60 protein-coding genes and 1 pseudogene (1 of these 61 only partly in view) are annotated in these 55,164 nt (G+C 59.9%); 38 read left to right on the top strand and 23 right to left on the bottom strand.

The annotated features are described in order from the left end of the window. From NKJ40_RS22105 to NKJ40_RS22095, 3 genes are all read right to left on the bottom strand, one after another. A protein-coding gene (locus tag NKJ40_RS22105; protein ID WP_352467877.1) for a Mov34/MPN/PAD-1 family protein crosses the window boundary here: on the bottom strand, positions 1-195 show its 5' portion. 249 nt of this gene lie to the left of the window's left edge; only the first 195 of its 444 coding nucleotides appear in the window; the start codon lies at positions 193-195; its stop codon lies off the left edge, out of view. A 104-nt stretch (positions 196-299) separates the two neighbouring features. Beyond that, positions 300-755 (bottom strand): hypothetical protein, encoded by a 456-nt coding sequence (locus tag NKJ40_RS22100; protein WP_192250289.1) that lies wholly within the window; start codon positions 753-755, stop codon positions 300-302. 5 nt (positions 756-760) lie between these two features. Then, positions 761-1,057: a hypothetical protein gene (locus NKJ40_RS22095; protein ID WP_352467876.1), complete on the bottom strand. Its 297-nt coding sequence runs from the start codon at positions 1,055-1,057 to the stop codon at positions 761-763. Between the two features lie 209 nt (positions 1,058-1,266). On the opposite strand from NKJ40_RS22095, the gene NKJ40_RS22090 reads away from it, so the two are divergent. The 4 genes from NKJ40_RS22090 (at position 1,267) to NKJ40_RS22075 (ending at position 4,503) form a co-directional block, all read left to right on the top strand. Beyond that, the gene (locus NKJ40_RS22090) at positions 1,267-1,542 is read left to right on the top strand and encodes a type II toxin-antitoxin system HigB family toxin (RefSeq protein ID WP_352467875.1); all 276 of its coding nucleotides are present in this window, start codon (positions 1,267-1,269) and stop codon (positions 1,540-1,542) included. Beyond that, on the top strand, positions 1,539-2,687 hold the full coding sequence (locus NKJ40_RS22085; protein ID WP_352467874.1) for an ImmA/IrrE family metallo-endopeptidase: 1,149 nt from the start codon (positions 1,539-1,541) through the stop codon (positions 2,685-2,687). Before NKJ40_RS22090 ends, NKJ40_RS22085 begins: the two co-directional genes overlap by 4 nt. A 118-nt stretch (positions 2,688-2,805) precedes the next feature. Continuing rightward, positions 2,806-3,981: a hypothetical protein gene (locus NKJ40_RS22080; RefSeq protein ID WP_352467872.1), complete on the top strand. Its 1,176-nt coding sequence runs from the start codon at positions 2,806-2,808 to the stop codon at positions 3,979-3,981. 240 nt (positions 3,982-4,221) lie between these two features. Then, a complete protein-coding gene (locus tag NKJ40_RS22075; RefSeq protein WP_352467871.1) occupies positions 4,222-4,503 on the top strand; it encodes a hypothetical protein in 282 nt (93 codons plus the stop codon). 7 nt (positions 4,504-4,510) lie between these two features. Here NKJ40_RS22075 and NKJ40_RS22070 read toward each other — a convergent pair whose 3' ends face one another. Then, positions 4,511-4,762 (bottom strand): DUF6074 family protein, encoded by a 252-nt coding sequence (locus NKJ40_RS22070; protein ID WP_352467870.1) that lies wholly within the window; start codon positions 4,760-4,762, stop codon positions 4,511-4,513. A 75-nt stretch (positions 4,763-4,837) separates the two neighbouring features. Between NKJ40_RS22070 and NKJ40_RS22065 the strand changes: the two are divergent. The 8 genes and pseudogenes from NKJ40_RS22065 to NKJ40_RS22030 all read left to right on the top strand — a co-directional run. Beyond that, positions 4,838-5,035 (top strand): annotated as a pseudogene (locus NKJ40_RS22065) (transposase); the annotation flags it as partial. Between the two features lie 644 nt (positions 5,036-5,679). Further along, a complete protein-coding gene (locus NKJ40_RS22060; protein ID WP_023722969.1) occupies positions 5,680-5,877 on the top strand; it encodes a hypothetical protein in 198 nt (65 codons plus the stop codon). A 658-nt stretch (positions 5,878-6,535) separates the two neighbouring features. After that, positions 6,536-6,763, top strand: coding sequence for a hypothetical protein (locus NKJ40_RS22055; RefSeq protein ID WP_352467869.1), 228 nt, complete (start codon positions 6,536-6,538; stop codon positions 6,761-6,763). Between the two features lie 548 nt (positions 6,764-7,311). Then, on the top strand, positions 7,312-7,566 hold the full coding sequence (locus tag NKJ40_RS22050) for a DUF982 domain-containing protein (protein WP_352467868.1): 255 nt from the start codon (positions 7,312-7,314) through the stop codon (positions 7,564-7,566). Between the two features lie 480 nt (positions 7,567-8,046). Next, positions 8,047-8,292 (top strand): DUF982 domain-containing protein, encoded by a 246-nt coding sequence (locus NKJ40_RS22045; protein ID WP_352467867.1) that lies wholly within the window; start codon positions 8,047-8,049, stop codon positions 8,290-8,292. Positions 8,293-8,300: 8 nt separating this feature from the next. Next, positions 8,301-8,540, top strand: a complete 240-nt coding sequence (locus NKJ40_RS22040) for a DUF982 domain-containing protein (RefSeq protein ID WP_352467866.1) — start codon at positions 8,301-8,303, stop codon at positions 8,538-8,540. Between the two features lie 538 nt (positions 8,541-9,078). Beyond that, positions 9,079-10,977: a DNA ligase D gene (ligD, locus tag NKJ40_RS22035; protein WP_352467865.1), complete on the top strand. Its 1,899-nt coding sequence runs from the start codon at positions 9,079-9,081 to the stop codon at positions 10,975-10,977. 107 nt (positions 10,978-11,084) lie between these two features. Continuing rightward, positions 11,085-12,746, top strand: a complete 1,662-nt coding sequence (locus NKJ40_RS22030; RefSeq protein ID WP_352467895.1) for a DNA polymerase/3'-5' exonuclease PolX — start codon at positions 11,085-11,087, stop codon at positions 12,744-12,746. Between the two features lie 21 nt (positions 12,747-12,767). On the opposite strand, the gene NKJ40_RS22025 is transcribed toward NKJ40_RS22030, so the two are convergent. Then, positions 12,768-13,406, bottom strand: coding sequence for a hypothetical protein (locus tag NKJ40_RS22025; protein ID WP_352467864.1), 639 nt, complete (start codon positions 13,404-13,406; stop codon positions 12,768-12,770). Between the two features lie 374 nt (positions 13,407-13,780). Here NKJ40_RS22025 and NKJ40_RS22020 point away from each other — a divergent pair, with 374 nt between their 5' ends. The 6 genes from NKJ40_RS22020 to NKJ40_RS21995 all read left to right on the top strand — a co-directional run bounded on the left by NKJ40_RS22020 (position 13,781) and on the right by NKJ40_RS21995 (position 19,528). Further along, positions 13,781-14,095 (top strand): alpha/beta fold hydrolase, encoded by a 315-nt coding sequence (locus NKJ40_RS22020; protein ID WP_352467863.1) that lies wholly within the window; start codon positions 13,781-13,783, stop codon positions 14,093-14,095. 1,172 nt (positions 14,096-15,267) lie between these two features. Then, the gene (locus NKJ40_RS22015) at positions 15,268-16,137 is read left to right on the top strand and encodes an MBL fold metallo-hydrolase (protein WP_352467862.1); all 870 of its coding nucleotides are present in this window, start codon (positions 15,268-15,270) and stop codon (positions 16,135-16,137) included. 354 nt (positions 16,138-16,491) lie between these two features. Then, the gene (locus NKJ40_RS22010) at positions 16,492-16,944 is read left to right on the top strand and encodes a YidB family protein (RefSeq protein WP_352467861.1); all 453 of its coding nucleotides are present in this window, start codon (positions 16,492-16,494) and stop codon (positions 16,942-16,944) included. 15 nt (positions 16,945-16,959) lie between these two features. Next, positions 16,960-17,427, top strand: coding sequence for a tetratricopeptide repeat protein (locus NKJ40_RS22005; protein WP_352467860.1), 468 nt, complete (start codon positions 16,960-16,962; stop codon positions 17,425-17,427). 424 nt (positions 17,428-17,851) lie between these two features. Beyond that, positions 17,852-18,103, top strand: coding sequence for an alpha/beta fold hydrolase (locus tag NKJ40_RS22000; protein ID WP_352467859.1), 252 nt, complete (start codon positions 17,852-17,854; stop codon positions 18,101-18,103). A gap of 504 nt (positions 18,104-18,607) precedes the next feature. After that, entirely contained in the window at positions 18,608-19,528 is a 921-nt protein-coding gene (locus tag NKJ40_RS21995; protein ID WP_352467858.1) for an ArsR/SmtB family transcription factor, read from the top strand. Between the two features lie 233 nt (positions 19,529-19,761). Here the strand turns inward: NKJ40_RS21995 and NKJ40_RS21990 are convergent, their stop codons facing one another. After that, on the bottom strand, positions 19,762-20,685 hold the full coding sequence (locus tag NKJ40_RS21990) for a glycoside hydrolase family protein (RefSeq protein ID WP_352467857.1): 924 nt from the start codon (positions 20,683-20,685) through the stop codon (positions 19,762-19,764). A 399-nt stretch (positions 20,686-21,084) separates the two neighbouring features. On the opposite strand from NKJ40_RS21990, the gene NKJ40_RS21985 reads away from it, so the two are divergent. Then, complete coding sequence (locus NKJ40_RS21985) at positions 21,085-22,257, top strand: glycosyltransferase family protein (RefSeq protein WP_352467856.1); 1,173 nt, start codon at positions 21,085-21,087, stop codon at positions 22,255-22,257. A 2-nt stretch (positions 22,258-22,259) separates the two neighbouring features. After that, positions 22,260-23,402, top strand: a complete 1,143-nt coding sequence (gene glf, locus NKJ40_RS21980) for a UDP-galactopyranose mutase (protein WP_352467893.1) — start codon at positions 22,260-22,262, stop codon at positions 23,400-23,402. 139 nt (positions 23,403-23,541) lie between these two features. On the opposite strand, the gene NKJ40_RS21975 is transcribed toward glf, so the two are convergent. The 5 genes from NKJ40_RS21975 to NKJ40_RS21955 form a co-directional block, all read right to left on the bottom strand. Next, on the bottom strand, positions 23,542-24,708 hold the full coding sequence (locus tag NKJ40_RS21975; protein WP_023677857.1) for a glycoside hydrolase family 1 protein: 1,167 nt from the start codon (positions 24,706-24,708) through the stop codon (positions 23,542-23,544). Positions 24,709-24,913: 205 nt separating this feature from the next. Further along, positions 24,914-25,438: a YciE/YciF ferroxidase family protein gene (locus NKJ40_RS21970; protein ID WP_352467892.1), complete on the bottom strand. Its 525-nt coding sequence runs from the start codon at positions 25,436-25,438 to the stop codon at positions 24,914-24,916. 1,092 nt (positions 25,439-26,530) lie between these two features. Continuing rightward, positions 26,531-26,896 carry a hypothetical protein gene (locus NKJ40_RS21965; RefSeq protein ID WP_352467855.1) on the bottom strand — a complete coding sequence of 122 codons (366 nt, stop codon included), beginning with the start codon at positions 26,894-26,896 and terminating at the stop codon, positions 26,531-26,533. Positions 26,897-27,290: 394 nt separating this feature from the next. Beyond that, a complete protein-coding gene (locus NKJ40_RS21960; RefSeq protein WP_352467854.1) occupies positions 27,291-27,674 on the bottom strand; it encodes a hypothetical protein in 384 nt (127 codons plus the stop codon). 995 nt (positions 27,675-28,669) lie between these two features. Then, complete coding sequence (locus NKJ40_RS21955) at positions 28,670-29,035, bottom strand: hypothetical protein (protein WP_352467853.1); 366 nt, start codon at positions 29,033-29,035, stop codon at positions 28,670-28,672. A gap of 657 nt (positions 29,036-29,692) precedes the next feature. On the opposite strand from NKJ40_RS21955, the gene NKJ40_RS21950 reads away from it, so the two are divergent. Continuing rightward, entirely contained in the window at positions 29,693-30,202 is a 510-nt protein-coding gene (locus NKJ40_RS21950) for a ferritin-like domain-containing protein (RefSeq protein ID WP_352467891.1), read from the top strand. 550 nt (positions 30,203-30,752) lie between these two features. Here NKJ40_RS21950 and NKJ40_RS21945 read toward each other — a convergent pair. From NKJ40_RS21945 to NKJ40_RS21910, 8 genes are all read right to left on the bottom strand, one after another. Continuing rightward, positions 30,753-31,517: a hypothetical protein gene (locus NKJ40_RS21945; RefSeq protein ID WP_352467852.1), complete on the bottom strand. Its 765-nt coding sequence runs from the start codon at positions 31,515-31,517 to the stop codon at positions 30,753-30,755. Further along, complete coding sequence (locus tag NKJ40_RS21940; protein WP_352467851.1) at positions 31,514-32,398, bottom strand: hypothetical protein; 885 nt, start codon at positions 32,396-32,398, stop codon at positions 31,514-31,516. Before NKJ40_RS21940 ends, NKJ40_RS21945 begins: the two co-directional genes overlap by 4 nt. Continuing rightward, positions 32,395-32,790, bottom strand: a complete 396-nt coding sequence (locus NKJ40_RS21935) for a phage holin family protein (protein WP_352457931.1) — start codon at positions 32,788-32,790, stop codon at positions 32,395-32,397. The genes NKJ40_RS21940 and NKJ40_RS21935 overlap by 4 nt, the downstream gene beginning before the upstream one ends. Before the next feature lie 4 nt (positions 32,791-32,794). Continuing rightward, positions 32,795-33,142 (bottom strand): hypothetical protein, encoded by a 348-nt coding sequence (locus NKJ40_RS21930; protein WP_352467850.1) that lies wholly within the window; start codon positions 33,140-33,142, stop codon positions 32,795-32,797. Between the two features lie 237 nt (positions 33,143-33,379). Next, positions 33,380-33,706 (bottom strand): transposase, encoded by a 327-nt coding sequence (locus NKJ40_RS21925; protein ID WP_352467889.1) that lies wholly within the window; start codon positions 33,704-33,706, stop codon positions 33,380-33,382. Positions 33,707-33,718: 12 nt separating this feature from the next. Then, complete coding sequence (locus tag NKJ40_RS21920; RefSeq protein WP_352467849.1) at positions 33,719-33,889, bottom strand: hypothetical protein; 171 nt, start codon at positions 33,887-33,889, stop codon at positions 33,719-33,721. Positions 33,890-33,988: 99 nt separating this feature from the next. Next, on the bottom strand, positions 33,989-35,038 hold the full coding sequence (locus NKJ40_RS21915) for a YihY/virulence factor BrkB family protein (protein WP_352467848.1): 1,050 nt from the start codon (positions 35,036-35,038) through the stop codon (positions 33,989-33,991). A gap of 244 nt (positions 35,039-35,282) precedes the next feature. Further along, complete coding sequence (locus NKJ40_RS21910; RefSeq protein WP_352467847.1) at positions 35,283-35,468, bottom strand: hypothetical protein; 186 nt, start codon at positions 35,466-35,468, stop codon at positions 35,283-35,285. Between NKJ40_RS21910 and NKJ40_RS21905 the strand changes: the two genes are divergently transcribed. Both NKJ40_RS21905 and NKJ40_RS21900 read left to right on the top strand, forming a co-directional pair. Continuing rightward, positions 35,434-36,150: an alpha/beta fold hydrolase gene (locus NKJ40_RS21905; protein WP_352467888.1), complete on the top strand. Its 717-nt coding sequence runs from the start codon at positions 35,434-35,436 to the stop codon at positions 36,148-36,150. The two genes, NKJ40_RS21910 and NKJ40_RS21905, sit on opposite strands and share 35 nt — an antisense overlap. A 331-nt stretch (positions 36,151-36,481) precedes the next feature. After that, a complete protein-coding gene (locus tag NKJ40_RS21900) occupies positions 36,482-36,784 on the top strand; it encodes a hypothetical protein (protein ID WP_352467846.1) in 303 nt (100 codons plus the stop codon). Positions 36,785-37,264: 480 nt separating this feature from the next. Here the strand turns inward: NKJ40_RS21900 and NKJ40_RS21895 are convergent, their stop codons facing one another. Further along, entirely contained in the window at positions 37,265-37,483 is a 219-nt protein-coding gene (locus NKJ40_RS21895; RefSeq protein WP_352467845.1) for a KTSC domain-containing protein, read from the bottom strand. Between the two features lie 274 nt (positions 37,484-37,757). Here NKJ40_RS21895 and NKJ40_RS21890 point away from each other — a divergent pair, with 274 nt between their 5' ends. The 13 genes from NKJ40_RS21890 (at position 37,758) to NKJ40_RS21825 (ending at position 50,867) form a co-directional block, all read left to right on the top strand. Then, positions 37,758-37,991 (top strand): hypothetical protein, encoded by a 234-nt coding sequence (locus tag NKJ40_RS21890; protein ID WP_352467844.1) that lies wholly within the window; start codon positions 37,758-37,760, stop codon positions 37,989-37,991. Positions 37,992-38,962: 971 nt separating this feature from the next. Continuing rightward, a complete protein-coding gene (locus NKJ40_RS21880; RefSeq protein ID WP_352467843.1) occupies positions 38,963-40,990 on the top strand; it encodes a conjugal transfer protein TraG in 2,028 nt (675 codons plus the stop codon). Between the two features lie 119 nt (positions 40,991-41,109). Continuing rightward, positions 41,110-41,523, top strand: a complete 414-nt coding sequence (locus NKJ40_RS21875) for a CopG family transcriptional regulator (protein ID WP_352467842.1) — start codon at positions 41,110-41,112, stop codon at positions 41,521-41,523. Further along, positions 41,520-42,488: a P-type conjugative transfer ATPase TrbB gene (gene trbB, locus NKJ40_RS21870; RefSeq protein ID WP_352467841.1), complete on the top strand. Its 969-nt coding sequence runs from the start codon at positions 41,520-41,522 to the stop codon at positions 42,486-42,488. The genes NKJ40_RS21875 and trbB overlap by 4 nt, the downstream gene beginning before the upstream one ends. A gap of 11 nt (positions 42,489-42,499) precedes the next feature. Next, complete coding sequence (locus NKJ40_RS21865) at positions 42,500-42,808, top strand: TrbC/VirB2 family type IV secretion system protein (protein ID WP_023680310.1); 309 nt, start codon at positions 42,500-42,502, stop codon at positions 42,806-42,808. Beyond that, positions 42,808-43,080: a VirB3 family type IV secretion system protein gene (locus tag NKJ40_RS21860; protein ID WP_023680309.1), complete on the top strand. Its 273-nt coding sequence runs from the start codon at positions 42,808-42,810 to the stop codon at positions 43,078-43,080. Before NKJ40_RS21865 ends, NKJ40_RS21860 begins: the two co-directional genes overlap by 1 nt. Beyond that, positions 43,074-45,524, top strand: coding sequence for a conjugal transfer protein TrbE (trbE, locus tag NKJ40_RS21855; RefSeq protein ID WP_352467840.1), 2,451 nt, complete (start codon positions 43,074-43,076; stop codon positions 45,522-45,524). Before NKJ40_RS21860 ends, trbE begins: the two co-directional genes overlap by 7 nt. After that, positions 45,521-46,246 (top strand): P-type conjugative transfer protein TrbJ, encoded by a 726-nt coding sequence (gene trbJ / locus NKJ40_RS21850; protein ID WP_023718720.1) that lies wholly within the window; start codon positions 45,521-45,523, stop codon positions 46,244-46,246. Before trbE ends, trbJ begins: the two co-directional genes overlap by 4 nt. 36 nt (positions 46,247-46,282) lie before the next feature. After that, entirely contained in the window at positions 46,283-47,605 is a 1,323-nt protein-coding gene (gene trbL / locus NKJ40_RS21845; RefSeq protein WP_352467839.1) for a P-type conjugative transfer protein TrbL, read from the top strand. Then, on the top strand, positions 47,606-48,337 hold the full coding sequence (gene trbF / locus NKJ40_RS21840) for a conjugal transfer protein TrbF (RefSeq protein ID WP_352467838.1): 732 nt from the start codon (positions 47,606-47,608) through the stop codon (positions 48,335-48,337). It begins immediately after the preceding gene. Then, positions 48,327-49,355, top strand: a complete 1,029-nt coding sequence (trbG, locus tag NKJ40_RS21835; protein WP_352467837.1) for a P-type conjugative transfer protein TrbG — start codon at positions 48,327-48,329, stop codon at positions 49,353-49,355. The genes trbF and trbG overlap by 11 nt, the downstream gene beginning before the upstream one ends. A 10-nt stretch (positions 49,356-49,365) precedes the next feature. Then, the gene (locus NKJ40_RS21830) at positions 49,366-50,583 is read left to right on the top strand and encodes a TraB/TrbI/VirB10 family type IV secretion system protein (RefSeq protein WP_352467887.1); all 1,218 of its coding nucleotides are present in this window, start codon (positions 49,366-49,368) and stop codon (positions 50,581-50,583) included. Positions 50,584-50,594: 11 nt separating this feature from the next. After that, positions 50,595-50,867: a DUF2274 domain-containing protein gene (locus NKJ40_RS21825; RefSeq protein WP_023718715.1), complete on the top strand. Its 273-nt coding sequence runs from the start codon at positions 50,595-50,597 to the stop codon at positions 50,865-50,867. Positions 50,868-51,275: 408 nt separating this feature from the next. On the opposite strand, the gene NKJ40_RS21820 is transcribed toward NKJ40_RS21825, so the two are convergent. The 3 genes from NKJ40_RS21820 to NKJ40_RS21810 are packed head-to-tail and all read right to left on the bottom strand — an operon-like array spanning position 51,276 to position 53,298. Continuing rightward, on the bottom strand, positions 51,276-51,686 hold the full coding sequence (locus NKJ40_RS21820; RefSeq protein WP_352467836.1) for a ubiquitination-like system serine protease family protein: 411 nt from the start codon (positions 51,684-51,686) through the stop codon (positions 51,276-51,278). Then, positions 51,687-52,868 carry a ThiF family adenylyltransferase gene (locus NKJ40_RS21815; RefSeq protein WP_352467835.1) on the bottom strand — a complete coding sequence of 394 codons (1,182 nt, stop codon included), beginning with the start codon at positions 52,866-52,868 and terminating at the stop codon, positions 51,687-51,689. Then, positions 52,846-53,298 (bottom strand): multiubiquitin domain-containing protein, encoded by a 453-nt coding sequence (locus NKJ40_RS21810; protein ID WP_352467834.1) that lies wholly within the window; start codon positions 53,296-53,298, stop codon positions 52,846-52,848. The genes NKJ40_RS21815 and NKJ40_RS21810 overlap by 23 nt, the downstream gene beginning before the upstream one ends. Positions 53,299-53,480: 182 nt before the next feature. Here NKJ40_RS21810 and NKJ40_RS21805 point away from each other — a divergent pair, with 182 nt between their 5' ends. Further along, entirely contained in the window at positions 53,481-53,867 is a 387-nt protein-coding gene (locus NKJ40_RS21805) for a helix-turn-helix domain-containing protein (protein WP_352467833.1), read from the top strand. A gap of 115 nt (positions 53,868-53,982) precedes the next feature. After that, complete coding sequence (locus tag NKJ40_RS21800) at positions 53,983-54,720, top strand: ImmA/IrrE family metallo-endopeptidase (protein WP_352467832.1); 738 nt, start codon at positions 53,983-53,985, stop codon at positions 54,718-54,720. The last annotated feature ends 444 nt before the right edge of the window (positions 54,721-55,164 follow it).

Genomic DNA, 55,164 nt, shown 5'->3' with positions numbered 1-55,164 from the left:
CACCTGCAACTCGAACCGCGCCGCCGCCTGCATGCAGGACACCATGGCGCGAGGCGGAACATGAAAACTGCCCGCCGTCGTCCGCGCCTCGGGCGCGAAGACCGCTACGGCAAGAGTGACGGCACCGTCGGTCCGGCCGAGCAGATAGGCGATCCCCTCATGCCGCTGCTGTTGAGACCGGACCAGCGCGGCCATCAAGTCTTGGAGCGCATCCGTGGTCACCAGCAACCTGGCCGGCTGTGGCGAAATTGCAATGCTCTTTGGCTTTCGGCCGAGAACACGCTTGAGCCAACCGGGGATCATGCTGCCAGCCTGCCTTCGTAGCTCTTCATCAGTTCGCAGGCGATACGCAGGGCCATGGCACCCAAGGTGCGGCACGCCCTCGTGTATGCGTTGTTCTGCCAGGCGCCGATCTGCCAATCCGAATGCGGTCCGCGGGAATCGACAGTTTTATAGGCGAGGCGATTCCATGGCGCGCAGATCACGCCGTTACCGTGCAGGAAATTGCCGCCCCGCGGCGTATCCGGCCGATTGTCGATCCTGCCGGTCGCCGGGTTGAACCAGTGCCAGGCAGGAGGTGTGGCAGGATAGCCGTCACACCTCACGCGCAGGTGGTAGGTCAAGCCGTCCTTAGCAGGGAGCCCGAGGACGAAGGTCAAGTCATCGATCTGCTCGATCGACCAGCCCATAAGGCTGGCATTCTCCTTAAGTGCGTCGAGTTCAACCTTCACCAGCAGGGCAGCGGGGGTGCTCATGATGATCAGACCCCGGAACCAGTGGCGACCAGCGTCAACTTGTACTTGCCCTTCTTGAGCCCGAAGCTCACCAGCGGACGGTTGACAGGCTCGAGGTGGAGGTCCCCGTAGTAGAGCTCGAAGGCGTCGCCTTCGGCGAGGTCGCGGTCGTTCACCACTTCCTTGATCACTTTCTCCACTTTTTCGTTCTTGTCGAACGTGCCGCGGAATACGCCGTTCGGCGTCGCGATCTCGAGCACGACATCGTCGTCGTTATGACCTTTCCCCGAATTCTCGCCGAGGCTTTTGTTGTCCTGAGACATTCGCCAACTCCATGTTGTCGCCCCGAATCTGCGCAGGGGAGGGCGGAGCAAACCCCTTGGCCCCAGCGTCATTGCATGTTAGTCCCACTTCCGGGAACACTGATTCCGATATGGCATAGCGTGAGGTCAAGTGCAATAGTCGTCCCACATTTGGGAACCATTTTGTGTTGGAGCCGCGGTTTGCCATGAAGCTGATAGGGATATCGAGATTGCGCGAACTTGCGCGTCGTGCCCGTGGCAACCTTGATGGAGCCGTACCGGCGCTCGTTGCCGAACTTGAGGCCGGGTCATGGCGTTCGATGGCTGAAATCGCGGAATTCTATCCGTCAGCCCTGATCAAAGGCATCAAGGTCCGAATCCCACTCAACGGTGACTATCGGGTCGATCTCGTCGCTGACTGCGAGGCGCAGATAGTTCTCATCGAATATGCGGGCGCGACTACTGGGGCACGCGCCACGACCAAGGCAGGGAGCAAGGTGATATGACAGTTCGACCTATACGCACTGAAGAAGACTACCAATCGGCACTCAAGCGTGCCACTGCGCTGTTCGGGCACAAAAGTCCGAAGGACCGCGACGAGCTCGAAGTGCTGCAGGCCGTCATCGAACGCTGGGAGCGATCCCGGCATCCCATTGAGGCACCGACGCCTGTCCAAGCGATCAAGTTTCGCATGGCGCAGGAGGGATTGTCACAACGCGATCTGATCCCATACCTTGGAAGTAAATCGCGCGTATCCGAGATACTCAACGGTCAGCGACAGCCCACGGTCGATCAGATCAGGGCACTACATCAGCATCTAGGCATTCCCGTCACTTCGCTGATCGGTTCGTCCAAGCACGAGCCTGCGGCCGGCCCGTCGAGCACCTCCATAGCGGCCGAAGGAAAGCTCCGTAGGCTTGGCGTGATGAAAACGAAGGAGAATCTCGCCGGCTTCTTATCGCGTTCGAAGGCCGCCACTCCGGCAATCGCCATGTTGCGCAAGACCAGGACCGAGCGCACCAACGCCAAGACGGACATGGCGGCACTCGAAGCATGGTGTGCGGCCGCATTGGCGCGTGCAGAAAAGATAGCGATCAAAAAGACCAGGATCACCGATCCGGAGAAGGCCGCGCGACAATTGGCACAGTTGAGCCTATTGCCCGACTGGAAGGATCAACTCGTTGCCGTGCTATATCGTATGGGAATAATATTGGTCATATTGGAGCGTCTACCGGGAACATTCCTCGACGGGGCAGCGATGTGCCGCAGTGATGGGGTTCCGGTGATTGCGCTAACCCTGCGCCATGATCGATTGGACAATTTCTGGTTTACCCTACTGCATGAGTTTGCACACGTGGTTTGCCACTTAAGTCCCAATCGACAGGTTATTCTGGACGATCTGGACGTGGCGAGTTCGGAAGTCATCGAAGCGGAGGCAGACTCGTTTGCTCTGAACGCTCTTATCCCTCCCGCTATATGGAAGGGGATCAACAAGGAGAGCAGAACAGAGCAGATATTAGGGGCGGCGCAGAAAGCTGGCGTGCATCCCGCGATTGCCGCCGGCCGATGGCGGTTCCAGCATTCGGACTATCGCCGTTTCTCCAAGCTGATCGGCCGGGGCGAGGTGAAGACTGCTTTCATTCCTATCTAGCTCGGCGGTTGCGAGGAGAATCTCTCTTTCAATCCCGGTAACCGACGCGCGGCTATCTGATTACTGACGATCCCTAGCCGCACTTCAACGTGTACCGGCATTAGCCTATCTGTACGACATGACGCTTGAAGAATTCACCTCACAGCTCAATGCCACCACTTTCTGGAAGGAGTTCACCTTCTCCGAAACGAGATTCTTCCCTCGTCCGAAACAGCAGGTCGAACTGGCGGACGGAATGGTGAAGATCGGATCATTGGCTATGGTGTTCCAGCTCAAGGAACGGGCTGAGGAGACGTCGGACCCTGAGGCTGAGCGACAGTGGTTCCGGAGGAAGGTCCTCCGGAAAGCGACGGATCAGATCAAGGACACGGTGCGATACCTGGCCGAGCACGAGGAGATCCGCCTCACGAATGCACAGGGCCACGAGATAGCGGTGAAGGGGGTCGACCTCCTAGACGTCAAGAAGATCATCGTCTTCCTTCCTGGCCGGCTGCTGCCTGCGGACTGCTGGGAGACCAAGTTCCACGTCTCGGCCACGGTTGGTTTCATTCATATCGTGGCCGCGCACGACTATCTGGGAATATTGGACAAACTGCGCGTCCCCGACGACGTGCGGCTGTACTTCGAATATCGAGAGTCGGTCCTGCCGCAACTGCGCGAGGCCGGCGTGATCGTGGAGGAGCCAGACATCATGGTCGCGTTCCTGTCGGAGATGAACTTGCCGGAGCCTGGATCGATCGAGAAGTTGCGCGCCTTCGTGCAGGATCTTGTCGGGTTTGATCTTTCATACATCATGCGGGACCTCCAAAGTCACATCGTCAACCCTGAAAGGAGGACGGACTACTACCGGATCATGGAGGAGTTCGCTCGCGTCCCGCGATCCATCTGGCGCGAGTTCAAAAGGCGGCTTGTCGTCTCTCTCGAGGCTAGCAAGGCTGGCATACCTCGTCGACCTTTCAGATTCGCATTCCCGCAGACCGACTGCACTTTCATGGTCGCAAGTATGGACCCCGACTGGCCGGTGACCGGCGAGGACGGTAGTAGGATGAGAACGAACGCCGTGGAGCTGTTCACGCGAGCGGCGAAGCACGATCTGAAAACTCGGATCGGCGTTGGTCTGCTGATCTCCAAGGACGGCAATAACTTCCTGCTCGACTGGTGCCTCATAGACGAACCCTGGTCGGTCAACATCAAGCTGGACGATTTGCTCTCGACGCCACTGTTTGGTCCTGCTCGTAAGAGGGTGGTGGACAGCTTCCTTTTCCATGGCGACAAGGCCGCGCCTGGTACTTAAAATCTCCGGTCGGCGTTGGATTCGTAATCCGGCGCTCTCCAGCCGACTTCTGCGTCGGGGTGCTGATCTCCTTGGCAGCATTGCAGCACAGCCCGGCCCGGAATGGTTTACTCGCCCAGGCAAAGCTCCCGCCCTACGGCCGAATGACCGCTTCTGGCGCGAAGCTCAAGGCGGTGAGAAACCAGACTCTTATGCGCCGATGTTCATGCTTCGTGCCTCAAAAGTCGCATAAATGGCAGTGTGGAACTCAACGGCGGCTCATTGGTTTTGCGGGTTCAGCTCGTGGAAAAGGTCCGTCGGCCTTCCGTGAATGCGGGTTTCCGCATCGCCTACCTCGATTTGGTCGATGACCGCCGGACAGGCGAGGCGGAGCCGTATCTCGCCCGAGAGTACATTCGCGCGCATGATTTCGACGAACGCGCCTATCTTTTCATCCGCAGTGAGAAACCTGCGTTTGACGGATGCAGTGGTGCTACGCTTGTGGAGCCCGGGGCGTCTCTATCCGGCAATCCTTTATCGTGAGCCGATGCTATTGTGCAAGTTTCGCAGCACTGCGGGTGGCGATATCGCCCAAGACAGCATGAAGAAGCGTTCCAACTTCCTGTTCGGCGACCCCGGGTGCAATTCCTGATTCGGACAGTTGAACGAGAATTGCCTTGGCGCTGTTGCGCCAGAAGGCGTTCGCGTCCTTCCCGTTCTTGGATTCCAGGACCCGGGCGATCCCTTCGACCAACTTCCGCCGCCGATGCAGCGGAAACGCGCTTATGTTTGAATCACACATCGATCACCTCACCCCTTCAGTCGCGCGAATAAGCATTGGCGGGTGAGAAAATTTGGTTAACAGCGCTTTTGGACAATGGTCAGCAATGGAATAAAGCGTCTACCCAACAAGCCAAGAGGTGTGCCACGTATTGATGATCGGCGCGTGCTGAACGGCATCTTCTGGGTGCTGCGCTCCGGTGCTCCATGGCGCGACCTGCCTCAGCGCTATGGCCCGCGCACCACCTGTTGCAACCGCTTCGTCCGATGGCGAAAAGCAGGTGTGTGGCTGCGCAGTAACGAGTCTACGGCCTAAGGTTTGCGGAGCCTCACGCCGGCGCGGCTGCCGTTCTCCGGGATGAACTCGACGCCGGCGGCCTAGAGGGCGATGCGCAAGGCAGCAACGGTTCGCTCTTGTGTGGAGCCCTGTCGGGCCGCGACATCTACTTAATGTCTATTTTAGACAGTCGCCGCGACCATAACTTTTGACAACAGGTCAGGGTCGCGGGATGCCGAGCCGCTTGAAATACCGGGTTACGTCCGGATGCTCGCGATCGTCCCGCCTCAACCGCGCAAGCGCGTCATCATCGCCGGCGAGCGCCATAGCCAAACCGGGAGCGCTTATTCTCCACGGAGCACCGGGCATTGTCTGGTTGTGAAGACGGTGCTTGATCACCAGCCGCCTGAGTGTGTCTTCGCTTACGTTGTAGTCGTACCTGAACAGATCAATGGCCCTCTGGACCGTGATCGCCTCTGCCCGTGGGATCTAGAGCGGCCGAAGCCGTTCGCCTGTTGCCGGCGCTGTTTTGACACGGCGCGCATTGGTCATTCGGCCCATCGCGCTTTTCTGCGGCCCGCCGTTTCGCCCGACATCAGGAAACGATATCGCCCCCCATGTATTAGAAACCCATGGACACTATGGAACCCCACGGCCACGGGATGGCGGCCGATCTTTTGACATCGGAAGTTGCCAATGCCAGGCAGCGCATCCACCGGACCGAGCTCGCGCTTCAACGCACTGAAGAAATGCTGGCGGAAAATCTCGCGCTGTGCAGCAGGATACGAACTGCGGTCGAGGCCGCAGACCGCTTGGTGAAGATCGATCCCCCCAGCTTTGAAGGACGTCGCGCGGGTTGAACTGGGCCGGCGTTTCATTCGCCTTGCGGCACCCTGCCGCAAGAGCCTGCCCGTTGGCATCACAGCGTGAGCAAACATTGGACAGAAGCATTCCAACGTTCACGATGTGCAACGCCGACGCTAGATAGACACGAATTTCAGTTCAAAGAGCGAGGTTAATGCTGCGGCAAACGAAGGGGGCACGGGGGGTCTTCGCGCGAGCCAGTTATCCGATCTCCCGCTCAGAAATTTCTACCAAATATTCCGACCTCCTGATGGAATCCATTCGTTGCGGGCGTTGCGGCTGATTGGGACGGACTTCCCGAACATGACAACCAGCAACAAAGCAGACCATCAGTCTGTCTCCGAAGCGTTTCGGAAACTGATCCGTTCCGAAGGCTATCGTCATCACGTACAAACGTTCTCAAATCTGGAGGTCGAACCAGAACTGCCGCCAACCCTACAGTCATTACTTGCGGCTATTGATCGGGCCAAACAGGGCCCGACGGAAGAAGGTCCCTAGCCGGCTGGCTGAGCGTCAGCTCAAAGAGTATAGAGGCTCGCTTCGTGGCTTGTTCCCCTGATTCCCACTCAGAACTTATCAAACATTCTTCTTGATTTTTCTCGACAGAGGATCATGAATGTTCTCTTGGGTTCTCGCTGAGGTGGGAGGCCTTGTATGAACGTTTGGACGAACTGCCGACCCGACAAAGTGACTGCCAAACACCTTGTTCACGAGCTGATCCTACAAGCCCGTCGCGGCCAAATCATCTCCGTCAAAGAGACTATTGCAGCGGTGCGCCGAGACCGGCCACATCTGGCGGAAACTGACTGCGAGCTGGTGGAGCTTATTGTCAATGTTGCCCCAGCCTTTGGCCTGTTCGTCGGGTTCGATCTTCGCGAATAACCGCCTCCTCAACAGGGCGGACCGTCGCGACACGGTCTCGATCAAAGCGGCATTACGCGAAGCTCGGGAGACTGCGCCTTATTTGGTGGCCTCCGACGAAGAACTAACCGAGGCAATCGTCGAGGCAGCAACTGCCATGGGCCTCTGCGTGGCTTTCGACGCCCGGGAGTAGCTGTCGGCCGACTTCGGTGACCTCGCAATGGGCGCGCGCCCGTATGCTGTCATTCATTCTCAATATTCCGGCCTTGGCGTGACAGTCCTCACATTAACGCTCTCGCCGAGGACAAATAACCATCGGATGCCGCAGATTTCCGACTGGTCCTTTTACGCGATCGTCGCAACGAGTAGACCGACAACAAGCGAAATGACCAGGGCGACACCCACCGGAAGATGATGCATACCGGCTTCGTACCGACCGCTTAGATAACCGTCGATGAACCTTTGGAAACATCCCGTCACGGACTCAGACATGCCTAACAAACGGTAATCGTCCTCATCGCTGAGCCGGTTAGTAGAGACGAAACCCGCTAGCCGCCTGGGGTCCATTCATGGCTCTCCACTGGTTCAACCCTCCGATCCCCGTCAAGACCGAGCGTCCCGGGATCATCCGCAACGTCAACAACGCCGAGGCAGCCGGGGAGGAGTTGATGAAGTGGACCAAGCGTGGCCCTTGGTGGGACCTCGCGGTGCGCGTTTGCATGGCCGTGATTTTCGACGAGATGGAAGCTGAGGAGGCCCGCAAGGCATTCCTGGCTGCTGCAAAAGAGGAGGGGACATTACTGCCCCCAATGACAACCAGCTAAATTGGATTGCGGTATAAGGTTCTAGGTGTCTCAGACCAACACCGCCTTCGCGAAAGGAGCCCGCCGCCAAGCATGGAGATGAGAGGCGACGGACCCCCCCACAGCGGCTGCACATCCACGAAGTAATCCCGCTGCCGCCTCTAAACCCGCGAGGGCCTACATCGTTCCCTTAGCTGCAGCTAAAGCGGGGTTGGTCGGCGGGCTCTTCCCGCTCTAAGTTCCCTCTTATGGGTCCCCTCTGGTTCGCTCCCCCGGTCTACGTGAAGACGAAACGTCCGGGCATTCGCAATGGGGTCAGCCACGTCGAGGGAGCCGCCGAGGAACTCCTGGCATGGGACACAAAGGGCCCGAGGTGGACGAAGGCGGTCCAATCCTGCGTCGACGCGTTCGAGGGCAGGATGTCCCCCATGAGGTGCGTGAAGCCTTCGAGGCGGCTGCCAAGGAGGCCAACGTGTATCTCTCCCCTGACTAGGAGGTATCATGGCAACCCATTGGTTCGTCCCTCCGGTGTTCGTGAAGACTGAAACCGGTGTCAGGCATGGCTGCAACAATGCGAAGGAAGCCCTTGAGCAGCTCAAGATGTGGACCCGGCGAGGGCCTCGCTGGCATAAGGCGGTGACCCTCTGCCTGTCAGCCTTGGAGGGCGATTCGATTGACCCCCACATAATACGAAAGGCCTTTGAGGCTGTCGCTAAGGAGGCCAACGTGTATCTCTCCCCTGAGTAGGAGGTGTTGTGGCAACCCACTGGTTCTCCCCTCCGGTGTACGTCAAGACTGACCGACCTGGGGTCACCTACCGGTGCAACAACGTCGAGGGTGCCGCCGAGGAACTCATGAAGTGGACCAAGATGCGGCCTAAGTGGAGGAAGGCTGTGCAACTGTGCGCCGACGCCCTTCAGGACCGTGTGACTCCGGAAGAGGTCCGTCAGGCTTTCGAGGCTGCTGCCAAGGAGGAGAGGGTGCTGCGTGAGTAGCAGGCCGGTGCCCATGGCTATGTTGGGAAGGACCCGTTAGGCTGTCTAATGCTGACCAAGTCGGCGCTGCTCGAAATAGACCCGGATACGAGAGCATTCACTCTGGTCGGCGCATTTATGGCCATTTTGCACTTCTTGAAACTGGCATCGGAGCTGCTCTGGGCGAGGTAGTTGGCGTCAATGGGGCACGTCGAGTAGTCATCAATCGAAACATGGGGTTCGACGAGAAGATCAAAACCGTACGCACAGGGGACCGGAACCGGAATGTCAGGCTTCTAAAGCCGATGGCAGAAACCGGATACGCTGTGGCGGCATTTGAGGGCACGTTCCTGCTCTTGACGTTGCCAGTGAGCTGTGCGCGCAAATCGGAGGATGGAAGGGCCGGAGGCAGGAAGTACCGCGTCAGGCCGAGGCGCCAATCAAGCGGGTCGGCAATAATCGCGAAAAGCTCAATACGGCCTGCAGCGAAACTAAAGAAGGAGTCGCGCGTTGGACGCGAATAACGCTTATTTCGCCTCTCAGTATGGTTTAGGTCAGAGTGGTCAAGCCAACGTCGCGTAAGGCAATCAATGCGTCGAGCGCTAGTCAAGCGAAGTCGCCCGCTCGTGACGAGGTCACTTTAGCGCCGCCCGCTTTCCGGCCGGTCCAGCTCGCAACGCTCGTGGACACGGTCCCTGCCGGCGATCGTTGGATCCATGAGATGAAATACGACGGCTATCGTATTCTCGTTGCCGTCGGCGGTGGCGAGGCGCGAGCGTACACACGATCTGGTCTGGACTGGTCTAGCCGTTTTCCCTCGATCCTCTCCGAGGCTCGCAAGCTCAAGGTGCGCTCAGCCCTGATTGACGGCGAGGCCGTGGTTGTCGATGTGGAAGGAAGATCTAACTTCCAGGCGCTTCAGAATGCATTGAAGGGTGCCCCGGCGACTATCGACTTTTATGCGTTCGATCTGCTGCAGCTCGACGGCGAAGATCTGACAAGGCTTCCTCTTGTTGAGCGCAAGGCGAAGCTGGAGGCGATCTTGCCTGCGAAAAATCCGGTCCTTCGTTACTCCGACCATATCCTCGGCCGCGGAGAAGAGCTGCTCGATCGCTTCTGCGCTGCCGGCCTTGAGGGCGTCATCTCAAAGCTCGCGGATTCGAGTTATGTGGCGGCCCGCGGCGCAAGCTGGCTGAAGATCAAATGCATCAGGCGGCAGGAATTTGTGATTGTCGGCTGGACGCCGTCCGACAAGGTCCGCGCGTTTCGGTCCTTGATCCTTGGCGTTCATGACCGCGGCAAGCTGCGTTACGCCGGGAAAGTCGGCACCGGCTTCGATACCGCTGAACTTCTTCGTCTCTTGAAGATCATGGCGCCTCTCGAGCAGAAGGCCGCCACCGTCGACGCACCACGCGCCGAAGTGCGCGGCGCACACTGGCTCCGTCCGAAACTGGTCGCTGAGATTGCCTTCACCGAAATGACAAATGAAGGGACGTTACGACATCCGAGCTATCTTGGTCTCCGTGAAGACAAGAAGCCGGAGGCGGTCGTGCTCGAGACGGAACGTCATGCAGCCGATCTCGCCGCGTCTGGGACAACCACCATCGCCATAAGTAACCGTGACCGCGTCATCTATCCGGAGTCCAACATCACCAAGGGACAGCTCGCCGACCATTACGCAGCGGTCGCGGCGATCATGCTTCCTTGGGTTGGCAGCCGGCCGATCAGTCTGGTTCGATGCCCACAGGGCCGCGCGAAGAAGTGCTTCTTCCAGAAACACGACGCCGGCAGCTTTGGCGACAAAGTCCACCACGTCGGCATCACAGAGAAAGACGGGCACGAGGAACCATATCTCTATGTCGACGATGCCGACGGACTGATGACTTGCGTCCAGATGGGAACGATCGAGCTGCATGGATGGGGGGCTCGGATCGAGGATGTCGAAAAGGCCGACCGCCTCGTGTTCGACCTCGACCCCGATGAAGGCCTCGATTTTGAGGCCGTCCGCGCCGCTGCCTTTCAGTTCCGCGCTATCCTTAAATCGCTGGGACTTACGACTTTCCCGATGCTGACGGGAGGCAAAGGAGTGCACGTCATCGCGCCGCTCACCCCTGGCGCCGAGTGGCCACAGGTGAAGGACTTCGCGTCTCGCCTGGCGCAGGCGGTCGCCCGGAGCGATCCGGCCCATTTCACGGCCGTGTTGTCAAAGGCGCGCCGCAAGGGTCGCATCTTTGTGGACTATCTACGCAATCAGCGCGGGGCGACCGCGATCATGCCTTACAGCGCGAGATCACGTCCGGGCGCTCCTGTCGCGGCACCGATCACGTGGGCGGAGATGAAGACAATAGACGCGCCCTCTCATTTCCACGTGGGCGATGCTCCTGAATTAAAGAAACGCGCAGTCTCCAAAACTCTGGCTGGATGGGGTCGCGCTGACCAATCCTTGCCCAATCTGTAGCGTCCGACGCGGGAAGAGGCAGTAAAGCCGGGATTCAAAGGGCAACGCGGCGCTCACGGCCTTGCCTCATTGGAACCTGCGGAGATCGGTCTCGTTTGGCTGAAGCCATGGCAAAAATCGATCCTAGGACCGTCGCCAGTCTTTTAAGGGAATACGCGCAACGGGCGTCTATGCGCGGCGACAATCCCTATCGCACAAAGGCATACTTGGGCGCGGCAGACAGTCTGATGGCGCTGTCGCAGCCGCTTGATCGGATCATCGCCGCCGGCGCCCTCACCAAGATCCCGGGGATCGGTGACGCGATCGCAGACATCGTGACCAAGCTTTACCAAACCGGCACGCACCCAAGCCTTGAGAAGCTGCGCGAGGATGTTCCAGCGGGCGTGATGGAGCTGTTTGCCATACCCGGGCTTCGTCCCGATAAGATACTGAAGCTTCATCAGGCGCTCGGCGTGAACTCGCTGGCGGAGCTCGAGGCCGCAGCGAGAGAAGACCGCATCCGCCCAGTCAAAGGCCTCGGCGCCGCGCTTCAGACAAAGCTGCTGCAGAACCTGGCCATCGTGCGAAGCGGCGAAATGCAACTTCACCTGCACAAGGCCGCCGCTCTTCTCCACCATGCGGTCATATCGGTAAAGCAACAGCATCCAGAGTTTTCGCGCGTCGAAATTGCAGGTGACTTCCGGCGCGGTTGCGAGCTCGTTTCTGACTTGGCCCTGGTAGCGCAGGGCAGAAAGTCGACTGGTATCGAGGATACAACCCTCAGGCTTGTTGTCACGGACAAGAAGCATTTTGGCGCGAGCCTGCTCGAAGCAACCGGGTCGGCAGACCACCTTGAGCAACTGAAGACGTTCGCGGTCGACAAGGGATACACCCTAAGCGCCGATGGGCTTCGTCGCGGGAGAAAACTGATCGCGTCAGCCACAGAGGAAGAAATCTACCAAGCGCTAGACCTGCAGTTTATCGAGCCAGAATTGCGCGAAGGCAGGGGCGAGATCGATCGAGCGGCAAAGCAGAAGCTACCTGCCCTCATTCGGGATGAAGATCTTCATGGCATCCTGCATTCTCACACGACCGCTTCCGATGGCACCGAAACGCTTGAGGCAATGGCTGAAGCCACGCGCAGGCGCGGTTTCGACTACTATGGTGTCGCCGATCATTCGCAGTCCGCTCACTACGCAGGCGGCCTTTCGTTGCAGGAGATTGCTGAACAGCACCGCGAAGCTGATCGGCTGAACAACGCATACAATGGAAAATTTCGCATACTGAAGGGCATTGAGGCGGACATCCTGGCGGATGGCTCGCTCGATTACCCGAATGATATCTTGGAGCAGTTCGATTTCGTCGTCGCGAGCGTGCACAGCCGCTTCAAGTTGCCCAAGAAGGAGCAGACGGGGCGTATCATTGAAGCGATCGGAAATCCTCGGACGACAATCATCGGGCACATGACCGGTCGCCAGCTGTTGCGCCGGCCCGGTTATGATCTCGACGTCGACAAAGTCCTCAAAGCGTGTGCGAAACACGGCGTTGCCGTCGAAATCAACGCACATCCGTGGCGACTCGACCTCGACTGGCGCTGGCATCAAAAGGCACTCGATCATGGCTGCATCTTCAGCATCAACCCGGACGCTCATTCGATCCGCGAGCTCGACCACATGCATTGGGGTGTCGAGATGGCGCGCAAGGGCGGCGTCCCTGCGAAGCGGGTCCTGAACGCGATGCGTTTGACGGCCCTCCTTGCGCATCTCGCACGGCGCAGGCAAATGTCCTAACCTGGCTGTGCGCCCGACCTATCAGCGCAGGAGACCGTCCTTCTCGAAATCGTCCCAGCCGCGCAAACTGGAGTGCGAAATTTCAGCGGGGCAATGGCCAGTTGAAGCTGCAGCTCCGCGCCCGCTTCTTTGCGCACGTTTCAGAGCCGCCTTCCCCGCGCCACGCCGCCTATTCTCTGCAGCTGTCGCTGCGTCCTGTTCGCGCCAGACCGTAACCAGGTCGCGGTCAAGCACATCCTCCACGTGCTGCGGGTCGAACACGTGAAAGGTGATGTTCCTTGCCCGCCCGCGGAGTTTCACCGTTTTCGTCCCGGCGCTCTGCAAGCGACCATCTTTCAGCCAGCGGTGCCGTTCGGCCGTCGAGATCGTCAGAATGTCCTCGATTTCACGGGGGATTACGGGCAGGTCTTCGATATTCTGCAGTGCTTTGGATACGATCCCGAATACCACCTGCACATCATTCTCGGCGCCCTGAGACAGGCGCAGGGTAAGCACGCGGGACTCGATATGGAGCAGTTTCCTGAAGTCCGTTGGAAGGCGGGCGCGTATTTCGAGAAAAATACCCCTCGCTCTGACGGACGATCCAAGCGTTGCAGCCGGGGTCAAAGGCCACTCTCCAATCAGCTTCGCTGTTGCATTGATTTTTCGGCGCGTGGACATGCCCCTTTATATAGGTCACCGATTGTCGGCAGCGATGAGCCGATCGCAAAGCCAATATGAGTTCTAATCCGCCAGCGGTCTGAACCACGATGCCCAAAGGCGCAACCACGATTGTGAGCGGGGCCGTTTGCAACTTCGGCTAACAGGAAACGGCAGAGTTGATCTCGAAGTGCGATATCAGGCGCGTCGCCGCCTGGCGGCTTTTTGGGGGCCGTTTGCTGTCCGTCCGGTTATTGCCGAGGGACCAGTTAAAGCCGCCGTTCGGCTCACGACCTCTTCGCGGAATACAAGGCAAGTTCAGATCCCGCGGAAGCCGACATTGAACTGCCTCTCCGTTTACACGTTTGGCAAATGTTGCGAATGGAGGGAGTTGCATGTTCGAAGGTTTCTCGCTGGAGCAGATCAAACTTCCGGAAGCGACGCTCAGAGTGCGGGTTGGTGGAAGGGGCCACCGCTTCCTGATGCTGCACGGTCATCCTCGCACCCATGCCACTTGGCATCGCGTGGCGCCGATTTTGGCTGAGGAATACACCGTAATTTGCCCTGGTCTTCGGTGCTCGCCCTTGCGGTGTGTCGCAACACAATCAGCGCGTCCGGTTTGCCGTGAACAGATCTTGCTGATGCACCAGTTCGTCCGCGACGGGCTGACGGAGGCGGCGTGTGCCATTCGGGTGGATGGCCGAAAATAACCCCACCTCTGCATGACGCGAATTGTCCCAGCCCGGGTAGGCCGTTATCGGGTACAGGCAAATACCCTCGAATCGATGCTCCGACACCCATAGCGGCACGCACCTCGTCGCGGCATACACAGTGGAGCCAAGCCGGCCCGCCGGATCCCTCTGAGCCGGTCTCGGCAATGAACATCGGCTTACCGTACCGATGAGCAACCTCGAGCAACATTTCCGACAAAGCGCGGTACTCATGGTGTCCCATCGATATCGTCGGCCCGTTTATTTACCATTGATTGTGCGGCTAGAAATTCAGGCCCACGACATCGACAACATCTTCGCTCCCGCCCAACTCAGGTTCGACGCGGCCCAGCAACATGTCGTAAGCTTCGAACTGCCCCTGACGGGCGTTTTCGGCCCGACCCCGTTCGCTGCGGGTCCGGTCACGAGGAGCGATTTGGATAAGGGGCTCGGCCCAGACAAATCTGCAGGCGGGGTCGATCTCCCGCATTGCACGAACACCCGCGATGGCAGCCTTCACGAGATGCCGCTTGAACCATCCACGTTTGTTCGGCCCCACGCGGGAAATAGCCGACCTCAACAGCCCATGCGAAAAAGGAGATCTAGTTGATGGGACACAACAGAGGCGGTGTTCCGGCGATCGAACGCTGTACGCTCACGGCTTCTGCCGCGAACGAGGCATAGGCATCGATGAAATGCAGCGATCGCTGATCGACATGGTCTGGAGATCCGTAATGGAAGATGTCCCAGATAACCTGGACACCTGCCGATCGGGCCGCCTCGACCATTGGCGCCCAACTTGACCAGTCATAGGCGAAGCTTGCGGAACCGGAGCCTCCACCTGGTGCTCGTCCATACGCCCCACTTCGCTCATTCGAAGTCTTCTTTCGGCAGTCGGCTTCGAACTCGGCCGCCTTGTTAGGACCGGGAACCGCGTTGGCGAAATACCGCATCCAATGGGGCGCGCGCCATCTTCGTTGCTCAGTCCAGCTCGTCCTGGCGCGACCGGGTAATGCCGAACCGATTGGGTCGAGCCTTTGTTCCTGTGGTGGACTGTCCGGAGCTGGGTGGCGAAGGAGGAACAAGGAGGGCCGTGCCAAGTTCGGGGCGATATACCACCGCCGCCGATCGACTCGAGCGGCTGCTCAGCAACAAGAGAGGCACGGGATCACATGACCGTTCAGATTCGACTTTCCGAGATCGACCACGCCAGGCGCGAGGATCGTGGCGACGGCGCTTGGAGCATCGCACCGGACTTGGGCTATTTGCGCCTAGCAATCGTCAATGTCGTGTTCTTCGGCGCACCGGGCAGCGGAGATCGGAACTGGATGCTGATCGATACCGGGTTGCCGACGTCCCGCGGCAGCATTCTTGCGGTCGCGGAAAAGCGGTTTGGCACGAACGCACGGCCGGCCGCGATCATCCTGACCCACGGCCATTTCGACCATGTGGGAACGGTTCTAGACCTCGCGAATAGGTGGGACGTGCCTGTCTTCGCGCATCCACTCGAGCGCCCCTATCTGGACGGAACCGCGTCCTATCCGCCACCGGATCCCTGGGTCGGGGGTGGACTGATGGCGCTGCTTTCGCCGCTTTTTCCACGGGGGCCAATTGATCTTGGCAACCGTTTGGAACTCCTACCTGCCGACGGATCGATCCCCGGAATGCCCGGATGGCGATGGCTACACACACCCGGGCACGCTCCTGGGCATATCTCGCTCTGGCGCGAGGAGGACCGCTCGCTGATCGTAGGGGACGCTTTCATCACCACCGGTCAGGAGTCAGTCTATGAGGTCGCCGTTCAGGATCTTGAGATGCACGGTCCGCCGCGCTACTTCACGCCGGACTGGGATGCGGCGGAAAGATCCGTGAAGCACTTGGCTGCCCTGAACCCGCACATGGTCATCAGTGGACACGGTGCGGCTGCTGCGGGAGTGGGCATGCGTCAAGCTCTTGACAGCCTGGCTGAGCGGTTCAGGGTGTTCGCCGTCCCGCCGAAATTGAAATTCGTGCGCGAGCCGGCGGCAGTCCTAGGTAGCTGAGGCTAACTGAGCCGCCGTCGTTCTGAAGTATGATCAAGTTGGGCAGACTCTATCTCTCGAGCCGGTAGAGTTACCCGTCGGGTCGCGCTTGCCATCGTCGCGACAAACTCTGACAAGCGGAACAAACCCGGGAGGCGCCGGGTTAGGGTCGCTCGATCGGCGCAGGGCGACTGCGGCCAAGCGCCCCGAAGTTCTGCGTCAGGAGAAGACGTCAGATGGAAAACGAGTACCCGAAGGACGCGTCCTGTCCGCCCGCGAGCCGACCGGCAATAAGTTGTTCGAGTCCACACGCGTCGGCATCCGCCAAGACTTGGCTTTGATTCGCTCATCGACCAAAACCGTGGAGGAGACCAAATGGCAAATCTGGGAAGATTGGCGATCGCGATGCTTGGCGTTCTGGCATACCAAAACCGCGACAAGCTCTGTGAATTGATTCCGGGAGCGGGGTATCTTAACCCAAACGACCCGGAACGCAGAATTCTGGCTCAGATAACGAATGGCGTGTCGAGGGCTGACCTTGGTGAGATCCTCGACCGGTTCAGGGAGGTGGGGGCAGGATCGAAGGTCGACTCGTGGGTTGGCAGCGGGCCAAACCAACCGATTGAGCCAAGGGACGTCCAAGCGGCAATGGACGAAGGTACACTCACGTCCATTTCGATGCAGACGGGTCTTTCGCGCGAGGAGCTAATCAGAAGGATTGCGCGGGATCTACCCGAGACAGTCAACGAGATGACGCCGAATGGTGAATGGCCGCCTGAGCCGACACATGGCTTGGATAAGTCGACCCTGCTCGACAATGTATCCTAGGGGACACAGCCAGGAATGCAGCCGGCCAAGGCGAGATCCAGGGTGGCAACTCTACACCGGGGGACGCTCCTGCGCGATCGCCTTCATCCGCTCGCGAACCAAGGATCTGTTTCGAGCGCGCCGAACGCGCAACTGGCCGCCATCCTGAAAATGCGGCACCGCTGCATCGCGGCGCCCTCGCTCGCGTATATCGGTGAGCGGAAGAAGGCGCGTTCCTGGCTGGCCAGAGCGCTGGCGATCGATCCGGACGACTTCGTGACGCAGTACAACGCCGCTTGCATGTATTCCGTGCTCGGGGAAATGGAGGAAGCGGTGCGGTACCTGGAAAGAGCCGTCGGAGGAAGCGTGAGTCAGAACGTATTGGAACGAATCCGTCACGAAGTCATTTCGACGCCATTCGCGATCACCCGCGGTTCGTGCAGCTTCTTAGTTCACTTGCCTTGTGACGCACAGCTGTACTTGCACAAGCTTCGGCCTGCCTAGCAGCCGCGTTCGGTTTGGGTGGCGGATTCAACTGATCGCAGCAACACACGCTCTTTTCTGAAAGATGGAGTGTGAGCCATGAAGCAGCGAAGTCGCATCTACTACTCGGCCGCTCAGCGCCTGAGATTTGGGTTCGATGGCAGGCGGGCGAGTCGATGAGCTCGATCGGACGACGATTCGATCGGGAGTCTTCATCGGTCCGTTCTTGCCGCCGCGCCTGGGCCTTGCACTGGCGGGCTGCCGGCCTTGCCTGTCGCCGGTGGTGTTTTCCCCCACATTTTGCTTCCGCTGCTTGTGCTGCTCACCTGGCCGCTCGCCATGGGCAAGTATTTCGCCCCGGCATCGTCTCTGCGGGGTTTGCTTCGTCGGCAAAGGACATCGCCAGCTGGCCTCACAGCTGCGGTCGATCGCGGCCGAATCGGGATTGATGCTGGCCGACGCGCTGGCCGGCGGCCGCTTCACCCGCTACAATGATCTGTTGATGCCTGCCGGCATTATTGCCGGGGCCGGCGACCGGTTGTTCGATGCGAAAGCCGAGGCTCTTAGACTACAATCGGAGATTCCTGGTTCCTTTGTCGATATCATCCCGCAGGCCGGCCACATGGTCCACCACACCGCACCGCTAGCTGTTCTCGCCATGGTGGACAGGGTCGCTGCCGCGGTCAGCATGAAGTAGGCCGGCACTGGCGCGATCCCGAAGAAGTGGAATCGCGATTTTCGGAAAAGATCATGCTCAAAAGCAATAGGTAGAACCCCGTCCCGACTCTATCGGGTGGCGAATCCGATGATTTACTTCACGGCGGCACGCACTTCAGCGAACCGCATCCTGTGCATCCATCCGCGCCGGTTCAGCTAACATCGACGTCGAGGTCCCGTATCTTGGGGATCTGGCCAGGGGAACGGCCCCAATTCCGTGTTCGGCTTCTGCCTCTCTTTGTGGCTGCCAGCATCTGGTCGTCTGCAAATCGAGGCCACGGACTGACAAGCACCCCCGCACTACAAGGAGCTGGCGGTCGGAGAACAAATGTAGACATGTCGCACCATCCTTGCGGGTACGGCTTGCGATGCATACTGACGGTCGAGGGCTTAATGTAACCAAATCAACGGCTCGGCGTTTCGGTCAGCGCCGTTGCAATGAGCGAAGCCATAACCTCTGTCACGAGCATAGACTGGCGATTTCATGAATCGCAATTTTCTGGTGATCGAACCTGAGGAAGGCATTGCCGTGCTCAAGGGGCTTGCCTCCTCGGCGCGGATCTCGATGCTGAAACTGCTGCATGAGAAGGGGCCGATGAATGTCAACGAAATCGCCGCCGTGCTGTCGCTTCCGCAGTCGACCGTCTCGACCAACATCCAGGTGCTGGAGGATGCGGGGCTGATCCGCACCGAGAGAGCGAAGAAAGGCAACCGGAAAATCTGCTATCCGACCGCCGAAAAAGTGCTCGTCGTGTTCAAGAGCGAATATCGTGCGGTCAAGAACGACGCGATCGAAGTGTCGATGCCGATCGGGCTTTATACCGGCTTCGAGGTTACCGCGCCCTGCGGCCTTTGTTCGCCGGACGGCATCATCGGTCTGCTCGATGTGCCGAACACTTTCCTCGATCCGGACCGCATGAAGGCCGGTCTGCTATGGTTCACGCGCGGTTTTGTCGAATACCAGTTCCCCAACAATGCCAAGCTCGCCAATGCCGAGATCACCGGACTCGAAGTTGCGATAGAGCTGTCTTCGGAAGTGCCGGGTACCAGCGCCGATTGGCCCTCGGACATCACGCTGACGATCAATGGCGTCGATGTCGGCACCTGGACGTCGCCGGGGGATTTCGGCGACAAGCGCGGCGTCTTCACGCCCTCCTGGTGGAAGCTCAAGGGCTCGCAATACGGTAAGCTGAAGAACTGGCGAATTGCCAATGACGGCACCTATGTCGACGGCCTCAGGATTTCCGAAACCGGCCTCGCCGCACTCGATCTGAAGAGCCATCATTCAATCCGCGTCCGTATCGGCGTCAAGGACGACGCCAAGCGCCCCGGCGGGATCAATATTTTCGGCAAGGGCTTTGGAAATTACGATCAGGACATTGTGCTCAGGATCAAAACCGCGTGAATCGACTGGCCGCGTTGCTGCGCTCAGTTACAGTTCATTGCTAGGCTAGGCTTGCAGCTGGCACCGCCGTCCATGAGGCGACCGGCTTGCCTGACGTGTATAGATCCCTCGTCGCAAGCTTTGCCCACTGGCTGCGAATCCCCTGCTACCCTCAATCACCAGTACAAAGGGATCCGTCCCACCAACCAACAGCCAGAGCATCCTCCGTTCCAGCAAATGCCGGAACTTACCATCTAGGCAACTCTCGAAAGTATGTGCCGATCCAAGTCGCACTTGGCCAAGCCGTATCGCCAGCGGTGGTTCGTCGTCTCGCGTCTGCTCTGGTAGAACAAAGTCAATTGCCGGCCTTCGATCATTACGGTCGAATGGCCATTCTCGCCGGGCTCACCAGGGTCGAGAACGGGGCCAACGGAAACGTAGGGACCCTTGACGTCATCGGCGATGGCGAAGAAGACGCGCTGCCGGCTGCCGCGCGGACCTTCGGGGAGGAAGCAGGTGGCGTTGAGAAGCACACGACCGTCCGGCAGCTCGACGAGCTGCGCGCCTTCGATCCCCCATTCGTAATCGGGGTGCTCGCGCGCATTGTGATGTGGCACGTCGAGATGATCGAGTATCTTGCCGAGACGTTTCCATGGCCCGAACCAGGAATCGGATTGGCTGCGCGCCAGATAGACATCAGGCTGGGGCACCCTGGTGAATTTGGGCATGCCTGAATAGACGATATAGCGCTTGCCTCCGACGATTGCGGGGTGGGGATCGTAGATGCCGTCCTCATCGGTGTCGGGCAGCGACAATATCGCCGGATTGAGCACCACCCAATGAAAGCCGTCATTGGACACCGCGTGCTCGCAACGTCCGCCGGACTTCATGAATTCGGTCTGGATAAACATGTGGAAGACGCCGCACTCATGAATGACGCCGGGCGCCGCAATGCCAGATCCGGTTACCGGCAAAACGATCGCCTCGTGCTCTGTCCAGGGCCCATAAAGATCCGGCGCTGTGGCGTGGAGGATTTTCCAGCTCTCTGTTGTGACGGTGCCGCTGGAGCCGAAGACGTGCCAGAGCGTGCCGTCGAACACCGGACAAGGGTCCTTCAGATCATCCACAACCTGCGGGTGAAACAATGGAAAGACGTTGGTTTCAAAGTCGATCTTCATTCGCCAGCCATCCCTCGATTCGTCTCGGTCTCCATTCAAATGAACCACCGGCGCGGCTCAGATGAATCGATTCCAAGCGTATTTATAGCTCCGCTGATGAACGGTTGTTGAACGATTGAAGGATTTGAACCGCTCTGTGGCAAAGGGCCACATTTGGGGAGCCCGACCTGACGCGAGGGGCTTCATCATGTGGATCGAATGGGGGCGGCCGGCTCGCTCCTTCTCTGTCGAGCCGTCGCAAGTGGAGCGGACGGCTGGCCTCGCCCGAGACAGTTTGGATCTATGGAACAACTTATCGGGATGGAAGTTATATAGAAGGCTGCGAACTTCATGTCAAAGCTGCCTCGATTGACTTTTGTTAGTCGAGGCATTTTGTAACTATATCGAAGGATAATCTACATGGAAATGGCGGCGGGCCGGGCCAAAACACCAAAAAACCCTGTACAACCGTCTATTTTAATTTGCTTTTCACACCTCCGATGGAACTTCGTATATCAGAGACCACAACACATTCTGACCCTGGCGTCAAAACAGCAACAGCTAATTTACTTCGAAGAGCCGATCTTCGATGAGAGGCGCCACCCTTCGATGCGGGTGCACAATATTACCCCCAAGATCAGAATAGTGACGCCGCTGATCCCAGTTGGTACTTCCGCGACCAGGGCGGACGCAATCCAGCGCAGGTTCGTCGATCAGATCCTCGCCTCCACGCCGCATGACCGATTGACGACCTGGTATTACACGCCCATGGCGCTACGCTTCAGCGATCATCTCGCCTGTGACGTCTGCGTCTACGACTGCATGGATGAACTCTCCGCGTTCAAAGACGCTCCCGCAGAGTTGACGCAGTTGGAAAAGGCGCTGTTGCAACGTGCCGATGTCGTCTTCACGGGCGGGCAGAGCCTCTACGAGGCCAAGCGCAGCTTGCATCGGGCGATCTTTCCCTTCCCGAGCAGCATCGACGTTACCCATTTCCATCAGGCTAGGGCGCCAGGTGAAGACCCGTTCGATCAGGCCGACATACCTCACCCGAGGGTGGGGTACTTCGGGGTCATCGACGAACGGCTCGACCTTGAACTTATCGCGCATGCGGCTGCGGCAATGCCAGACGTGCATTTTGTCATGCTCGGCCCTGTCGTCAAGATCGATCGGGCGAGCCTTCCCACGGCAGGCAACCTGCATTGGCTGGGCGGCAAGTCCTATGCAGACCTGCCGAACTATCTCAGGCATTGGAGTGCCGGCTGGATGCCGTTCGCGCTCAACGAAGCGACCCGCTACATCAGCCCGACCAAGACTCCCGAGTTTCTTGCGGCAGGACTGCCGGTGTTGTCCACGGCGATCGTCGACGTTGTGCGTACCTACGGCGTCGAAGGCCTTGTCGAGATTGTCGAGGCGGAGGACATCGAGGCCAAGCTTCGCTCGATCCTGGCCCACCCCCGCGATTTCCTGGTGAAGAAGGCCGACGCCTACCTCGCCGACATGTCCTGGGAGAAGACCTGGAGCGCGATGGCTGCCCACATCGAGCGCGCCCATGCGATGAAGAGCGTCGTCCCATTCCTGAGGAGGGCGTGAGCGTGTTCGACTGGTTGATCGTAGGGGCCGGTTTCGCCGGCAGTGTGCTGGCCGAGCGTATCGCATCGCAACGGCAGGAAAGCGTCCTGATCATAGACCGACGAAATCACGTCGGCGGCAATGCCTATGACTGCTACGACGAGGCGGGAATACTAATTCACCGTTACGGGCCTCACATCTTTCACACCAACGCCCAATCGATCGTCGACTATCTGTCGCAATTCACGCAATGGCGGCCTTACGAACATCGCGTGCTGTCGCTTGTCGATGGAAAGCTGCTGCCGATACCGATTAATCTCGACACCATAAACCGCCTCTACGGCCTTGAATTGACGTCCGAGCAGCTGCAGGACTTCTTCACTTTCCGACGCGAAACGGTCAAAGAAGTCCGCACCGCCGAGGACGTCGTGGTGAGCACAGTAGGCAGAGAGCTCTACGAGAAATTCTTCCGCGGCTACACGAGGAAGCAGTGGGGTGTCGACCCTTCCCAGTTGAGCAAGTCAGTGACGGCGCGAGTCCCGACCCGGACCGATCGCGACGATCGGTATTTTGGCGACAGCTTCCAGAACATGCCGGCAGGCGGGTATACGCGCATGTTTCAGCGCATGCTGGATAGTCCCAAGATCAAGATCATGCTGCAGACCGACTACCGCGAAATTCGCGACAAGATCCCCTTCCAGCAGATGATCTATACCGGTCCGATCGACGAGTATTTCGACTGGAAGCTTGGTCGCTTGCCCTACCGTTCGCTGCGCTTTGAGCACACGACGCTTGATTGCGAGCAGTTTCAACCGGTCGCCGTCGTCAACTATCCGCAGACGGAAAAATACACACGGATCACCGAGTACAAGCATCTGACCGGTCAGCAGAGTCCGAAGACCAGCCTCACCTACGAATACCCCACCGACGTCGGAGATCCTTATTACCCGGTGCCGCGGGCCGAAAACGAGGCTTTGTACAAACGATACGAAGCTTTGGCCGCGGCGTGCCCGGAGGTCTGGTTCGTCGGACGTCTTGCAACATATCGCTATTACAATATGGATCAGGTGGTCGGCCAGGCATTGGCTACGTTCGGGCGCATTCAGACACGCCTGCCAGCAAACGGGATGCTCGTCACGCCGACGCAGCGCGAGGCGGCCGAGTGAATGATGCGCCGGCCTGACCGGCGTCGGGCGACCCACGGCCAAAGAGACCAACGATGTTTCTCGGCTTCTCGGCGAACAGCTCTAGATATGCTGTGCTGTTGATGCAGCTGAAAAGCGCGCACTGTTCGTATCAGCGAGGCTATAGCGCGCTTGCTTGTTGTTCCTCAAACGCCAAGAACGATTGGCGCTGGCGCTCCAACTCGTCCGCAAGTGGCTTGCGAACAGTGCGCGAGCCGTCCGCATGAATGGTGGAGAACAAGCCGACTTCGGCGTGGCGCGAATTGTCCCAACCTGGGTAGGCCGTCACCGGGTACAGGCATATACCCTGAACAGGTGCACCGAGGCTCGTCGCATCGCGCACTTCGTCGCAAACGTAGTGAAGCCAGGCTGGCCGGCCTGAACCTTCGGCGCCGGTCTCGGCGATGAACATCGGCTTCTTGTATCGTTCGGCGACCTCGACCAGCAATTCCGAAAGTGCACGGTATTCGTGGTGCCCCATCGGTATCGTTGGGCCATTCAAGTACCATTGGTTGTGCGGATAGAAGTTGAGGCCGATGACGTCCACAACGTCCTCGCTGCCGCCCAACTCCGGTTCCACGCGCCCGATCAGCATGTCATACGCCTCGAATTGGCCCTGGCGAGCATTTTCGGCGCGCCGCCGCTCGGGGTGAGTACGGTCACGAGGAGCAATATGGATCAGCGGTTCAGCCCAGATGAACCTGCAGCCGGGTTCGGCCTCCCGCATGGCCCTCACGCCGGCGACCGCTGCCCTGACAAGGTGTCGTTTGAACCATCCACGCTTGTTCGGCCCGACGCGGGGGAAATAGCCGACCTCCACAGCCCATGCGAAAAACGAAATCTCGTTGATCGGGCACACCAGGGGAGCCACCCCGGTAGCGGAGCGATGAACCCGAACAGCTTCCGCGGCGAAACGGACGTAGGCCTTGATAAACCCCGGGCCACCTTGGTCGATATGGTCTGGCGAGCCATAGTGGAAGATATCCCAGATAATCTGCACCCCGGCCGCCTGGGCTGCTTCGATCGCCGACGTCCAACTCGACCAGTCGAAGACTCCGGGCGCTGTTTCAATCAGGTGCCAGCGCAAGCCGTCGCGGATCGTGCGAAGCCCAAGCTCGGCACAACGGCGATAGTCGGCATGTGCATGGATGTCATGTGAGGTCGCGCGGATCAGATCAAGACGGGCCCCGTCGGCGCGCCTGTGGGAGGAACACTCGAAACCAGCCATGAAAAAGCTGTCGAACCCGGAAGAGCCTGCCGTGGGCCGACGAGCGGTATCCTCGTTCATACCAACATCCTGTCGCCCAAGGCGTGGGCAAGTAATCGCATTCGCAGTCCCCCATTGTCAGTTCCGGTGGCCTAGTCGAAACCGGTCGGCCACCACCACGTCGACGGCTCGGCGGCTGCGGTGTACACGTGTGCCTGGATTGGCGAATACAACCAAGCTCCAATCCTGTCTGCCGGGGGCGCGGTTGCGTCGATTCGATCCGAAGTTATGCGGCCTGTTGCATCGCCCGTTCGTTGACGCCTGTTTCGCCTAGTCGGGTGAGCGCCTCATCGGTTGCTTTTTCTTCCTTGAGCGTCCGTTCGAGTAGCGGGACGGCGTCTTTCAAGCCAAGTAACCCGGCCCATGTGACAAGAGTCCCGTAGCGCGCTATTTCATAATGTTCGACGGACTGGGCTGCAGCCACGAGACCCGCGTCCAATGCCGGAGCCTCCTCGAATTCCTCCAAAATCTCCTGTCCTTCTTCGATGATGCCGTCGATCGCCGGGCACGTTTTCCCTTGGGCTCTCTTGCCAAAGGCGTCGAAAACTTGCTGCAGACGCTCGATCTGACCTTCCGTCTCGGCACGATGTTTTTCGAACGCCGCCTTCAACTCTTCGGACTCCGCGCCCTTTGCCATTTTCCGGAGCGCCGTCAGAATCTTGCGTTCGGCGTAGTAGATGTCTTTCAGACCATTATAGAAAAGGTCTTCCAAGCCCTTGGAGCTGCCCTGAGAGCTTTTTTTCGTCGCCATTGTCATCTCCTCTTTCATTTCTATCGACGCATGCATGGCTCTAACTGGACCAGTCTCTTGTTGTTCCTTCGGCGACGGCACACCGGCAGCCAACAGCGAGCGACGGTCGGGTTGACCGCTGATTTCAGTCCGCCGCGCCAGCAGCGGCTTGAGCATCTCGGCTGCGCTCCATTGCGGAAGTTCCGGAATGAGGATCGTCTGCCTGAAGGGTTTCCGCTGTCATCGAGTCCTTGCGGCCCCATTTTTTCGCAACGGACCTTTGCCCGCACCTGATCAAGGTTCCCGATCTCTTCTCGGGCCCCCAATGGCGTCGAACCTGGACGAAGTTGCCGACCAGATCAGCAGTGTATAGGGGCCGCGGACCTGTTTTGCGATGTAGTTGAACTCACCTTGAAGCAGCTGCTCGCGCAGGCGTTTGGACGACAGGCGGACGGCATCATGGCCTCTAAATTCGAATTCGAGGTCAAGAGGACCACGTCCACAGCATAGTTGCACCTAAGATCCTCCTCGATGTCGCCAGCGGCGCGAAGCCTCAGATGGTCTTCGAAAACCCCCTCTGCGGACCGAGCATGTCATGTCTCCTTTGCAGTACCGGAAAGGCCGTGGACAGCCGTGTCGTCCTTCGCGATGCTGAACGGATGCGACGGCGGTTTGTTCCTGAGGCCAACATGCGCTGGTGCCGGATTGACTTGCACCCCCGATCACAAACGAATGAGAACATTCAATCGGGGTCCTCATGGCTTCCGCCATCGACATTCTGGCATGCTGACCAGCGACGAGGTCGGCAATTGTCCAGGACTAGAGCGGCCGGCCAGGTGCAGCGGTGCCGGGGGGACCTCACGCTCCAAGGCCGTCCTGGCCTTCGCCAGCGACAACCACAAGGCCTGCAAAAAAGCTTCATCTGCTTGCGGTGTTAATCCGACCTCCTTGCAATGTTCAACGATCCTGTCCTGGATCGACACTGCGGTTTCATACCGTTGGACAACCCTTGCCAGAACGTCCTGACAGGTGCCAATCGCCACCTCCCGAATGTGGTCAGCGACGGGAGAGAGGGCAGCACGGGTGACATCATGAGCAACGGGGGCGTCCCGATCAGTCGGATGTATTCCGCCTCGGGCTGCCCATAAGAACGATCCGCCAACGCGCGTCTATAGCAATAGCTTCAGCCTTCAATTGAACAAAGCAATCGTGTGGGGACCGGTCCTCACCCATGACCAGGGCTGCCCCGGTCATACCGTCAAAGCCAATAAGGCCAACCTCGGCCTCGACCTCAGCCCGAAGCTTCGCCACCATTAACCCGAGACCGCTCTCGAAGAAATCGACGGTGTCAATCGGGACCGAGGTCTGCTCCAGGTGCATCCTCAGTCCCAAGTGACGGGCTTCGAGGTGAGGCTGCAGCAACGTCAGATCCGGTGCGCTCAGGCGCCGCAACAGTTCGTTCTTGAACGAGGTTTCCATCTGCGCTGTCTCCCGATCGGGGCGGAAGGGCGATGGTCGCTCACAGCTGACGACGCCCTAACAATTGTCGACAGTCAGGGGAAAGTATACCTAAAAGGGCGGGGAGTCTCAAAAAGCTACTATGCTGACCAGAGAAGCTCGTCAGTCTGGCGATCATCAAGATGCTGCTAACAAGCAGTGTCCGCCTCTACCGGTCGAAGGTTGCCTTCGCAATCTGGTGTGCGCCTTTTGTCGAAGCATACGGCCCCAAACTGATTCATCCTCTGGGGAAGCCAAGCGGTATCGACGCTGCCTGAAAACTTACGCGCAAGCGCTCCACACTTTCGGGGGGCGCTTTGTCGATCGACCAGAGTAGCCAAGCACCCCTTCTGTATCCCATAGTATTCGTCTTCGCCTATTGCTCCGGAACGGCAGAGGTTTGCGGACGATTTCGTGCTGCTTCGGCAATTTCCGGGATGTATTTCGTCGCGGTGCAGCTTCGGTTCACATTGGCGCGTGCGTCGAATACCTCTTTCTCGCAGACCCGCTTGGCGAGCTCGATAGGCACATGAACTGCCAGAGGCACTTCCACCTCGGAGATTCCAAGCTCCTTTGCGATCTGCTGTTTCACTTCGTGCCTGCCAAGCGAAACGTCGACGCCGACATCCTGGGCATCTTCGGTTGTCGATGATGCGCCTTGCCCCCGCAGCTCTTGCTGCTCGGTCTGAGCAAATGACTGCACGGCAAAAAGCTGCAAGGCGAACACGGCGAGCGGCAAAATTCGTTGGAATACTCTCATGCCTGGCTCCTGCAGGTGCCTTTAAAAACGGCAAAGTATTTGAAGCGTTCCAGAGGCGGGGATGCGCGCGCTCAGCGGCAGTCGAGGCGGGTTTTTTCTGTTGGAATACGATATGGCGACCGTGGTTGGGTGCCGACAGCCGACTGTGCTGGCACATCGGAGTGTAGGAATTTGCCTACCGAGAAAGAAAGACAAGCCAGAGACGAACGCACCTCGGATGCTGCACGAGGATTGACCGACATTGAGCGTGCGGCACGAGACGCAAAGACCGCGGCTTCGGGAGCAGCGCCTGAAGGCCGCACTTGCTGTGACGTCGGCCGCGGCATCTAAACCGAAGAGGACACCAAAAACCACGAAAGCCTAGCAGTCACTTGCACCACACGGGAGCTTGCATTCAACCCCACGGTGCTCAAGATCCAAGTAGGCTCTGCAGCTCTCTAGGCTCACAACCTCGTGCACCCAAGTTTGATCCTGCTGCAGCAATCAGGACTACCCCAGAACGAATATGGCCAGCAGGGCAACAAAGAGAACGAGGGCGATCGCGGCGCCCCAGATGAGGACCTTTCCGGTGCCGCGTTGCTCTTCCTCGCGAGAAGCGTCTTTCGCCATTCCATGCATCCTTTGCGAAGGTCCAAACTGAGCAACATGCCGTGCAAGGCTGTTCCCAACGCTCTCGGAGCCAACTTGGTGTCAGTCCAACTGCCGGTTGCCGTAGGGCTTCGAATCGCTCTAGCGCTATCGGCAATACAGCGCGGCTCTCCTCTGAGCGCGACCGCAGCTCCCTTCAGGCAAGATGCGCGAGCAGACGGATATCTATCTGACCGAAAGCAAAAGAAACCACGCGTGCCCCACTGAAAGCACAAGCAAGCGCAAAGGTTCCTGAACTGATGCTCGGCTGGCGGGAACTTGCTCGCCAGCCGAGTTGAGTTCAGGCGGTGGTCGGGGGAGATCAGCCAGCCACACGCTGGTGATTCCAACCTGAGCCGATGTGCCAATCAGCAACCTTCGTCGGTCTTTTTCACCTGGCCCGGCGCGGCGGTGTTGGCTGTCGTGTCCTGCTGACCAGGCGCCGCCTGCTGAGCGCTGCCAGTCTGCTGGCCGGGCGCACAGTCCCTGGCCGAGTTCGGATTCGTGGTGCCGCTGGTGGTGGTCGTGTCGGTGCCCTGATCGCCGGACATGTTGGTGCCGCTGCTCGTCGTGCCGGTGCCCTGATCCGTCGTGCTGGGCATGGTTGTCGTGGTCGAGGTTCCGCTCGTCGAGGTTCCGCTCGAAGTTCCGCTCGAAGTTCCGCTCGTCGTCTGGGCAAAGGAAAGCCCGGCCGACACCGCCAGCACGGCCGAAGCCAAAAGGATGCGTTTCATCTTCTTTCTCCTGTCTGAATGCGCGGGATGCGCCTGGCAAATTGAACAGGCAGACAGAAGGAGTGTTCCCCGATGAAGTTCAACTTTTGTAACTCTGGCCGTAGGTCAGCCTTAGGATGGCCGGCGTATATTAGAAACCTCATGACGGCGGCTCGAGTCGAAAAGCAATCAACGAGCGGAGAGGCCGTCGCGTTCCTTGTGACTGCGGTGGCGCGGTGAGGCACAAGGCTCAATGCGGAGCGCCAGCGGCCGCGATCAGCGCCTCGTCGAGAATCCACTTCAGCTTCGCCGAGCGCTGGTAGCTTCATCTGCTTGCCGTTCTTACTTGCCAGGAACGACATGCAGCGGTCGCAGTATGCCATGCGGGACCTTCAATATGTCGCCGTATGTCGCCGCGTCGGATGGCCAGGAAGCGGCCAGTGCCAGTTGGACTTTGTGATGGAGCGGCGCAGCGGCGAGCGTCCACGGGCCGTTTTCCTTGCGCCGATCTTCCGCGATCTTGGCCTTTTCCACGCATCGCTGCAGGATTTTTCGCGAGGTGAATTGAGACCCGCCACGACACTGGTCCTCGGCGACGGTCAAGGCCCGTTCGGCGGGCTCTACTCCGGAACAATGTCCTCTTCTGAAAGTTTCCTTAGATCGCAAAGGAGATTCGACATGTCAGAAAGCCGCGAATGGTTTGTCCAATGGCTTAGAGATGCCCATGCCATGGAAGAGCAGGCCGAAACGATGTTGAACGGGCAGTTGGGTCGCATCGAGAACTATCCCGAGCTGAGCGATCGGATCCGACAGCACCTCGACGAGACGAAGCAGCAGGCTGCCCGGCTGAAGACTTGTCTCGATCAGATGGACGAGGGTTCATCCACGATGAAGGACGCTGGCGGTAAGCTGACGGCGATGGCGCAATCGCTGAGCGGCGTCTTCGCTGGAGACGAGGTGATGAAAGGATCGCTCGCGAGCTACACGTTCGAGCACATGGAAATCGCCTCCTACACGATCCTGATTGCCGCCGCTCGATCGCTCGGCGAAACCGAGGTTCTTCGGGCTTGCGAAGAGAATCTGCAAGAGGAAGTCGCGATGGCGGATTGGCTGAAATCCCGTCTTCCCTCCACGACCGAGCAGTTCCTTGTTCGGGCCGAAGCGGACAGCGACAGCGCCAAGCGGTGATCGGGTAGGAACGCAGTAACCGTAAACTGGGTGATCGGGATTCGTCCGCTAGCGCGTCCCCCTTCGTGAAGGCTGGACGACGAACACGCCTGACTGTAGCAGGCGGTTGTCGAGTTGCGCATTTCGAGAATTGCAACGACGAGCGATGCTAATATTGCGGCGTCGTCACTTAGAGAGTCGAAGCGTTCGCCTGCGCAAGCCTGGTCGAGTCGAAGCGTTCGCCTGCGCAAGCCTGGTCAAATACGCATTGGCAATAGCCAGGTCGGAAGGGCTAGCGCAGCGCTCGGCGAGATCAAGCTCGAGTGGGCGTGTTAAAACGTTCGAAACGAGGTTTCGCTGAAGGCCGTGACCGACCGGCCGACGATCATCATGCTCGAAGGGGTTGACCGCTTTGTCCGATCTTCTCCGCCGTGCGCATCGTCATCGCGCCGTCCGTGGTTCCAGAATATGCAATCCGATGGCTGAACTCGTCGGGACTCGATAAATGTCAGCGCGGCATCATACTTTGCCTTCAGGACGACTGTTTCTCTGCAATAACCTCTGTCTACGCTCATCCAGTTCGGTCGGTGTCCATCTGCTCATTCAGACGTCGTTGATAGGCAAAGCCGACAGCCGCGGCGACTGCCAAACCCGCCGCCGCCAGAAGGAGTTTGTCCTCGGTATGCTCATTGCCCGATGCGTCTTGAACAGCTAACGAAGCTTCATCGAAGGGTGCGGATGCTTTTGCGACAGTCTCGCCCTGGTGCGGCCCAACGCCGCTATGGCGGATACCCGCAGCCAGACGTTCTGTCTTCTCTTTAACAGTTTCCTTGGCCACGCCGGTCAACTCGGCAGCTTCCCGTTTTATTTTGCCAGCCGTTTCAAGAGCGAAATCACTGACGCTTTCCGCCAAATCGCTAGATTGCTCCTTCAGGCGCTCCTTGGCGTACGATAGGTGATCAACCTGCTGCTCGCCGGGGGGCCGGGCTGAATTGGTCCGCAACAAGCTGATCAATCCCGCTCCGACGAGTGCGGTTGCGATCGGCGGATGGCGGAGGAAACGCCACCCCAAACCGGCCCCAATCGCCAAAGCAGCGCTCGGATTGGCAGCCGCCTTGGCCTTGAGATCGTCAATAATCGCCTGCGCCACCGATTGCATTGAGGCTCTTGCTTTCTCCACCAGGGCATCCTTTGCCTCAAGCGCTTCGTGTTTCAAATCATCGGTAAATTCGGAGAGCGTGTTTGGCGACCGAAGTGTCGACAAGTCCTCGGCGAGCTTAGCCCGGGCAGCCTCAACTTCGTATTCAAGATGCTCAAGTTGCGGATCGGCCATCATAAATCTCTCTTGCCACCGGGGCGGGCAGGTTTGCTCGACCGAGCGTTGCCCGACCGCTGCGATTTGGCCGTTATTCCTTCCGAAGGGGTGGCGCTGCCCGGTTGCAGCTTGGCGGCCGGAGTGGATGAACCGCTCGATCCACTTGGGCTTGGCGAAGGCGGCTGCACGGGTTCACTTGATTGCTCTTCTGACAAGGCGCTTCCAAAGGCGCCCGCAACGTCCCTTGCGACCTCCTTGAGGCCGTCCGAATTCAGCCCATGTTCCTCGGCGGCGCTTTTGAGCCGTTCGCCCGCCTTTGCTGTCGAGGACTTCAAGCGGTCCCCAGCTTTTTCAGCAGCATCCGTCAATCGCTCTCCTGCTGGGCCGAGCGTGCGCCTCTCGACATCGCTGGCCGGCAAAGCAGCAGCTATAGCGGCACCGGCTGCGAAGCCGGCCAGAACAAAAGCCAATGGCTGTTCTTCCACCATGCGGCCAATCGTGTCTTGGAACGATGATTGGGCTTGCTGCACCACGCGCCCTGACTTCTCGGATACGGAGCGACCGGCCCGTTCTGCGTATGACGCGGCGGATGATGCGTACTGACTTGCGGTTTCACTCACCTTCTCCCCAATGCCGGCTAAATTGTCGCGCATGGCCTCTGCTGTCTCGCTAGCCTCTTCCTGCGCTTTGGACGCCCCGCCGCTGGCGGTGCGTACGTGCGGAGCATTTTGGCGCCCGTCGGTTGCACGGGATTGCTCGCGATGCCCGGCACTTGAACTGCGGCTGCGCATTAGCAGCGCGCACCCTGCTGCGACGAGCAGAAGGCCTTCGGGATTGTTCCTAGCGGAGCTGAGAAGCCATTCTTTCGTTCCAAAATCCTGGACCTGTGAATTGCGGCTCATGTTAATTGCTCCTTGGTTGTCGCGATATCCTGCTTTATTTGGCTTATGGAGTGTGTCGGCAGAAGTTCTTTTTGCGCATCAGCGCGGCCCCGATAGTAGGCGAAAGCAGCGGCGAGGGCCGTTGCGGCCGCGACGATCAGACAAGACCAGTGCAGGGCCATCCCTAAGCTGGCTATTCCAAGTACGAGGGCTTGCACTAGAAGCAGAGCGGCGACCACTCCCAGCACGCCAGCAGCAGACATCCACACACCTGCTTGGAGCTTCGTTGAGACGTTGGCGGACAGCTCCGCATGCGCCAGGCGCAACTCTTTTTGAAAGAGGTCCGCGACGTCCGCCAACACTGCCGACAGTGCTTGAGGGAGAGGCGAATTCTTCAGTTGTTCCTGTGCCATCAGATCAGTTCGCTCCCTGCCGCCTTCCCTTGATGGACTCTGGTGCGGGAGGCGCGCTCTTCAGTGTGCGGAACGTCAAAAAGCCCGCTACGGCGGCCAGCCCAAACACCAAACCCGGCTTGCGCCTCGCGAAATCGGACGCTGCAAGAACCAGCTGATCGACGGACCTGTCTCGCAGGTCGTCTGCGTATCCATCAAGCCTATTCGCGAAGGTGCGCACGACCCCAGCGACTATCGGTGCGTTTGCGTCGAGGTCCTCGGCCGCACGCTTGGTCGAACTCGCCAGTTGGCCCATCACCTCGGCGCCGCTGCCGACCTGACGGTCCAACATCTCCTTCACCTGATTGGTCACGGTGGACGCGCCACCAACGGCCGCCCGTTTGGCGGTTTCCGCTGCCCCTTGCGCTATGTCGGACGCTTTGGATAACGTGCCGCTTACGGTCGCTCCTATGTCTTCCGAGGTACCGTCACCAGCTCTTACCGCAGTCGGGGGACGCCGTTCAGAATTCCGGTTGTTCATGGTTTCCTCCATTCGAGGAGCAAACGGAGGTAAGGCCCGTTGGTTCCCAATGAGTGACTATCTGGGGTGTCAAGTTGCGTTTGCGAACTCGTGGCGCGCATCGCGTGCTTTTGCATTGGGAATGATGGGTAGCTTGCGGGCGGGCGCAATGCGAATAGTCATCTTTTCCTTTCCTGTCTGAAGGCGCGAGGGGATCATATCTGGCGACGGTGAGCGCGACGAGGAGAGGCTGGAGCGCGGACCTTCACGGCCGCCGCGCACCGGTCTTCGACCGCTGCGCCTGCCGCTGTCACTGGCGATCGGCGCCAAGCCTACGAGTTTGGCGATGGCCTTATTGGAAAGGGTGCCAATCTCGGGCAACTCGGCCATCAGGAGTACGCGGGCGACACCGTTGATCGAACGGAAGACCTAATCGAGACAGGCCCACAGCGGGTCGTCGTCGCTAGCGAGGCGATCTCGCCCTTCAAGTCGGCGGCTCTGACGCTTGAGCAGAACAATGACCTCGTCGAGGCTGGCGAGGGGTTCGGCATCGGCGACGGCGCTTTTGCGTTGCTTCTGGATGGTGACATCGCCAGTCACCTGGGCAAGCCGGGCGACCAGCGCCTTGAGCCGTTCTGGGCTACGCGCCGCGGCGTTGGTTACAGCCGCTTGACCATGGCGTCCAAAGTGATCTGCGCGCTACTCGTTGCGCTCGTCAAAACGCGACTGCTGGTCGGCGGCATCGGCCGATCCGCCCAGCGTGTCGGCAACCGTGGCACCTCGCGCACCCATCGGCTGCTGCGCACCTGTGGTGGTGTCCATCGCTGTCTGATGCTCCATCTCGGAATTCAGCTCCGCACCTACAACCAGGATAATCACAGAAATCCAAGTCCACATCATCAAGCCGATGACTGCCCCAAGAGCTCCATACGTGGCGTTGTAGTTGGCGAAGTTTTCAAGATAATAGGAGAAGCCTATCGAGACTGCGATCCAGACCACAGCGGCGAGGAAGGCGCCCCATGTCGCCCATTGCCACTTTGCCCTTTCCCGGCTGGGTCCGTAGCGGTAAATCAGCGTGATCCCGACGCCCACCATGATCAGCATCATCGGCCACCGAAAGATCCGCACAAGGGCTTCGGTCCAGCCGCCGAGGTTCAGCAGCGCAAGCACGGCCGGCACAATCCCCACCGAGATGATAAAGCCGATACCAATGAGGATGGCGCCAAGTGTGAAGCCCAAGGCCAGGAGATTCAGGTGGATGAAGCCGCGCTTTTCACTCTCCTCGTAGGCGATGTTCATGGCTTCGAATAGCGTCTTTATGCCGTTACTGGCGCTCCACAGTGCGACGGCAAGGCCGAAGATGAAGCCGAAACTGAGCGCGCCAGCCTTCTGAGCGGCCAAGGACGCAAGCTGAGATCTGATAATATCCAGACCTCCCGAAGGCAGTACGCCGCCAAGGAACGCAATGTGCTCAGCGATGGTCTGAGGATCGGCGACGAAACCATAGATGGACACGAACGCGGCAAGCGCTGGAAAGAGGGCAAGAAGCAGATAGAATGCAGCCCCCGCCGCGATCAGCATAACACGGTCCTCGGTTACCTCAGCAAAGACCCGCCACAGCACGTCCTTCCAGCCGCGGCTGGGAATCTCTGACGGCCATTCGGCATTGCGTCCGCGGCTCTCCCGTTCGGCCCGCCGCTCAAGTTGCACTTGACCTTCGTAAGCGTCCTCGGTTGTTTTCTTCGACATGGCCGCCGGTCCGGAGCATCTTCTTCGCGGGGCAAACGTATAATAGCGCCAAAGGATGCAGGTGCAGACCTGCGCTTACAAATAAACATCCGCCGCCTGCAGCAACACCTGCGCCATCCCCACTTGGCCCTTCGGCTCCCATGCTCATCTGGCGGGGGATGCGACGGCTGAGCGTGCATGTTGTCGGGACGACGCAGCCTGATCTAAATCCTCATTGCGCTGGATCACTTTAACGACACCCACGTTACCAGCCATGATCTCGCTGGCGCCTGAACATCAGTTCGTCAACGCCGGAAGCATTCGGCTTCACGTCGTTCAGGCCGGGCCTGCTCTGGGTAAGCCGGTCATGCTCCTGCACGGCTTCCCGGACTTCTGGATCGGGGTGGAGACGGCAGATCGGTACGCTCGCTTCCGCCGGATATCGGGTCATCGTTCCCGACCAGAGGGGCTACAACACCAGCGACAAGCCAGAGGGTATCAGCGAGTACACGCTCCCCAAGCTGCTCGGCGATGTATTCGCCCTGGCCGACGCGCTCGGCATCGGAAGGTTTCACCTCGTCGGACATGACTGGGGCGGCATCGTCGCTTGGGCCGCCGGGGCAAAGTTGCCTCATCGCCTGGACAAGCTCGTCATCCTGAATGCGCCCCATCCCGACGTTGTGTTTACCCATGCCCTGCGATCTCCGACGCAGTTTCTGCGGAGCAGTTACGTGGTTTTCTTCCAGATCCCATTGCTGCCCGAAGCCGTTTTGGGTGCGCGGCGCTCCGCCTTGCTCGCACGAGCACTTAGGACATCCAGCCGGGAAGGCGCCTTCGAAGAAGAGGAGATTGCAGAATATCGGCAGGCTTGGGAGCGGCCGGGGGCGCTGACCAACATGCTCAACTGGTATCGCGCCTTGCCCTTTCGCCCGAGCTTGAAGGAGCGGATCACGACGCCCACTCTTGTTATGTGGGGGATGCAGGACCAGGCTCTGGAATCCGGGCTGGCCAAGCGCAGTCTCGCCCTTTGCGACGATGGCCGCGTGCAGACTTTCGAGAAAGGGACGCATTGGGTTCAACGCGAAGAGAGCAACGCGGTGAATGCGGCGCTTCTGGCGTTCCTGGAGGGCTGAGGAACTCAAAAATGGATAGAAACTGGGGGCAGCGTCAGATGGAGCCGGAGGAGGCCTGCAGGGCATTCCTGGCTGCTGCAAAAGAGGAGGGGACATTACAACTAGCTAAGTTGGATTGCGGTATAAGGTTCTATTGTCTCCGACCAACACCGCGCTTTGCGGAGCCCGCCGCCAGCAAGGAGAGGCGACGGACCCCCGCCTTTGATACGCCTGTTCATGGCCTCCACGCTCATATCGGCGCAGCGGGCGCTCGACATCACTAGAGCTCATTGGCAGACGGGCGTATGTTAGAGGCCTCTTGAAGAAGACACTGCCCGCTCCAGACTCAACCATGGCTCGCGAAATAGGCATTGGTGACCAGGTGGCGATTACGGCCACGGTTCTGAGGCGGATAACAGAGGACCGCGTAAGCGTCTCGATCCCAGGTTACGACTTCCCGCATTCCATCATCGACCACACCAAGGTGAACCGAGGCCAGCAAATCGACCTGAAAGGCGAGGTCACGCGCATCGACGAGGGCACCGTGACGATCGACCTCGGGCCGCTGGTCACGGTCGACCGTGACAAGGTCCGGTTGGTGGAGAAATATAGGCCGCCAAAACGACGAAAGGCACTTGTCGTTGCCCCGGATTAGAACCGACAACATCGCGACGGGCTATGTGGGCAGGCCGCATGACGGGCCGGTAGAGGACGAGTCGAAGCACTTGGTCTACTGCCCAGTCTGCGGCCAAACGTTCGACGCGCGCGATCTTGGACAGGTCTTCCACCACGCTGAGCCCCAGCACGAGCCGCTTCCGGTCGAACAATAGTCCAGCTAGTTGAGCTCCGGCGGCAGACCGACGTTCAGACCCTTCAGCGCGCCACCGACGTACGTTGGATGAGGAAAGGGTGCTGCGTGCACCGCGCCTTCCCCGCGCGCCGATGCTCCACCTGGACCGCAAAAAAGTCCCGCCGCACTGCCAGAACGGCGGGACCGATCAAACGCTTTGCACCAGGCGGGGGGTGGGCTTGCCAAGTGAGCGCGGACCGTAACCAACCCTAAGCGCCACAGCGGCAACGCGTCCACCAACCGCCGGTTGGAGCGACAGGACGACTGAGCCGCCGGCAGGTCAGGTCATCCCGGGTCGCTATCGCTCGCAACCAGACGGTAGCGGAAACAGTTGCGGATATGGTCGTTGAAATAGCGGCCCTTGGCGAACGCGGCCCGGAACGCGGCAAAGGTTTCCGGCGGTACCCCCTCAAACTCGTACCGTTTACCGCTGGCGACGAACCACACCGAGAGGGTCCTTCTATCCAGATCATATTCCATCTTGCGGATCGAAGTAGATGGCATGAGCACCACAGGCCGAGGCCCGCGCCCTTGCGGGGAGCGCGGGCCGATCGGGATACCGATCTGCAGCAATACCTGGAGGGGGAGGATTCGCTGCGTGCACCGAACTTTCGCGGCGGTCCCGTGTTCCCAATCGAGATACACAAAAAGCGAGCTGCACCTTTCGGCATCACGCGGACGTTGGATTTCTGAGAAAGCGCGAGTGTCAATACTAACTTCTGGTGATGGAATTTTCCCGTGAGATAGGCACGCTCCACGGCGAAAGGAGTGCCCCGCCATGACCGTCCTCGCCTACAACCTTGCCAATGACATCAAAGGATTGTGGAGGGTTGTCTTCGTGCCGGACGAACTGCATCTGTATGTGGAATTCAGCCAGCCAGACGCCGACACAAACCCGGCTGATTGGATGAGCGTTGATGATTTCCTTGCATGGCGGCCGAAAGGCGCACTCCACGAGCGAGCGCGCGACAGCTTGGTTTCGCTCATTTGCAAGGCGCTGACAGGGCGATGAGACAAGGGAAACCCGCACCGAGATCCAGTGCGAGCGCCGCGAGTGGGCTAGGGCCCCACAAGCCAGTGCCACCCCCGCCGCCGACAACCGCGGCGGGCGGGTGCCTCGGGGACAAGATGGTAGATCGCCAATGCGTTTGCGGGTGTGGCCTTAAGTCCCAACTATTGGCTTCAGAAGCAGGGCGTCGGGCTTCATTGACGGTGCTGCCAACACCATATGGTAATCCATAGCCTCCCAAACGAGAGAAGCTCGCCCCTGACGGGTCGCACTGCGGCCGTCACCGGGCAATTGCTACGAACTAGGAAACCATCATGCCTGAAAATATCAGACCAACTTCGAGAGACGTCCCCCTCATTCAGCTAGGCCTCTATCAGTGCCGCTTCCCGGTGAGCGAAGACGCTTCTGTACCTGGCGGTTATCGTTTTTGTGCTGGGCCAACTTCGCCGGATCGCGTCTACTGCGATCACCACCACAACATTGTGACCGCCGTGGACCCTCGTCGAGCCCGTTCGGGTCTTCACCTCGCTCAACGACGCGCCGCGTAAGCCTGACTGGCGGCGGCCTCCCGGCCAGGCGCTATGCGCTCCAAGGCCTTGGCTACGACCTTGCCGTCGGCTCGGTCTGGCCCATCCTGCCTTATGCCGTCTTCGCCGATGTATCCCCCGTCGCCCGATTGAGAACGACGACTTCTCGCCGAGCCTTTCAGCTCGCTACTCGTACAAACGCGTCGGCTCCAAAGGTTTGTCTGTCAGCACATCTTCAATGTGCCCGCGCCTGAAGCCCCAACATCTTCTGCGACCAAACCGCGTACCTGGCACCGCCGATCGGTTGCTGCGGCGGATTTTCGCTGTTCGCAGCTGAACAATGCCTATCAACCTTGTCATCGCACCTAGTCGCACGTAGCGGCCGTTCGAATTCTCATCGCTCGGCGCGATGTTTGGTCCGTCTGGCCAGAAGAGCGGAGCAAGCCATTGACACCCACGAAGTTGCTGATTGGGCAGATCGCTGTCGTATTCGCAATTGTCATTCTTGGCGTGTGGACTGCAACCCAATGGTGCGCCCACATGCTCTCCTATCAGCCGCCACTCGGCGCGCCATGGTTTGTGACAGTCGGCTGGCCGATCTACCAGCCGTGGAAACTGTTCGAATGGTGGTTCCAATTTGACGCCTATGCGCCTGAAGTCTTCGACAAGGCTGGCATACTTGCCGGAGCCAGCGGGTTCCTGGGCTGTGCCGCCGCGATAGCTGGGTCCCTCTGGCGCGCACGGCAGCGGGGGTTGGTCATCACCTATGGGTCCTCACGATGGGCCATGAAGCTGGAAATCGAGAAGGCGGGGCTGTTTCAGCCGGCCGGCGTTTTCCTTGGCGGACTGAATTATCGCTATCTGCGCCATGACGGACCAGAACACGTCATGGCCTTTGCGCCGACACGTTCGGGCAAGGGCGTCGGCCTCGTTGTTCCAACCCTTCTTTCCTGGACCGGCTCGGCCGTCATTCACGACATCAAAGGCGAGAACTGGCAGCTGACCTCTGGCTGGAGGTCGAAGTTCTCGCACTGTCTCTTGTTCAATCCGACCGATCCGAGATCGGCGCGGTACAACCCGCTGCTGGAAGTGCGCAAAGGTCCAGATGAGGTCCGCGACGTTCAGAACATCGCCGACATTCTCGTTGATCCGGAAGGCGCGCTGGAGCGGCGGAACCATTGGGAGAAGACCAGTCATTCACTCCTAGTTGGCGCCATCTTGCACGTGCTCTACGCCGAAGAGGAAAAGACACTCGCCCGTGTCGCCACCTTCCTGTCGGACCCGCAACGCTCATTCGCTGCGACACTGCAGCGGATGATGACCACAAACCACCTCGGCACGGTGGACAAGCCCCAGGTCCATCCGGTCGTGGCCTCGGCGGCTCGTGAGGTGCTGAACAAGTCAGAGAACGAGCGCTCAGGCGTTCTCTCGACCGCCATGTCGTTTCTCGGGCTCTATCGTGATCCAACGGTGGCCGCGGCAACATCGGCCTGCGACTGGCGCATTGCCGACCTTGTGGATGCCGAGCGACCGATGTCGCTGTATCTGGTCGTGCCGCCGTCGGATATCTCGCGCACTAAGCCCCTGGTGCGATTGGTGCTCAATCAAATCGGCCGGCGGCTGACCGAGCGCCTGGAGGGCGATCCAAAGAAGAGCCGCAAGCATCAGCTCCTGATGATGCTGGATGAATTTCCGGCGCTCGGTCGGCTCGACTTCTTCGAGACTGCGCTCGCCTTCATGGCAGGCTACGGCATCCGCGCTTATCTGATAGCGCAATCGTTGAACCAAATCTCCAAGGCCTATGGCGAGAACAACGCCATTCTCGACAATTGCCATGTGCGGATTGCCTTTTCCTCAAATGACGAGCGCACGGCCAAACGCATCTCGGACGCGCTCGGTACCGCGACGGAACTCAGATCGATGCGTAACTATGCCGGCCATCGGTTGGCGCCCTGGTTGTCCCACGTCATGGTAAGCCGCCAAGAGACCGCTCGCCCCCTGCTGACGCCGGGTGAGGTGATGCAGTTGCCGCAGGCTGACGAACTAATCCTGGTTTCGGGATTGCCGCCGATTCGCGCCAAGAAGTTGCGTTATTACCAGGATCCGAATTTCACGGAGCGAGTGCTGCCTTCGCCGGTGCTGCGCGACGGTGCCTACGCGGATCGGCCCACGTCGCGCCCGGACGATTGGAGCGGACAGGTGCGCGGCGTGGATCGGCGTCTTGCTGGCGACGACGACAGTGCCGGCGCGGCAATCGAAGACGGAGGTGTCCAGCAGCAGCGCCATCCGGGCCTGCCCGAAGAACGGACCCTCGTCGCCCAGGAGCCTGATCATGGCGATCTGTTCACGCCCGCAGACGATGACTGCGAGACGCTCGCCGACAAGCGCGTCATGGATCGGATTTCCACCGCAGCACGTGCGTACGGCCTCAATGAGGGAATGGGCGACGACAAGGACATCGTGCCCGGCTTCTGAACGGCGCGCCATACGCGGGCGTATCTCAGCGTAGATAACGGCCGTAAGCGATTTCGAGGATCTCGACGATGCTCGTTCCCGTCGCCGGTGCATCAGCGCCGGTCAGAGGAACGAGCAGCATGAAGCCCCACCGCATTCGTCACCAGTTTTTGCTTGAACCCGAGTTGAGCGAGAAGCTGGAGAACCTCAGCCGCAATCCATCGACCACCAAATCGGCCATTGTGGCGCACGCGGTCGAGGCCTTTATCGAGCGGCGTGGGGAGAATGAACTCGACCAGCGCTACGGCAAGAGGCTCGACCGTCTTTCCCGCGACCTCGGACATGTCAGGCGCGATGTCGAGATGATCCTGGAGAGCCTGGCGCTCTTCATCCGCTTTTCGATCACGCTTCATGCTCACACGCCGGTGCCGGACAGGGCCACGCAAGCGATTGCCCAGGAGCGCTTCGACAAATTCGTCGAACAGGTCGGCCGCCAAATCGCTTCCGGGAAACGGTCACTTGGCACCGACGATCGCAGGGGAGGGGAAGGATGAGTTCTCATCCGGAAGCCGACCATCGCCGCCGCGTCATGCTGCGCACCGCCATGGGTCCGGCGATCACCGAAGCCCTTGCCGATCCGACCGTCATTGAGGTGATGGTCAATCCCGACGGTGCGCTGCGGCTCGACCGGTTGGGTGAAGGCCGGGTCGACACCGGCGTGCACATGCATCCTTCTGAGGCCGAACGCATCATCCGCCTGGTCGCCTCCCACGTGCGCGCCGAGGCGCATGCTGACAATCCGATTGTCAGCGCCGAATTGCCATCGGGCGAGCGCTTCGAGGGTCTGCTGCCGCCTGTCGTGCTGGGGCCATGCTTCGCCATCCGAAAGCCTGCGGCGAAACTCTACACGTTGGCCGACTATGTCGCCGATCGGGTCATGCTGCCGCTGCAGGCCGATGCGCTGAAGAAGGCGGTCCGCGAGCGGCGCAACATCCTGGTCGCCGGCGGCACGTCGTCGGGCAAGACAACACTTGCCAATGCGCTGCTGGCACAAGCCGCCGATTGCGACGAGCGGGTGATCCTGATCGAGGACACGCGCGAACTGCAATGCGCGGCGAAGGATTGCGTTGCCTTGAGGACGAGGCGGGGGTCGGTCACGCTCGCCGATCTCGTGCGCTCGACCCTGCGGCTCAGACCCGACCGCATCATCGTGGGCGAAGTCAGGGGCGCGGAAGCCCTGGACATGCTGAAGGCATGGAACACCGGGCATCCCGGCGGCATCGCGACCGTTCACGCCAATTCGGCGCGCTCCGCTCTCTACCGTATCGAGCAGCTCGCCCAGGAAGCCGTCGTCACCGTTCCCCGCCGCCTCATCGCTGATGCGGTAGATCTGATCGTCTTCATCGCTGGGCGCGGATCCTCGCGCCGCATTGACGCGATCGCGGAGGTCACCGGTCTCGACAGCAGCGGTGATTACGCCGTCACCCCGCTCACGCTTCCGCAACTCCAGCAGTTTTGAAAGGTCACCTCATGCTCAAGAAGCTTCGCTTCCTTTCGTCCACCGCGCTCGCGTTTCTTCTCACCGTCCCGGCCCACGCAGCGGGCTCCGGCATGCCTTGGGAACAGCCGCTGCAGCAGATCCTTGAGTCGGTGCAGGGACCGGTCGCCAAGATCGTCGCGGTGATCATCATCATCACCACCGGCCTGACCCTTGCTTTCGGTGACACGGCAGGCGGTTTTCGCCGGCTGATCCAGATTGTCTTCGGCCTGTCGATCGCCTTCGCGGCATCGAGCTTCTTTCTCTCCTTCTTCTCCTTCGGCGGCGGGGCACTCGTTTGATGGCCACCGGAGAGCAGCATATCGAGGGTTTCGAAGTCCCCGTTCACAGGGCATTGACTGAGCCGATCCTGCTGGGCGGCGCGCCGCGAGCGGTGGCGATCCTCAACGGCACTGTGGCCGCGGCAATAGGCCTTGGCCTGCAGCAGTGGATCGCCGGACTGGCGCTCTGGATCGCCGGCCACACGCTCGCGGTCTTTGCCGCTCGCCGCGATCCGGACTTCGCCAGCGTGCTTGTCCGTCATCTTCGCCTGAAAGGGTGGCTTGCATGCTGAACCTTTCGGAGTATCGCGGCAAAGCCGATCGGCTGGCCGATCATCTGCCCTGGGCCGCTTTGGTGGCGCCCGGCATCGTGCTCAATAAAGACGGTAGCTTCCAGCGAACCTTCCGGTTCCGTGGCCCCGACCTTGAAAGCGCGACCGAAGCCGAATTGGTCGGCATCTGCGCACGAGCCAACAATGCGCTACGAAGGTTGGGCTCCGGATGGGGGTTGTTTTTCGAGGCCGAGCGCGTTGAAGCGCTGGGCTATCCGAGCTCGGCTTTTCCCGATGCTGCCTCATGGCTGGTCGATGAGGAACGGCGCGCGGCCTTCGAGGGCAAGGTCGCGCACTTCGAGAGTCGCTATCATCTGACCTTGGTCTTCATGCCGGCGCCAGATGGCCAGGCGCGGGCGGAAAGCGCACTGGTCGACTCGCATCACTCGGGAGGGGCTAGAGACTGGCGCCAGGAGCTGGCGTGGTTTCGCGACGGGACCGACCGCGTCCTGGATTTGCTGTCCGGCTTCATGCCGGAAGTGCGCGCCCTCGATGATGCCGAGACGCTAACCTATCTGCACGGCACAATCTCGACCTACCGCCATCCGGTCGCCATGCCGGAAACGCCAATGTATCTCGACGGTGTTCTGGTTGACGCGCCGCTTACCGGCGGCCTGGAGCCGATGCTAGGTGAGCAGCATCTGTGCACCCTCACCATCCTTGGTTTCCCGAACGTCACCCGGCCAGGGATCCTCGACGCGCTCAACCATCAGGATTTCGCCTACCGCTGGATGACGCGCTTCATCCCGCTCGACAAGACGGAAGCCACAAAGACACTGACCCGGTTGCGCCGTCAGTGGTTTGCCAAGCGCAAATCGGTCGCAGCCATCCTGCGCGAGGTCGTGACCAACGAACCCGTCCCTCTCGTCGATAGTGACGCCGACAACAAGGCGCTCGATGCGGATGCCGCCCTTCAGACATTGGGCGGCGATCACGTCGGCTTCGGCTATCTCACCACAACGGTGACGGTATGGGACCAGGACCGGCAGACCGCCGCGGAAAAGCTCCGAGCGGTTGAGCGCATAGTCAATGGGCTCGGCTTCACCACGATCCGTGAAAGCATCAATGCGGTCGAGGCGTGGCTCGGCTCGTTGCCCGGTCATGTCTACGCTAACGTTCGCCAGCCGCTCGTTCACACGCTGAATCTTGCCCATGTCATGCCGCTGTCGTCGGCGTGGGCCGGTCCGGTGGATAACGAGCATCTCACCAACGTGACTGGGACCGAATCCCCGCCGCTTCTCTTCGCAGAGACCAACGGGTCGACACCGTTTCGGCTTTCCACCCACGTCGGCGATGTCGGCCACATGCTGGTCGTTGGTCCGACCGGTGCCGGCAAGTCGGTTCTGCTTGCGCTAGTCGCTCTGCAGTTTCGACGCTATGCCGGGGCGCAGGTCTATGTCTTCGACAACGGCAATTCGGCTCGTGCGGCAACACTGGCCATGGGCGGAGAACACCACGCTCTGGGCGCGGATGGTGCGCTTGCCTTCCAGCCACTGAGCAATATCGGCGACCAGGCTACTCGCAGCTGGGCGGCGGAATGGATCGCCGGCCTCGTTGCCCATGAGAATGTCACCGTTACGCCGGAGGTAAAGGAGGCGATCTGGTCGGCACTCATCAGCCTTGCCACTGCGCCGGTGCGGGAACGCACGCTGACGGGCCTGTCGGTTCTGCTTCAGTCCAATGGACTCAAGGCCGCGTTGATGCCCTACACGCTCGACGGTCCCTTCGGCCGGCTGCTCGATGCCGATGAAGATCGGCTGGCTTTGTCGGATGTGCAGTGTTTCGAGACCGAAGAGCTGATGCACCAGGAAGGCGCCGCGCTGCCGGTGCTCACCTATCTCTTCCATCGCCTCGAGGAGCGGCTCGACGGCCGGCCAACACTGCTCATGCTCGACGAGGCCTGGGTCTATCTCGACAACCCGCTCTTTGCCGCCCGCATCCGCGAATGGCTGAAGGTGCTGCGAAAGAAGAACGTCTCCGTCATTTTCGCCACGCAGTCACTTGCAGACATCGCTGGCTCTTCCATCGCGCCGGCGATCATCGAGAGCTGCCCACAGCGCATTTTTCTCCCCAATGACCGTGCCGTGGAACCGCAGGTGCGGGCAGCCTATGAGTGCTTCGGCCTGAACGAGCGGCAAATCGAATTGGTCGCCCGTGCCACACCGAAGCGCCAGTATTATCTGCAGTCGCGCCGCGGCAACCGCCTCTTCGAGCTCGGGCTCGGCCCGATCGCTCTTGCGCTCTGCGGCGCCTCTGATCCGGCCACGCAAGATTTGATCGACAGCGTCCTGTCAGAGCACGGGCAGGACAGCTTTGCTTCCCGGTTCCTGAGTGCGCGCGGCCTCGATTGGGCTGCCGAGCTTCTCCAGCAATTCCCTCAACCAGACAAGGAGCAATCGTCATGATGCGGCGCCGCCTTCTCACCAGCCTGATCACCGTTTCCCTGATCGCAAAACCAATGGCCGACTACGTCCAGCCGGCCCACGCCCTAATCGTGTTCGATCCATCGAATTATGCGCAGAACGTGCTGACAGCGGCACGTTCCCTGGAGCAGATAAACAACCAGATCCAGTCGCTTCAGAACCAGGCGACGATGCTGCAGAACATGGCGCGCAACCTTCAGCGCCTGGATTTTTCTTCCGTCGGCCAGCTCACAGGTTCGCTCCAACGGATCGACGGCCTGATGACCCAGGCCAGCGGCCTGAGCTTCGATCTCGACAAGCTTCAGAACCAGTGGCGTGTGCAATATCCGGAAAGCTACGACGCCACAATCAAGGTCAGCGATGTGGCGAGCGCCGCGCGCGAGCGCTGGCAAAACGCCATGCAGGCGTTCCGCCAAACCATGAGCGCGCAGTCGCAGATCGTGGAGAACGTGCGGGCCGACGGCGACCTGCTTACCGATCTCGTCAACCGCAGTCAGGGCGCGGCAGGTGCCCTTGAGGCAAGCCAGGCCACCAATCAGCTGATCGCGCTTTCGACCAAGCAGCAGATTCAGATCCAGACGCTGCTCGCGACCCAGTTCCGGGCTGAAGCCGAAGATGCTGCCCGCAAGGCGCAGTCCGAGGAAGCCGCCCGCGAGACGACGAAGCGTTTCCTGGGCACCGGAACGGCCTATCCCGGCAACTGATCAGCAGTTCTTCAAGACAACGAGGAAGGCGGCGACATGAACGACCTCGGCGTCATTGATCGCTTCATGGAGACTTTTACCCGCTATATTGATAGCGGGTTCGGTCTGCTTTCGGGCGACGTCGCCTTTCTCACCACCATCCTGATCGGCATCGACATCACGCTGGCAGGCCTGGTCTGGGCGTTCGGCGGCGAGCCCAATGTTCTTGGCCGGCTTGTCCGAAAAGTGCTCTATGTCGGCGCCTTCGCCTTCATCCTGAACAATTTTAAGAACCTCGCCGACATCATCTACCATTCCTTTGCCGGGCTCGGCATCAACGCATCGGCCGGCAATCTGTCGGCCGACAGTCTCCTGCGGCCAGGCCGCATTGCCGCGGCCGGCTTCGAGGGCGCCTGGCCGCTGCTCAATCAAGCGAGCCAGCTAGTCGGCTTCCCCGAGATCTTTGGCAACGCGCTGACCATCTTCGTGCTGCTTCTCGCCTGGTTCCTGGTCCTCATCGCCTTCTTCATTCTTTCAATTCAGCTCTTCATCACCATTCTGGAGTTCAAACTCACCACATTGGCCGGTTTTGTTCTGGTGCCTTTCGCGCTCTTGAACCGCTCGGCGTTTCTGGCCGAGCGCGTGCTCGGGAATGTGATCTCGTCGGGCATTAAGGTGATGGTGCTTGCTGTCATCGTCGGCATCGGCTCCACGCTCTTCGGCGAGTTCGCTTCCGCGCTGCAAGGCAAGGAGCCGGACTTGGCCGCGGCCATGTCACAGGTACTGGGCGCGTTGGCGCTGCTTGGGCTCGGCATTTTCGGGCCGGGAATTGCCTCGGGTCTTGTCTCGGGCGCGCCGCAGCTTGGCGCGGGAGCCGCACTCGGAACCACCGCGGCGGCTGCCGGATCAACGCTCGTTGCCGGAGGTGCGGCGCTTGCCGGCGCGCGCATGGCAACCGGCGGCGGTCTCGCCGCCGTTCGAGCCGGCACGGCCATGGGATCGGCTGCTTCCACAGCTTGGCAGATGCGGCGTGCAACATCGCCCGAGTCCGGGCTCTCCGGCGTAGCTGCTGGACTGCAGGGCGTTGCCGGCGCAGCTGGCGGCGCCGCGATGCGGGGAATGCGATCTGCAACAGAACCATTCCGGCGCAGCGCCGATGCCGGCCGCGATGCCGCCTGGACCGCGACGGGCGGCACGCCGACCGCATCAATGATCGGAAACCCTGCCGCGTCAGGTGCCAATGCCGCGCCGGCGTGGGCGAGGCGCTTGCGTTCCCAACAGACCGCGCGCGCCCATCGCCACGCCGCCACGCAGGCCGTCCGCGATGGCGATCGGGGTGGAAGCGGGGCCAACCCCTCTCTCAACGATAAGGAAGACTAGATGCTCTTCAAGCGACCTGTTCAGCGTTACGGGAAGACGCCCCACCCGGTCACACCATACCAGAAGGCGGCCCAACTTTGGGACGAGCGCATCGGCACTGCGCGCGTGCAGGCAAGGAACTGGCGCCTGATGGCCTTTGGCTGCCTCGCTCTGGCCATCGGGCTCTCTGGTGGACTCTTGTGGCAGTCGATGCAGGGCCGCGTCGTGCCTTATGTTGTCGAGGTTGACCGCTTCGGTGAAACACGGGCTGTCGCGCCGGCAATCCAAACCTACGAGCCCGACGATGCCCAGATTGCCTGGCATCTCGGCCATTTCATCCAGAATGTCCGCTCCGTCTCCACCGATGCGGTGCTGGTGCGGCAGAATTGGCTCTCGGCCTACGACTTCGCCACCGACCGTGCAGCCCTCTTTCTCAATGAGTACGCTAAGGCCAATGACCCGTTCGGCAAGATCGGCACGCGCAGCGTCTCGGTGCAGGTGACGAGCGTGGTTCGAGCGTCCGACAACTCCTTTCAAGTCAAATGGACCGAGCAGGTCTTTGAGCGCGGCAGCCTCGCCAGCACAACGCGTTGGACCGGGATCCTCACCATTGTGATCCGGCCGCCGAACAATACCGATCAGCTGCGCAAAAACCCGCTCGGCGTCTTCATCAATGCCATCGACTGGTCGCGCGAGCTGGACAGCGCCGCGCCGACAACCGTTTCCCCGAAGGAGCCCGCCAATGACAAATAGAGCCCCATCGCTCCGCACCGTCCTGATCCTGTCGGCGTCGACCGCGGTACTTTCGGCCTGTGCCTCGAAGCCGGTGCCGCCACCGCAGATTTCCTATGATGCTGCCAAGTTCCAACCGGCGGCAATCGAGAAGGCGCCGGAGAAGCCCGTCAAGGTCGTGGAAGTGCCGACACCGCTGCCGCTGCCCGGCCAGTTGCAGCCCGAGCCGGGCAAGGCTGCTGAAGACAGGCGCTCGCCTGAAGAACGTGTCGCCGATGCCAACAAGGCGGCGACGCAGCAACCCACCAAATATGGCTATGTGAATGCGGTGCAGGTTTACCCTTTTGCCGAAGGCGCGCTCTACCAGCTCTATGCCGCACCGGAGCGCGTCAGCGATATCGCTCTGCAGTCAGGCGAGAAACTCCAATCCGTGTCGGCCGGCGATACAGTGCGCTGGGTAATTGGCGACACCGTCAGTGGCTCCGGCGATGACCAGCGCACCCATGTGCTGGTGAAGCCCTTCGCGCCAGGACTTGCCACCAATCTGGTGATCACCACGGACCGGCGAAGCTATCACCTGCAGCTTCAAAGCACGGATAAGACCGCCATGGCGGCCATCTCCTGGACTTACAGCGAGGACCAGATCATCGCGCTACGCCGGCGCAATGCGCAGGCCGACGCCGCTATGCCAGTGGCGTCGAATGTGGCTCTCGAAAATATTCGCTTCCGCTATTCGATTACCGGCGACATGCCGCCCTGGAGGCCGACGCGCGCGTTCGATGATGGCAGCAAGGTCTACATCGAGTTTCCGCGCCGCATCGATCAGGGCGAGGCCCCGCCGCTCTTCATCGTCGGTGCTGACGGGGACAACCAGCTCGTCAACTACCGCGTACGGGGCAACTATTACATCGTCGATCGCCTCTTCGCCGCGGCCGAACTGCGCCTCGGCGCCAAGCAGCAGCAGGTGGTGCGCATCACGAGGACCGACGGCAGGCAAGCGCCGCGGCGGATATTGCTCTTTTCGCGTTCCAGCAGGTGAGGGACGGCCCATGACGGATACTTCCCGCTCCGATGCTCCACCGAAACTCGATCCAGAACAGCTGCAGCTGCGGGCCTCGCCTCGCCGCGCTGTGCGCTTCAAGCGCGGCATTATTGTCGCCATTGCTGCTGTTGGTTCCGGGACCGTTCTAGCCGTCACCATGATGGCGCTGCAAGGACCGGCACTGCGCATCAAAGAGCAGGCTGAAGAGCTTTACAACACCGAGCGGAAGCCAACCGCGGAGGCAATTGAAAGGCTGCCTAAGGACTATTCCGGGATCAAGCCCAAGCCTCCGGTGCTTGGACCACCGCTGCCCGGCGACCTCGGCCGCCCCATCCTTGAGCACCAACGCCAGCTGGGCATCGCGCCGGGCCAGGAGGTTTCGGCGGAGGAGCAGCGCCTTGCACAGCAGGCGATCGAGGCGCGCGAATCGCAAGTCTTCTTCCGGATCGAAAATCGACCCCGGCAAGCGGATGCCGCCGGCAACGGGCAGGGCGGGCGTCCACCCTTTGATGGAACGGCTCCACAATCCGATGCCGCACGCGATTCAGCTTCCGTTGCACCGGCCGAGGGCGACCAAAACAATCAACAGCGCAAGCTCGATTTTGTCAGCCAGCGGAACACAAGTGGAATCTACAATCTGCATGCACTGCAGACGCCGGCTTCGCCGTATCAGCTGATGGCCGGCAGCGTCATCGCAGCGAGCCTGATCACTGGCATCAATTCCGACTTGCCCGGCCTCGTCGTCGCACAGGTCACCGAGAATGTGCACGACACAGTCACCGGCAGCACCTTGCTCATTCCGCAAGGCTCTCGCCTGATTGGCACCTATGACAGCGTTGTTGCCTTTGGACAAAGGCGCGCGCTGCTGGTCTGGCAACGGATACTGCTGCCCGACGGCTCTTCGATCGAAATCGACAATCTGCCGGCGACGGACACCGCCGGCTATGCCGGGCTTGAGGACAAGGTGGATTTCCACACCTGGCAGCTGATGAAAGGCGTTGCGCTGGCCACGTTGCTGGGGGTCGGCACGGAGCTGAGCCTCGGGCAAGACGAAAGCGACCTGGTCAAAGCAATCCGCGAATCCGCTCAGCAGAACGTCAGTCAAGCTGGCCAGCGCATCACCGAGAAGAACCTCAATATTCAGCCCACGATCACCGTCCGCCCTGGTTGGCCACTGCGCGTCATCGTGCACAAGGATCTTGTGCTACGGCCGTACCCGAATTGACTGGAGTCATCATGACCAATCTGAAACTCGGCAAACTTCCGGATCGGACACCTTCGAAGATCACCATAAGCGTAAGTGCAGACCTCAACCAAGCACTGAAGGACTATGCAGCGCTTTATCGTCAGACCTATGGCGAGTCCGAATCCGTAGCGGAACTCATCCCGTTCATGCTGGCGGAGTTCCTGGAGAGCGATCGAGCGTTTGCCAAGGCCAGAAAGGAAGGCCTCCCTGTCGTCGACAAGTCAGAGAAATCGCGGCGGCAGCCAATTTCAGGGTCCGAATAAGTGACAGCGACCAGTGAGTCCGAGGGGGCACCTTTCTAGGCGGGCAAATGCATTGAAGCAATTTGCCGGCGACAAGCCGAAACATAGGGCACAATAGACGAGCTGATCTGCCCCGAACCAATGCCGGCTCTGCGCCTTTGACGGCCGTAAAGGTCCACTTCACAGCTTCTTAAAAGCAGACATCGCTGGCGATGCCCTCGAAGTCGACCATGCCCACTTCCGGACGTTGGCTTCTTGTTGGAAGCGGGCATTGGTTGGCAGGGCCAGAACTGCCGCTTGCGGCCCGTCGCGCTTGCCTTCATCAACCACAGATCGAGGCATTTGCGCCTCATGGCGTGCTCGCTTTGTCTGTCGCCTACTGACACCAACAAAACAGGCAGGCCGGGATCAGCCTGCCTGTTACGAGGGCTACTGCGGCGGCCCAAAGGAAGTGAACCGGGTCCAGACACGGCCCAGCGCAGACAGCACACGCTTCAGGAAGGACAGACGCGCGGGGTCGCCGTGCGCGTGGCGTTCGATCTGCTTGCGCATCACCGCTTGCGACGTGGCTGGATCGAAGGCGCGCAGCCACTCAACCTCGCCGACCGTAATGAAGTAATGCGAATTGCAGGGTGCATCGCAGACGGCAATCGAAGGGCGCACCGTCGCCATACCGCCTTGTTCAGTGACCTGGTGGCTGTCGGGCACCAGCAACGAAACACGATGACCACAGCCGCAAGCGCACAGCAGGGCCCCGATCTCGAACTCCTCGCTGTGATAGACGACGCCCGGCACCAAAGGCTTGGGCATGCGCTCGACCGCTTCATAGCGAAATCTCATCTAGACTCCCCCCGCCCGGTCCATTTCGAAGGTTACGGTATCGAAGATTATCGAGGTCGCATCACTCTCCCGGTCCAGCAACCCGAAATGCTGCTTGAACCGGATCACGGCCATGTTGGCATTCAGCGCATTGAGCTCGGGAATCTGCGCCTGCTTGCGATATTCGTCAGCCTTCGCGTTTTCGACCGGCAGACGCACCGTACCCCGATTGTTGTCGAAGGCGGCACGGTCGGTGCCCGTAATGCGCACGAAGCCGCTGAGCCCGACGGCCGAGCGGTTCAGGCCCATGCCGCAATCGACAAAGGGAATGTTGTTCGCACTCAGCCAGTCCACGATCAACAGGCGCGCCGGCCCCTCATCAACCGAGACGAAGACGAAATCGAACTCGCGGAGGCGAATAACATTGTCGGCCGTGATGCGTTCGGCGACCGGCACAATGCCCGCATGCCATTGATCATAGTGCATGGCAAGCGCCTCGACTTTCAGCTTGCCGATGGCGCCGGGGATAAAGCCCGGCCATCTGAAGATCGTGTGGAGATGGACCTTGTCATCATCGAACAGCGCAATCTGCTCAAGATGCGTACGAGCCACTGAATCGAGAATGAAGGAGCCAGTTCCGCCAAGGCCGACGATGGCGACCTTCTTGCCGCGCATGAGCGCTGAGAGATCATTGAGGTGATAGCGCGCGGACATGGTGTCGGGAAAGCGCAGCGGCGAACCCTGCGCGGCCGCCTTGACGGCGATCCCACGTAGGGGTGTAGCCTGAGGATAAGCATTGACCGCCGGCGTCGTGATCGTATCGATGTATGTCTGTACCTTTTCCTCGAACGACTGGTACGCGCGCAGCGCGCCCTGCTCATCCATCAACTTGTAAGAGAAGGAGCAGCTCATGACGAGATCAGGCGTCACCTCAACGGGATTGGGACCGCCGCCAAGCCTGAGCTCGCGTCCCTGCTGGTCGTGGGGTCGGCTGCCGCGCCACCAGGCTTGGTGATCGGCGGGGGGGCCGATGACCGGGCCGGTCAGACCAAGTGGGCAGGCCCAATCGCCGTGCTGCAAGCCGGCCTCGCTGTCGAGGTAGGGCAGACCGTATATAACGAAATAACCGCCCACGAAGTCGATCAGGTATCCCGTCTCGTCCAGATCACGAAGGAAGGGGTTATGATTCACCAGTTCCGGCAACTCGAAAGCGCATTCCATCCTTCACCTTCACCTTCTGACCCGGTGCGAGCGTGCCGCTCGGGTTCTCGACCGGACCGTGGGAGTATTTGACGAGATATTCGTTCGAGGGCTTTCCGCCCTGCCCGAGATAGAGATCGACCACGCGGGCGTAAGTGATCTGTTTGGTGTCGATCTCGTGGTCATCGCCATTAACCAGAATGTCGAAGACCTTCTGGCTGTAGAAATGCTGATCCTGCGTCAGATGGATCGGCGTGTCATCGCGCGGAATGCGCTCATCTTCCTCGTCGCCCGCGACCTCGCGGTAGAGCCTCTCGTGCTGCTTAATGTCGGCCAGCGCATAGAGCGCTTCACCGGTCGTTGGGTTGGGCGAATTGATCGCCACTCGATTGATGTGGATGCGCACGATGTGCGACGCAGCAATGTCCAGCATGACTTATATCCTTTCCCGCCTCTGGCGGCGCTTGCGTTTCGCCCCGACCGGTGGCATTTTGGTGTCCGGCCAGACAACAGAAGGGGTTCGAAAAAAGCCCTGGTCTAATTCACATCAGATCAGAGCCTGTTGTCCACACAGACAACAAATAGCGATTGAAAAAAATTTGTCAAGGAGGGCGAATGCCGGAAACAGCACTGGGTGTGTGGTTGAAAGGCCTAAGGGAAGAAAGAAAGCTGAGCCTAAGGGATCTCGGCCAGCGCAGCGAGGTCGATCACGCCTACATTCACCGGCTTGAAACGGGCGTAAAGGAAGCCCCATCCGAAGACGTTTTGGACAAGCTAGCGACTGCGCTGTCAGCCTCAAAGCGCGATCGCGAAGTTCTGCGCCACCTCGCGCGCCAGGAGAACGTTAATCCGAATATCTTGGAATTTGTCCGTCAGGATCAGAGTATCAGCGCCGAGGAGCTGCAGATGCTTTCCACCGTTGTGAATCGCGGCACGCGCGCGGATTACGCGACCTCGCTCGCGCGCATCAGGCGCATGATGATGGAAGACGATGATGGATGAGTTGTCAGTCGTTTCATCTGCACGGGCGTTTATCAGCAAATGCGGGCCGCTTGCGCAGCCGGTCTCAGTCGATATCTATGCGGCAGCAATCGACGGCACGATCAAAAAGGAAGCCTTGAACGACGGCGAAGATGGCTGGTCGTTCAAGACGCCCAAGGGCAAATACAAGATCTGCGTGAACTGCAATCAGAACAACAGGCGTCAGAGGTTTACCGTCTGCCACGAGGTTGCCCACGCGGTTTTAGACATCGCCCCCGATCATAGCCAGCCAAGCTGGAGTCTCACCAAGCGGCCCCAAGGCGAGATTTTCTGCGACATTTTCGCCGCCGAGCTACTCCTACCATACAAGCTCTTCAAGCCGCAGGTTGACATGTCGGAAATGGGCATGGCGGCCGTCGGCACGCTGGCCGATGATTTCGATGCCTCGCTTCTTGCCGCCGGCTCGCGTTTCGCAACCTTCTCGAAAAATCTCTGCGCGTTCGTCGTCTCCGAAGGCGGCAAGGTTCGCTACAGCGCCCGCTCGGCAAGTCTACGTCAGGCAAAGGGCTGGGTCAGGCCCGGGGCGCTCCTGCCCGAGGGTTCCTACAGCGCACGAGCACGAGCGGGCGAGAAGCCATCAGGGCCTGAAGAAGCGGAGGCCGATGAGTGGTTCGAAGACTGGGACCGCGATGGCGGCCTATTCGAAGACGTCTTGCATGTTGGTCAATGGGATCAGACCATGACGCTGCTGTGGTACGAAGAGGACGACGCCCCGCCCGCGCGTCTCGAGCGCAAGCAATGGGAGGAACAGACCTACGGCCTGCGTGAGCTTGACGGCAATCTGCCCTGGCCGGGCGGCAGGAAGCGGCGATAGGTGGAGACCTGAGTTTGCTAGGCCAGCGGATCGATCGCCCAATATGCAGACCTTTTCAGCGTCCGGGCAGGATCATTCCCAGACTTTTTGCGCTCCCAATCGAGCGGCCGATATCTTTCTTTCGAGAGAAAAAGCGGTCCGTCGGGTCACGGCCCCATTTTGACATTCAGTCAGACGGTCCCGCAATGCGCCGACGACAATTCTTTCTCTGAGATGCCTCAGTTGGCTCCACTTTGCATTCTGCTGGAGCTTCGTCGAAGAACATTCCTGCCGCTAACCCAAAGGTTATCGTGGAATTTTGCTAGCCACTTTCTTTGACAAGCGGCTTGGTTTCAATCGCTCCTTGAGGGTAAGCGCTATTTTCGCTGCACGTTGACGCGAGCGCTTTCGACGGAGGCCTTCGAATCGGGAACGGTATCTGGTCTGATCAGGCTGCTGTTGCTT

It is taken from the genome of Mesorhizobium sp. M0119, from assembly GCF_040322615.1.
GTDB lineage: Bacteria > Pseudomonadota > Alphaproteobacteria > Rhizobiales > Rhizobiaceae > Mesorhizobium.
The sequence above is the reverse complement of the archived record's forward strand: the minus strand, read 5'-3'. Positions and strand labels throughout refer to the sequence as shown.

What these genes read in the sequence shown, in the direction of transcription:
- NKJ40_RS21915 (WP_352467848.1), bottom strand. Translation starts at nt 35,038, where the DNA reads ATGTCGAAGAAAACAACCGAGGACGCTTACGAAGGTCAAGTGCAACTT.
- NKJ40_RS22025 (WP_352467864.1), bottom strand. Translation starts at nt 13,406, where the DNA reads ATGTCCACGCGCCGAAAAATCAATGCAACAGCGAAGCTGATTGGAGAG.
- NKJ40_RS22055 (WP_352467869.1), top strand. Translation starts at nt 6,536, where the DNA reads ATGAACGTTTGGACGAACTGCCGACCCGACAAAGTGACTGCCAAACAC.
- NKJ40_RS21910 (WP_352467847.1), bottom strand. Translation starts at nt 35,468, where the DNA reads ATGACCCGATATCCGGCGGAAGCGAGCGTACCGATCTGCCGTCTCCAC.
- trbG (WP_352467837.1), top strand. Translation starts at nt 48,327, where the DNA reads ATGACAAATAGAGCCCCATCGCTCCGCACCGTCCTGATCCTGTCGGCG.
- NKJ40_RS22050 (WP_352467868.1), top strand. Translation starts at nt 7,312, where the DNA reads ATGGCTCTCCACTGGTTCAACCCTCCGATCCCCGTCAAGACCGAGCGT.
- NKJ40_RS22070 (WP_352467870.1), bottom strand. Translation starts at nt 4,762, where the DNA reads ATGTGTGATTCAAACATAAGCGCGTTTCCGCTGCATCGGCGGCGGAAG.
- NKJ40_RS21945 (WP_352467852.1), bottom strand. Translation starts at nt 31,517, where the DNA reads ATGATGGCCGATCCGCAACTTGAGCATCTTGAATACGAAGTTGAGGCT.
- NKJ40_RS22005 (WP_352467860.1), top strand. Translation starts at nt 16,960, where the DNA reads ATGCAGCCGGCCAAGGCGAGATCCAGGGTGGCAACTCTACACCGGGGG.
- NKJ40_RS21940 (WP_352467851.1), bottom strand. Translation starts at nt 32,398, where the DNA reads ATGAGCCGCAATTCACAGGTCCAGGATTTTGGAACGAAAGAATGGCTT.
- NKJ40_RS21970 (WP_352467892.1), bottom strand. Translation starts at nt 25,438, where the DNA reads ATGGCGACGAAAAAAAGCTCTCAGGGCAGCTCCAAGGGCTTGGAAGAC.
- NKJ40_RS21805 (WP_352467833.1), top strand. Translation starts at nt 53,481, where the DNA reads ATGCCGGAAACAGCACTGGGTGTGTGGTTGAAAGGCCTAAGGGAAGAA.
- NKJ40_RS21895 (WP_352467845.1), bottom strand. Translation starts at nt 37,483, where the DNA reads ATGCCATCTACTTCGATCCGCAAGATGGAATATGATCTGGATAGAAGG.
- NKJ40_RS21995 (WP_352467858.1), top strand. Translation starts at nt 18,608, where the DNA reads ATGAATCGCAATTTTCTGGTGATCGAACCTGAGGAAGGCATTGCCGTG.
- NKJ40_RS21860 (WP_023680309.1), top strand. Translation starts at nt 42,808, where the DNA reads ATGGCCACCGGAGAGCAGCATATCGAGGGTTTCGAAGTCCCCGTTCAC.
- NKJ40_RS21865 (WP_023680310.1), top strand. Translation starts at nt 42,500, where the DNA reads ATGCTCAAGAAGCTTCGCTTCCTTTCGTCCACCGCGCTCGCGTTTCTT.
- NKJ40_RS21950 (WP_352467891.1), top strand. Translation starts at nt 29,693, where the DNA reads ATGTCAGAAAGCCGCGAATGGTTTGTCCAATGGCTTAGAGATGCCCAT.
- NKJ40_RS22085 (WP_352467874.1), top strand. Translation starts at nt 1,539, where the DNA reads ATGACAGTTCGACCTATACGCACTGAAGAAGACTACCAATCGGCACTC.
- NKJ40_RS22015 (WP_352467862.1), top strand. Translation starts at nt 15,268, where the DNA reads ATGACCGTTCAGATTCGACTTTCCGAGATCGACCACGCCAGGCGCGAG.
- NKJ40_RS22080 (WP_352467872.1), top strand. Translation starts at nt 2,806, where the DNA reads ATGACGCTTGAAGAATTCACCTCACAGCTCAATGCCACCACTTTCTGG.
- NKJ40_RS21975 (WP_023677857.1), bottom strand. Translation starts at nt 24,708, where the DNA reads ATGAACGAGGATACCGCTCGTCGGCCCACGGCAGGCTCTTCCGGGTTC.
- NKJ40_RS22045 (WP_352467867.1), top strand. Translation starts at nt 8,047, where the DNA reads ATGGCAACCCATTGGTTCGTCCCTCCGGTGTTCGTGAAGACTGAAACC.
- NKJ40_RS21820 (WP_352467836.1), bottom strand. Translation starts at nt 51,686, where the DNA reads ATGAGATTTCGCTATGAAGCGGTCGAGCGCATGCCCAAGCCTTTGGTG.
- NKJ40_RS21985 (WP_352467856.1), top strand. Translation starts at nt 21,085, where the DNA reads ATGGAAATGGCGGCGGGCCGGGCCAAAACACCAAAAAACCCTGTACAA.
- NKJ40_RS22095 (WP_352467876.1), bottom strand. Translation starts at nt 1,057, where the DNA reads ATGTCTCAGGACAACAAAAGCCTCGGCGAGAATTCGGGGAAAGGTCAT.
- NKJ40_RS21990 (WP_352467857.1), bottom strand. Translation starts at nt 20,685, where the DNA reads ATGAAGATCGACTTTGAAACCAACGTCTTTCCATTGTTTCACCCGCAG.
- NKJ40_RS21810 (WP_352467834.1), bottom strand. Translation starts at nt 53,298, where the DNA reads ATGCTGGACATTGCTGCGTCGCACATCGTGCGCATCCACATCAATCGA.
- trbL (WP_352467839.1), top strand. Translation starts at nt 46,283, where the DNA reads ATGAACGACCTCGGCGTCATTGATCGCTTCATGGAGACTTTTACCCGC.
- NKJ40_RS21830 (WP_352467887.1), top strand. Translation starts at nt 49,366, where the DNA reads ATGACGGATACTTCCCGCTCCGATGCTCCACCGAAACTCGATCCAGAA.
- trbB (WP_352467841.1), top strand. Translation starts at nt 41,520, where the DNA reads ATGAGTTCTCATCCGGAAGCCGACCATCGCCGCCGCGTCATGCTGCGC.
- NKJ40_RS22100 (WP_192250289.1), bottom strand. Translation starts at nt 755, where the DNA reads ATGAGCACCCCCGCTGCCCTGCTGGTGAAGGTTGAACTCGACGCACTT.
- NKJ40_RS21935 (WP_352457931.1), bottom strand. Translation starts at nt 32,790, where the DNA reads ATGGCACAGGAACAACTGAAGAATTCGCCTCTCCCTCAAGCACTGTCG.
- NKJ40_RS22020 (WP_352467863.1), top strand. Translation starts at nt 13,781, where the DNA reads ATGTTCGAAGGTTTCTCGCTGGAGCAGATCAAACTTCCGGAAGCGACG.
- NKJ40_RS21955 (WP_352467853.1), bottom strand. Translation starts at nt 29,035, where the DNA reads ATGAAACGCATCCTTTTGGCTTCGGCCGTGCTGGCGGTGTCGGCCGGG.
- NKJ40_RS22010 (WP_352467861.1), top strand. Translation starts at nt 16,492, where the DNA reads ATGGCAAATCTGGGAAGATTGGCGATCGCGATGCTTGGCGTTCTGGCA.
- NKJ40_RS21825 (WP_023718715.1), top strand. Translation starts at nt 50,595, where the DNA reads ATGACCAATCTGAAACTCGGCAAACTTCCGGATCGGACACCTTCGAAG.
- trbF (WP_352467838.1), top strand. Translation starts at nt 47,606, where the DNA reads ATGCTCTTCAAGCGACCTGTTCAGCGTTACGGGAAGACGCCCCACCCG.
- NKJ40_RS22060 (WP_023722969.1), top strand. Translation starts at nt 5,680, where the DNA reads ATGGCGGCCGATCTTTTGACATCGGAAGTTGCCAATGCCAGGCAGCGC.
- trbE (WP_352467840.1), top strand. Translation starts at nt 43,074, where the DNA reads ATGCTGAACCTTTCGGAGTATCGCGGCAAAGCCGATCGGCTGGCCGAT.
- NKJ40_RS22030 (WP_352467895.1), top strand. Translation starts at nt 11,085, where the DNA reads ATGGCAAAAATCGATCCTAGGACCGTCGCCAGTCTTTTAAGGGAATAC.
- NKJ40_RS21900 (WP_352467846.1), top strand. Translation starts at nt 36,482, where the DNA reads ATGGCTCGCGAAATAGGCATTGGTGACCAGGTGGCGATTACGGCCACG.
- NKJ40_RS21965 (WP_352467855.1), bottom strand. Translation starts at nt 26,896, where the DNA reads ATGGAAACCTCGTTCAAGAACGAACTGTTGCGGCGCCTGAGCGCACCG.
- NKJ40_RS21890 (WP_352467844.1), top strand. Translation starts at nt 37,758, where the DNA reads ATGACCGTCCTCGCCTACAACCTTGCCAATGACATCAAAGGATTGTGG.
- trbJ (WP_023718720.1), top strand. Translation starts at nt 45,521, where the DNA reads ATGATGCGGCGCCGCCTTCTCACCAGCCTGATCACCGTTTCCCTGATC.
- NKJ40_RS21875 (WP_352467842.1), top strand. Translation starts at nt 41,110, where the DNA reads ATGAAGCCCCACCGCATTCGTCACCAGTTTTTGCTTGAACCCGAGTTG.
- NKJ40_RS21960 (WP_352467854.1), bottom strand. Translation starts at nt 27,674, where the DNA reads ATGAGAGTATTCCAACGAATTTTGCCGCTCGCCGTGTTCGCCTTGCAG.